Genomic DNA, 53,907 nt, shown 5'->3' with positions numbered 1-53,907 from the left:
AATAGCTCTTTAAAAATAAATCTAGAATTAACGTTGACGTGTTTGTCTTGTTTTGTTCAGTTTTCAAGGTTCAAATGAATTGTAAGCGCTTCGTTTCTCTCTGAAACGACCACTTAAATGTAACATATACCGTCGATTCATGTCAACTTCTTTTTTGTAAAATCCGTTGCGCATCAGCGACATGTATTAATATATCACGCTGTAATTATTATTGCAATATATTTTTTATCTTTTTTTATATATTATTCTTTTTTTATAGAGCGCCTCATATACATGATTCCATACTGCATTGAAAGGGGCTGCTTCACTTATGCTACTTCTACCTATTGGACAGGCCGTATCCTTCATCATGGCTGTCTACCTGTTCTCGTATTCTTATATCCAAGCACTGAAGATCAGTGAAAGCGCAGGCATCAAAATCGGTTCCGCGCTTACATTCATCTTCTCCTCCACGATGGCAGTCATATTCTCGGGACTGACGTACACCTTTTCATAAAGCATCGGAGTCAAATGGATAGTAGAAGACCTTCTTCCACGTACCCTTCACCCCCGATGATGATCGTCTCTTCTTTAACGATTTCAGGATTGTAGGAATAATAGAACGTCTTAGATGCATTCTCCCTCAAGACCCAGATGAACATATCGTGACAACCAAGAGCCTTGAGGGAGGAGATGCTCCGCGAGAATAACTCCCTTCCGATCCCCTTCCCTTGGAAATCCCTTACTAGATAAATGGCATACAGTTCCCCATCATACTCCCCGCTTCTTTCCTTGCCCACAGATGCAAAACCGACAACCACTCCGTCTTTCGTCGTGGAAACCATTGTATGATGGTCTTCCGACAGGATCCGTTCCCACTTCAGCTTCTTCTCTTCTATTGACAAGGAATCCAGATATCTGTCTGACACGATTTCCTTATAGGTCGATCTCCAGCTTTCCACATGCACTCTGGCGATGCTCTCTGCATCAGCAAGGCACGCCTTTCTATAAAGGAACTCCACTGCTCTCCTCCACCTTCCTCAACTCTTTCAGTGCTTTTTTCAGTTTCCGTTCTTCCAACAAGAAAATCGTTACGCCCAAAAGGATGATTCCTGCACCCACGACCTGGGTGAGTAAGATTTTCTCGGATAAAAGCCAATAAGCCAAAATCGCTGCACCGACCGGCTCAAATAAGATCGCCATGGAGATTGTCGAGGTACTGAGCCATTTCAGTGACCAGTTGAACAATGAATGCCCAAGGAGCGTAGGGATGATAGCCAGTAGCAAGAAGTACAGCCATTCTTCTCCTGCGTACGGATAAAACGATTCACCCTTGATCAGAGAATAAATAAATAGGACGGCTGCACTCATGGCGTACACGATATACGTATACGTCATGAGGGAAAGGCGTTTCCTGATGGTTTGGCCGAACAGAAGATACCCTGTCACCAAGGCACACGCCACCAGTGCGAGAAGATCACCCCACAGGGCAGTCCCACTTACCTTGAAGTCCCCCCAACTGATTACAACACTGCCTGATACTGCAAGTATGGCGGAGATCACTGATTTCCCCGTAAGCTTTTCACCGAAGAAGAGATACGCTCCCAAAAAGGCAAAGAGTGGCTGGAGGGTCACAAGGACGGTTGAGCTCGCCACAGATGTATAGTTGAGGGATTCGAACCATAGGATGAAGTGAAAAGCAAGGAAGCCGCCGGCGAGAAGGCAAAGGCCCCAGTCCTTCACGGTAATAAGTTTCAATTCTTTCACATAGTGTAGGAGAAAAAACGGTGTCATGAGCAGGACGGTGAAGAAAAGTCGATAAAATGCCAGCACCCCTGCAGGAGCCGCCGAGAACTTGACGATGATGGCGGAAGTGGATACGGAAATGACACCGATCGCAAGTAGTAGATATGGATTGATTTTTGCTTCTGACATAAGTTGGAGCACCCCTGAACTTGAAATCGATATTTTCCTCATTTTATTACTTCGTTCATGAAAAAACTATATCTTTTTATCAAATGGAGGGGGAAAGATGACGCCGATTGACACCACCCTGCTATTAAAATTGGGCATTTCCGCTATACTCGGATTGATCATAGGGCTTGAAAGGGAACTGAAACGGAAGCCTGTAGGATTGAAAACATCGCTCGTCATCTGCATCGTCAGCTGCCTCCTGACGATCGTTTCCATCGAGGCGGCCTATGTATCCCCTAAATCCGATCACGTGAACATCACCATGGATCCCCTTCGACTGGCTGCACAGATTGTATCAGGAATCGGTTTCCTTGGCGCAGGCGTCATCCTCAGGAAAGGGAATGACAGCATTTCCGGTCTGACGACAGCCGCCATGATCTGGGGAGCCGCCGGCATCGGCATCGCCGTCGGGGCCGGTTTTTACTGGGAAGCAACCGTGGGAGTCATCTTATTGATTTTTTCAGTAGAGGTGATCCCGGTCATCATCACGTATCTCGGGCCAAGGCGTTTGAGGGAAAAAGAGCTGTCCTTAAAGGCAACCATTGAACAAAAGAAAGAAATCAAGTCCATCATCGAACAGATAAAATCGGAAGAAATCACGATTGAAAACATCCGGATCAAGGATTTAAAAAATGATCTTCATCTACTTGAGTTGAAGATCATCGTCGACTTCCGAAAAAAAACCGTAGATATTTATTATACGATTTCTGACATCCCGGGCATCATCGATGTAGAAATCGAAAGTCTTTGAATCATTTTTTCATCAGGCGTACCTGATCGATGCCCTCCCGGGAAACCAACCCCTGCATTACGTTGTGAATGGGATCCTCACCAATTGAATAAATCATGAAGGAGCAGGAGATAAGACCAGCCCCTTGTTCAACGTCCAGCTCGGCAACCTCCAGTCCATGTTCTTGCATAAAATCAATGACGGCAGATAATTCATCTGCCTGCATCCGGATGGTTAACGTATACCACCGTTTTTTCCTGAGTTTACCCCTATAATACTGTTCAGCCCTCGTGAGGAAGAACAGGGTGAGGACGATGATCGCCGTTGTAAATATCGCTTCGTAGTGCATCCCGATCCCCACGACAAGCCCGAGACCGGCAACCACCCATATGCTGGCGGCTGTCGTGAGTCCCCGGACGGTCACACCCCGGTGCACAAGGATGGTCCCCGCCCCGAGAAAACCGATACCTGAAATCACATAGGACGGTATCCTGCTCGGATCAAATCCGTTCAGCTCCGGATGCTCATCGAGGAATGGCTGAAACCCATAGATGGAGAGCAACATGAGTAGACAAGAACCGACCCCCACAAGTATATGGGTCCTGAGACCGGCAGGATGATTCTTCGATTCCCGTTCCAAGCCGATCAACCCGCTCAGCAGTACGATGAGGAAGATCCGCTTGATGACAATCATGAATTCCGGGGATAACGGCGGAAGACCTATATACTCCACCTGCCTCCCTCCTTCCGAAGATTTCTTATTTATACCTTTAACCAACCGTTCCGATTCTAAAACAGGACATCATTGAAAATAAAAAAAGAACCAGGCGCATCAACGCCTGGTTCTTACGTTTTATTTCACTGGTTTCTTCAGAAGCCCTACCATGATCGCTGTGATCACCGAACCGATCAATACGGCCAGCAGGTATAGGAATGCATTCCCTTCGACGACCGGGAAGACGAAGATTCCTCCGTGAGGGGCAGGAAGCCCGATGTGGAATACCATCGTCAAAGCACCGGCTACAGCCGATCCGACCACAGCGGACGGGATGACCCTGAGGGGATCTGCTGCCGCAAACGGGATTGCTCCTTCTGTAATGAATGAAGCACCCATGAAGTACGCAGGAATCCCTGCTTTCCGTTCGTTTTCATTGAACTTGCTTTTAAAGAAAGTTGTCGCAAGGGCGAGACCAAGTGGCGGAACCATACCTCCGGCCATGATGGCTGCATGTGGAGCAAGATTTCCACCTTCGATCATGGCAATACCGAATGTGAAAGCCGCTTTGTTGATCGGACCACCCATATCGACTGCCATCATACCACCAAGGATGAGTCCGAGGAAGATAAGGTTTCCTGTACCAAGACCCTCAAGCCAGCTCTGTAGCCAAGTGTTGACTGCACTCAGTGGTTCCACAAGGAACTGAAGCATAATGAAGCCTGTGATGAATATAGCGAACAACGGATAGATCAGAACGGGTTTGATCCCTTCCAGAGCCTGCGGGAAGTTCTTGGTAGCGCGTTTGATTCCAAGAGTGACATACCCAGCAAGGAATCCGGCGATGAGACCGCCAAGGAATCCACTGTCCCCGGTTGCTGCAATCAGACCACCGACCATACCAGGGGCAAAACCAGGACGATCTGCGATACTGGAAGCGATGAACCCGGCAAGGACAGGAATCATCAGGAAGAACGCATTGCTTCCACCGATTGTATTGATGATCGCTGCAAATTGGTTATATTCAGAAGAATCAGGATTGGCTGATTGAGGACCGAATAAGAAGGAGATCGCAATGAGGATCCCACCGCCGACAACGAACGGAAGCATATTGGACACACCATTCATCAAATGCTTATAGAATCCTGACTTCCCTTTGCTTTCCTTGGACGTATCTTCTTCCTTGTTGCCCCCACCACTGTAGACGGGTGCATCCTGCTTTTCTGCACGGGAGAGGAGATCCGCCGGTTTCCTGATGGCTTCAGCCACCGGTACCTGGATGACGCGTTTCCCTTTGAAGCGTTCCATCTCAACCTTTGTATCGGCTGCCACGATGATCGCTGGAGCGTTTTCAATTTCCTCCGCGGTAAGGATGTTCTTTGCCCCGCCGGAACCATTTGTCTCGACCTTCACATCGAAACCAAGCTCTTTGGCTTTTGCTTTGAGGGCATCAGCGGCCATATAGGTATGAGCGATACCTGTCGGACAGGCAGTTACCGCAAGGATCTTGCTTGAAGAGGAATCAGACTCTTCAACTGCTTCTTCCTCATCTTCTTGATCATGCGTATTGATGATGGTGATGACTTCATCTTCAGACTGTGCAGATAGCAACGCCTGGCGCACCTCTGGGTCCATCAGGAGGGAAGAAAGACGGCTCAGGGCCTCCAAATGCGTCTGATTGGCACCGTCTGTCGCCGCAATCATGAAGAATAAGTGTGCAGGTGTACCGTCAAGGGACTCATAGTCTAGCCCCTCTACCGACTTCCCGAATGCGATGGCCGGCGACTTTACCGCTGCGGTTTTGGCATGGGGAATGGCAATTCCTTCTCCGATCCCCGTCGTGCTCTGTGCTTCACGATTGAGGATGGCTTTTTTGAATTCCTGCACATCCTGTAGTTTCCCTGCTTTATCTAGAACCGTAACCAATTCATCAATGACTCCTGATTTTGAATCAGAAGATATATTCAACTGGATGGTTTCTTTTGTGAGTAGTTCTGTAATCCTCATGTCCTTACCTCCTATTTCTCCGTAATCGTAATGTTGTTATAGAGTGATTCCACTTTTTCTGCGCTGCATAGCCCGATGGAATAGGCAGTGGCAGATCCTGAAGATGTTCCAAGACGGAAGGCATCCTCGATGCTGTACCCTTTTTTCAACCCTGCAAGGAAGCCCGCCACAGTGGAATCCCCTGCTCCTACCGAGCTCTTCAACTCACCATTCGGAACAGAAGAGACGAATACACGATCTCCCGTGAGCAACAACGCTCCTTTTTCCGCCATCGATACAATGACGTTCCGCGCGCCTTTTTCAAGCAGTTTCCGTCCGTAGTGAATCGCATCGTCTTCGGATTCGATCATTACATCAAACATTTCACCCAATTCATGATGATTCGGCTTGATGAGATAAGGAGCAAGCGGCAGGACTGGTTCGATCAGGTTCTTTTCAGCGTCGATCACGACCTTGGTACCCTGCTCCTGGCACAGAGAGGCAATTCGATGATAGAACGTCTTCGGTACGGATGACGGGATGCTTCCTGCCAGAACAAGGACATCTTCATCAGTCAGAGCTGAAATTTTCCCGAGAAGCTCATCAAGATGACCCTCGCTGATTTCCGGCCCGCTTCCGTTGATTTCTGTTTCATCGTCCGATTTCACTTTTACGTTGATCCGGGAAATTCCGCCCACCTCAACGAAATCAGTACGGATGTCTTCTTGCTGGAGGAATTGCTTGATGTATTCCCCTGTAAAACCGGATGCAAAGCCCAAAGCGGCACTTTCAACACCAAGCGTATGAAGGACGCGGGATACATTGATCCCTTTACCGCCCGGCAGTGCTGCTTCAGTCTCGCTCCTGTTCAAGCCGCCTTTTGTGAAATCGGCAACCTCCATAATGTAATCAACCGAAGGGTTTAATGTCAGTGTATAGATCATGTTGTCACAACCTTTATCGTAGTTTGTTTCATAATGGCGGTATCTTGCTCTTCATCAAGAGCATTCGTGATGACCATTGCTTTATCTATATCAACAATCTTACTGAATGAAATTTCTCCGAATTTGGAATCATCCGTCAGGAACATGGCTTCCCTTGCTAATTCAATTGCTACGCGTTTCACCTGAGCTTCCTCCGGATCAGGGGTCGTGAACCCGTATTGGGCGTGGATGCCGTTTGCCCCCATGAACGCTTTATCGAATCGGTAATGCTTAAGGGATTCGACAGCCCCGCTTCCGATCATGGCCTTGGTGGTTTGTTTGACCATTCCTCCTACCAGGTAGGTTTTGAATCCTTTTTGCAAAAGAAGATCAACATGGGTCAATCCGTTTGTGACCACCACGATATCCATCTGTGGAAGATAATCTATCAAACTCAGCGTAGAGGTTCCGGCATCAAGGAAGATGCAATCTCCATCTTCGATGAGACTGGCGGCGTATTGACCGATCAATCGTTTCTCATGAAGGTTTTTGGAAGATTTTTCAGATACACTAAGTTCTTTCAGTTTCCCTTGAAGTCTCGATGCTCCGCCGTGTACCCGCTTTAGGAATTTCTCCTGCTCAAGTTGCGTCAGGTCGCGTCGGATGGTTGATTCTGAAGCGTCTGTCATATCGACGATTTCATGGATTTTGATCGTTTCCTTATCTTTTAACAGGTCAAGGATGATGCGGTGCCTTTCGTCGGTCAACATGTTTTCTCCTACTTTCTAATCACTTTGCATTCTTTATTATAATGATAACGTTTGCAGAAATCAATCATTTTCTTTCATAAATGAGCACATTCTTTCAAAACGATCATTACTTATCATCAGAAAACATGTTTTAGAATTTAACGGAGGTATTAATGGGAGTGGTTCGTTTCATTTCGCTGCGGGAGCTCGCTTTCCGCGGGGCGTGCGGTAAGCCGCTTCGGCGTTGCCTGCAGGGTCTTACCTGCACGCCTTTCCGCAGGAGTCGAGCCCCCTTCGCTTCATTCCACTTTGTGGTTTTTGATGGGTGAAGGGCATCTCTTCATTGGTTGGGGTGATTATGCTCATCTTGGTTTGATCAAGTTTTCCACTGAACAAGTGTTTGCAGGTCGCTTCGCTGCCTGCAAGTGCCTTCCTACATGCTTTTCCGCTGGGGTCGGGCTCCCTTCGCTTCATTCCACTCTGTTGTTTTTGATGGGTGAAGGGCATCTCTTCATTGGTTGGGGTGATCCTGGTTCTCTTGGTTTGATCAATTTTTCTACTGAATGAGTGTTTGCAGGTCGTTTGGCGCTGCCTGCAAGTGCCTTCCTGCATGCTTTTTCGCTGGAGTCGAGCTCCCTTCGCTTCATTTCACTCTGTAGTATTTCACTGGTGACAGCTTACATTCTTATTACCATGGAAGAATCAGGTTTATATGATAGGTTTTCCTTTCATCTCATATTTTCTTGTTTGGAATACAAAAAAACTGCCTGGTGATCCTAATGGATCATCCAGGCAGTTCGTTGGTTATTGTTCTGTTTGAGCCGAGTCTGATTCTTGGGTGCTTTTCGGATTCGGGTTGTTGTAGTTATAGTCTGAACGGTCGATTGGTTTGAAGCCATCCGGCGTGTAGAATCTCAAGAGGTCTTCATAGACCACTTTGTCTGAGAGTTCCAGACGTTTGTTTGCTTCTTTGCTTGCTTCATCACAGCCTTTGGCGTCTGCCTCATCGACTGGTTCACCCGTTTCATTGTTGTAGCATACTCCTTTGATGTCTGAATACTTATCCGTGATCACATCACCGTTACGGAACGGTACGATTTCTTTGTGCTCTTTGGATAGCATATCCTGACCGAAGCTCATATAATCCGTCGTGTCGATTCCAAGAAGATGGAATACGGTCGGACGTACGTCGATCTGTCCACTGTACGTATGGTTGACTCCACCTTCAGCTCCTGAATTCAGGATCAGAAGTGGGACACGTTGCAGCTGGGCATTATCGAAATCGGTGATCTCTTCTTTGCCAAGGACTTCAGCCATGGCTTTGTTATGGTTCTCAGAAATACCATAGTGGTCACCGTAAAGGACGATCATGGTGTCGTCATAGAGACCATTTTCTTTCAGATCATTGACGAAGTCTTCAAGCGCTTCATCCATATAGTGTGCCGTTTGGAAGTATCGGTTCACGACACCATCTTTAGTATCTCCCTGACCAAAATCGGTATCTTCCTCATGACGGTCGAACGGGAAGTGATTCGATAGTGAGATGAACTTGCTGTAGAATGGCTGCTTCATCGACTTGAGCAACGGGATGGACTCTTCGAAGAACGGCTTATCCTTCAATCCATATGGAAGTTGTTCTTCCGGTTTGCTCATATCGTAATAAGTGGCGTCAAAGAATTGATCATATCCCATTGAGCGATACATTTCAGAACGGTTCCAGAACGTTTTGTAGTTCCCGTGGAAGACCGCTGAAGAGTATCCTTCCCCTTTAAGGATGGCCGGCGATGACTGATACGTATTATTCGCATGCGTCATGAATACGGCACCTTGTGGAAGTGGGTACAAGGAGTTTTCCATGATGAATTCCGCATCTGATGTTTTCCCTTGACCTGTTTGATGGAAGAGGTTATCGAAGTAGATGGCCTCTTTGTCATCGATCAGGGAATTCAGGAACGGCGTGATTTCTTCTCCGTTAAGGTCTCTGTCGATCACGAAGGATTGCAGTGACTCCATGGAGATGTAGATCACGTTCTTGCCTTTTGCCTTACCGAAATATTCCGGATTCGGGTCTGCTTTGTTCGCTTTCACATAGTTCTCGACCTCGGACACTTCGTTGCTGTCAGCCAGTGCGCGTTTTGCAGAGGTCTTCGAGTTTTGGATCACGTCATAGATCGTGAAGTTGTTCATACCAAGATATTTCACAAGGTAGTTACGGTCGAAGCTTCTGGTCAATAGCTCAGGACGGTCGATGTTGGCAAGACCGAGGTTCAACAGGAAGATCAAAACTGCTGATGTCATAAGTGCCATGACAGAGCGGAAACGCAGTTTTTCCTGTACTTTCACTTTCTTGAAGAGCATTAGACCGATAATGATGAAGAAATCCAGGAAGTAAAGGATATCCCATGGTCTGAGCAGCTCAAGGGCTGAGCTTCCAAGTCCGTTGTTCGTCTTCGCTTGAAGGAGAACCGGTACTGTAATGAAGTCATTGAAGAATCGGTAATAAACGACGTTTGCATAAAGCAGGAACGACATCAGGAAGTTGATGACGAGGAACGCCGCGTTGCGTCCTTTTCCTTTCCAGAAGAGCGCGATCGCGAAGAACAGGAGCGCCGAACTCAACGGATTGAGGAACAGCAGGAAATGCTGCATGGCATTCTGGATGCCCAGTTCAAACTCAGATACATATACGGCATAGGTCTTGACCCAGAATAATCCTACGACAATGAAAAAGAACGTAAGCTTACCTGTGCGGAGATCCTCAAACTGTGTTTTAAAGAAATTTTTAACGAAGTTCATATTTCATCACCTTTTTCAAGTCAACCTGGGTTGGACTTGTATTTTTCGGTTCAAGACCGATTGGATTTATGAAGAGTGTTGCATGAATGTAAAGACCAATTGAATCAACAGAATGTATTATAACAAAAATCATTTTCCTTTGTATAACAATTTAATGTAATTCGTCTCAAAAATGTTTCAAGGGGATTCGACAATCTGTCACATTTGAGGGGGAAAGCTTGTGATGATACACTTCCTTACTATCTGCAATATGGACGGTGCTAATCAAGGTGCAACAATGTACTAGATCTGCTACAAATATCCATTGAGCGAATTGTCATCAGAAGAGGTATTTCCCCCATTTTACAAAGCCCAAACAATTTTTACATGAGAAAAATATACCAAACTCATTATATGTGCCAAGGATCATAATAGGACAAATCGGAAAGAGATGAGGCACTGCTTGGCCCCATCTCCCCTTTATACCTGCGTGAATTGCTTCAATAAGAATTTCTCGACAACTTCTGCGACTCCGTCTTCCATGTTCGACGGGGCCACATAATCTGCTACCTCTTTAATATCATCAGGTGCATTGCCCATGGCGACACCAAGGCCGGCAAACTCCAGCATTGTCAGGTCATTATAACTGTCCCCGACTGCGATCACCTCTTCAGCTGTGATCCCCATCGTGTTGATCAGCCTATCCAGGCTCGCCCCTTTTGTGACTCCCGGCTCGGTCAGTTCAAGGAAGAACGGCTTCGATCTCATGGCGCTGAGCTCTCCGTCAAGCTCCTCCTGCAGTTGCTTCTCCACTTCCGCCAACCTCTCTGCATCCTTCAGCATCAGGGCTTTAACGGCAGGGCGATCGACGGCCTCCTTGAAGCTTGGGACGATCTTCACAGGGAGTCCGGTAAGTTTGGCTTCAATATCGGCAAACTCATTTTCCTCTTCGACGATGATGGCATCATCCATATAGGTAAGGATGCCCACATCTTCCCGCTTGCTGATGTCATAAAGGCGGTGAAGCGATTCTGTTGAAAGAGTCCTGCTATACAGTTCCTCCCCTGTTTCACAGTTGATGACCTTGGATCCGTTGAATGAAAGGATATAGCTGCCATAGCGGGCCAACTCAAGTTCCTCCGCCACCCACTTCATACCATAAGTGGGACGTCCTGAAGCAAGGACCACCTTCACGCCTTCCTGCTGTGCCAGCAAGAGGGCTTCTTTTGTGCGCGGGGAAATGGACTGGTCGTCCCTTAAGAGAGTGTCATCCAAATCGAGAACAATCATTTTGTATGTCATATGATGAACTTCCTTTCACTAGTTGCTAAAGATTGTAGTAGTGTAACACGATTCATGCATGGTGAGAAGACACCTTATCGCCGATTCATTTCGATCCGGTATTTGTAGCTGTCCCCTCGATAGATCGACCAGACAAGCTCGAACGGCCTTCCGTCCTCGAGATGGGTCACACGCTGAATCAAGAGGACAGGCTGCCCCTCTTCCATCATGAGATGCTGTGCATCCTCATCCGTCACAAGGGCCGCTTCCACGGTTTGCGTCCCATGACTAATCCTCATCTGACGATTTTCTTCTATATAATGATATAACGATTTTTCGAATATCTTTTGATCAAGCTCCGGGAAAAGGCTCACTGGGTTATAGCTTGTTTCAACAGCGAGCGGCTCTTGATCGGCAAGACGGATCCTTTTCAGCTTGTAGACGGGATCGCCCGGCGAAATGGCGAGCGCTTCTGCCACCTGATCCCCGGCTTTCACCTGTTCAAAATAAAGAAGCTTGCTACCGGAAGACAGTCCGCGCCGCTCCATGTCTTCACTGAAGCTCGTCAAGCCTTGAAGATTCTGTTCGAACTTACGGTGGGAAACAAATGTACCGCGGCCCTTTTCCCTGAAGAGGATGTTCTTGTTCACCAGATTGGTCAGGGCTTGCCGCACCGTCATCCTGCTGATCCTGAACTCTTCAGAAAGCTCCCTCTCGGAGGGCATGATGTCGCCGGGCTTCCACTCCCCGGATTCGATCTGTTGTTTGAGGTATTCCTCCAGTTGGTAATATAAAGGAAGAGGCGATTGTTTATTGATCATCGATCTTCTCCTTCCGGTCCATTCGTTTCCCTTATCGTAGCACATTTGGGATGTATAGACCACTTCTTCTTATTCATACAGGCATTTAATGTCTTCACCAAAACCAAACTGGTATAGACATCTATACTTTTTGTTGTATAATGAGAATAACAACGCAACAAAGGAGCGGATACGCATGAACAGCACACCCATCATTTTGCTAGGGGGCACCATCTATGGGGAAGACGGTGTCATTCAAGGAGGCTATTTGAAGATCGAGGACGGATTGATCTCCTCCATGGGCAGGAAAGAAGAACTGCCTTCGTTGGAAGGCTGCGAAGTGGTCCAGGTGCCTGCGGATCATTCCATCATCCCCGGCATGATCGATGTTCATATACACGGAGCAAACGGCGCCGATACGATGGACGGGACGAAGGAAAGCCTTGACGTCATGGCAGCCGTCCTCCCTGCAGAGGGGACGACCAGCTTCCTCGCCACCACGATCACGGAAAAGAAAGCAGCCATCGACGTTGCCTTGAAAAATGTACGTGACTATATGGAAGGTCATCAGCATGCCGGACAGGCAGAAATCCTCGGTATCCATCTGGAAGGACCATTCATCAACCCCGGGCGCGCAGGTGCCCAACCCGCGAAGAGCATCTTGACCCCGGACCTTGATGTATTCATGGAGTGGGAGCGATTGTCCGGTGGAACCATCAAGCTCGTCACACTCGCCCCTGAACTCGATGGAGACCACGCCCTGATTTCCTACCTGCATAGCAGGGGGATCGTCGCCTCGGCGGGACATACGAGTGCAACCTATGAACAAATGGAGAATGCCATCGATGCGGGTCTCTCCCACGTGACTCACCTCTTCAATCAGATGAGCGGGCTGCATCACCGGGAACCCGGTGTCGTCGGAGCCGCTTTTGCCCGCCCGGAACTGATGGTCGAACTGATTGCCGACGGTGTACACGTAAAACCCGAAGTCGTCAACATTGCTTACCGACAGGTGACGGATGAGCGCTTCATCCTCATTACCGACTCCATGAGGGCAAAATGCCTGAAAAATGGACAATACGACCTTGGTGGACAGATGGTCACAGTAAAAGATGGAGTGGCCTTGCTCGATCCGGATACCCTTGCAGGAAGCGTACTGAAAATGGATCACGCCTTCACGAACGTTCAAGACTTCACGGGGGCCGGTATTGTAAATGCCATCAGGATGGCCTCTGAAAATCCAGCAAGGCAGCTTGGTGTCTTCGACCGCAAAGGAAGCCTGAAGACCGGCAAAGATGCAGACATCGTGATGATGGATGCATCACAGAAGATCACAGCGACCTACTGCAAAGGAACACTCGCATATGAAAGGAAGGAGGATTCCCATGAAACTGATTGAAGTGAAGGATTACGACGAAATGAGCCAGCGGGCAGCAGACTGTATCATCGAGAAGATCCACTCAACCAAAAAACCCGTCCTTGGCCTGGCAACCGGCGGAACACCGAAAGGACTATATGAAGCCCTGATCCATGACCATGAACAGAACGGAACAAGCTATGGGAATGTGACCAGTTTCAATCTTGATGAATACATCGGCCTCCCTAAAGAGGATCCGAACAGCTATTATCACTACATGGAGTCGAATCTGTTCAATCATATCGATATCCCGGAAGAAGCCGTTCATTTGCCCTCCGGTACGAAAGAAGATCTTGAAGAAGAATGCAAGGACTATGACGCCATGATCGAAAAGACGGGTGGAATTGACCTCCAGCTTCTTGGCATCGGGGAAAACGGGCATATCGGATTCAATGAACCAGGAACGTCATTTGCTTCAGGGACACATATCGTGGACCTTGCCCAATCTACCAGGGAGGCCAATGCCCGCTACTTCGACTCCCTCGAGGAAGTGCCTAAACGCGCCATCACGATGGGGATCGCCACGATCATGAAAAGCCGGGAGATCGTGCTCCTGGTTTCAGGCAAGGCGAAGCAGGAAGCGATGAAACGATTATTTGAAGGAGACATCACGGAGGACTTTCCCGCATCCATCCTCAATCAACACCCGCACGTTACGGTCATTGCAGATGAAGAAGCCCTCGGGTTGGTCCATCAGCTGAAAGCCATCGGTCAAAAATGAAGAAGAGGCATCCTGGGCGACGGATGCCTCTTTCTTATACACTTTTGATGAGGTAATGGTGGGACGAAAGCGTGGAAAATCCTACCCTTCTCGTACATCCCTATGGCTGGTGCATTGCTTTTGAACGCTTATGCCCAAAAATGCATGAATTTCACATTATACTGCGAATGGAATATTTATCTTAAAACGGCGATTAAATTTTTTCATTTTTGTATTGCAATCTTTCCACTCTGACGTTATACTATAAAAGTATCCTCAGTGAGGACATACGCCATACATATTCTTCATGGGGCATTAGCTCAGCTGGGAGAGCGCTACGCTGGCAGCGTAGAGGTCAGGGGTTCGAGCCCCCTATGCTCCATACTTACAAAAAGATGAACCCGGTGGGTTCATCTTTTTTCTTTGACGCACTGCATTCATCCCTTTTGTGGATGGATTCTTCCTCCTTCTTCGGCCAGCCACTTACCGGTGACCCAATTGGCTTCGAGAGCATCCGCATAGTATACATCCACTCGTAATCCTATTCCTTTCCACGGACTTCTTACATTCACCGAGCGGAAATGGGTTTCAAGCCCCGGAATCGAATAACCTTTAGGCCCAGGCAGCAGCTTCTCCACTTTCGCTCGTCCCGCCGAAGTTCTAAGGGCCAATTGAATGACGGGTTCCCTGGCTTCTTCATCGTATACCCACTCGAACTTAGGACCCCTTGGTGAATGGTATTCCATCTGACCACTTTGAAACTCCAGATCAGTCGTCGGAAGAATGAATGGCCACTCCTGACCTGAATAGCGATAGAGTGCCGTCCCCTTTGAGAGGTCTTGCTTTAGCCCTTCCCATTGCTGTGGAGGAAGCATGTTGACGGGGAGATTGACCCCAATATGATCAATACCACTCACGATATCTCCTAAAAGGTCTTTCACTTCCTCTATCGTCAGAGTCCCGTCATCCACAGTGGATGCAGGTCTATTTATTGATGGCGAACAACGGTCACCCATAGATGTTTCGATGGGAATTCCTGCGTTCCTGTATGAGAACGGCTCCAATTCCTCACCCTCCAACCATATTCCCGGCCTGTCCACTTCAGCTCTTCTCAGCATGAGCGCAGGCTTTGCCCCCATCGGCGTTACGCTGAATTGAATTCCCTCTTTTCCCTCTACTCCGAGTCCCTTAAAAAATCCGTACAACTGTTGCGATTCCCTGCATTTCTCCGGAAGAACCAGATTCACCCTGTTTACTCTCACACTCAACACCCTTTCTACGATCAGTATGAGCCATCGGAGAAGGATGCTCCGGTCAATTTGGGTCGGGTTCTGACAGGACCATGGATTGCCTTGTACACGCTTCACTAAGAGCGTTCCCTCATGGTGTATTGTCGATCATACGGGGTTGATTCATTGGAATGCCCTTATAAAACTTTCCCTTTTCACATACACAACGCCCTGATCCGAACAGTCCCCTCCTCCCTTCGCACCATTCTATCAACCCTCCATGCTTAATGACCGCATAAAAAATGCCCAAGTCCGTTTAGATGAAAGGCCTTTGGGCTTGACTACATGGTTTATGCCGGGAGGTAACAGGTCCCATCTCTTCCCCGACCTATCCCCTCTTTCTTCTATTAAACTTGAGCTCCTTTTAAAACCTGATCATGCCATGATAAACAAAGATCGATCAGTCGGGCTACAAAGGATATGATGGTCTTGATAAAAGCTATGATAAAAAGGATATAGATGCCGATATATACATAATCATCTGTTGAGAGGGCCGCTTGGTCAAGATTGACGGGACTGGTGAAAACCTCTTGATGAAGGACAAAGAGTAGGGTCAGCTGCATGATAGGAGCAAAGATCCTTACTCCTTTCTTCCTCACCATGATGGCAACGAGCTGATCGATGATCCCCACTGCTACACAACTCATGATCAAAACCGAAGCACGGTCACTCATCCCTTCGAGGAACGACTTAGCACTGACTTCTCCACCGTTATTGTAGATCGCAATGAAGATGGTCCCATACTTTTGGAACTGATATATGAGTGTAATGAGTAACCCTGTCAATACGAACGCAACAATCACATGGCTTTTCGAGCTTCGTACGGAACCTTGTTTCCTATTGATCCACATCAGGTTATTGATGTCCCTCTTCTTATCATAAAGCTTCAGGGAGAGCCATATTACTATCAAACCTGGAAAGAATGAGAGTACGGTCAGCTTACCAAAGTAGACGAATGGAAATATGAAAATATCCACCTTGAATAGACTGGTTACCAAACCGAACCCCACCATGATGGAGCACAGGATGAGGCTGTAGCGAATGAAATAATCTTTGAACCTTCTTTTTTTCGTATCGTCCTCTGTCCGGGGTTCATATTTTCCTTTAGATGTACTCATGGCATACTCCTTTTAGCAGTAGATTTTCAAAATCCGGGACTCCTCGGGGTTTATCATTCGGTAGGTCACTTCTATAAGCGTCTTCTAACGGTCTCCTTTATAGGTAATTGGTTTGGTATCAGATCTCACTTCTCTAAAACAAAAAACACATTTTACCATTTTTTCGTTATCAAAAGTATAAAAAAGCATCCTTCAGATGTAAATCCCATCTATCCAAAACAGACCTTTTGACCCATTATAAAGTAACTGATGGCTTTTAAAACGTATGTAGCGGTCGCATTGGTTCCGTTGACATAAATATGAACAAGTAGGGGCTCTTAACTTCCTATCATAAGAAAGCCGTCCACGTTTCATGAAAGAACTGGATTCTATCCGCGAAGGAAATTCTCACATAAAACAAAACCCAACCATAAAACGGTATCGTCTATGGCTGGGTTCATTGCCTATCCGGTTTGCTGGTTCCATTGGATTTAAGCGACTGGCTTTGTCCGATCACTGACTCCAACCAATTAACCTCGGTTTCTTGTAGCTATCTCTCTAATTCAAAAGTTGAACGCTCCTGATCTAATGGGCTTCGATCATCCTCCATCTCGCTGCTTGAATGACCCCCACTCCATCAAGCTCGACTTCATTGCTCATGGGATCTTCCGAAGGACGAAGCGATCGTCCACTGTTGATGGCGTTGAAGCTGTATGAACCATCTCCATGCGGGGTCAGCCTCCACTGCTGATTTTTGTATCCAAAGTAGTCCCATAGCTGAACCGCATCACCCTTCGAACTCCCCGATGCGTCAAGTGCTTTGCCGGTGTCTGTAGTCGTCACCTTATAGCCTCCTTCAGGGAGAGCGTGAAAATCCCATAGTTGAAGAGGGTGACCCATCACCACCTTGGACCCGTTCTGTGCTGAAGGATTAGTGGATAGTCCACGGCTACCTTCCTGGATGGCATAGGTGTCTAGGCTATCCACAATCGTTTCTCCAATGAGCTTGCCACCTTTGCTTTTTGCCGTGATGATGCTGCGACCGCTCCCCTTCATCGTAATCTCCGCCTCTCCTTTTTTCGTTTCCTTCACCACGACCGCTTCCTGATTGGAAGACGACCAAGAGATGGCGGATTTAGAGGTTGATCTGACTGACAGGGTATGGGATTCACCTTTCCGCAAAGCTATGCGGTCATGATGCATCTGCAAATGGTCTTCACCGCCTTCTTTCCACACATTTTTCAAAGGATGCACATCGAACTGATGGACCTTCACCTTCCCGCTTTTGACCAGGAGGCTCATTCCGTCACTCGCCCCATCAGGGAAGATGAGGTTCGAGAAGGCAACCTCCCCGTCCCCTGCAAATACCTCCACGGAAGACTCATCCACAAACATCCGCAGCTTCAGACGTCCATCGACGGGATCAAGCTCCGCTTCATGCCTTTTGGAAAATTTATCGGAGAAGTCGATCTCTCCGGATTTGGAGCGATCGAAGTAGATCTTCCCTTCTGACCGGTTAAAGCCAATCATTGTCTCTTGCTCACGGGATTTTCTTAGTCCGATTTCAAAGGCTGTATCTTCCCCGATCATCTCCAGATCGGCTACGATTTCATACGCAATCCCGGTTTCTTGGCTGAGCGGATCTTCGGAATCAGGGGTCAAGGTGATCCCCCCGAAGGTTTTGGTGCCGCCCCTCAATTCCTTTAGTTCATCCACTGCACTTTGCACCATCCTGACATCACCTGAAGCGTTTGTTTTCAAACTCCATTCACGAGGAAGGCTCATCTGCCCGTTCCACGGGGAGGTCGGGTAGGCGAACGGATAATCCCAATTGCTCATCCATCCCATGGAAATCCGGCGACCGTCTTCGTCAGGAATATCCGAGAAAGACATCGTCGCATACATCTCCTTCCCGAATTCCTGTTTCAGCACCGTTCCTGCCGGATGATCGCTTACGAATTTCTCCCCATCGAATGAACCGATGAAATACTCTGTATCGGACCCTTCCGTTTTGGGATTCGCCCCCATGCTGATGGAAAGGACCCACTTTTGATTGTCTTCATCACCATCCACAGGCAGCTTGAAGAAATCGGGGCACTCCCAAACCCCTCCTCTAACATAGTCACCGTATCCAAATGACTCGATCATTTCCCACTCAAGAAGATTCTTCGAGGTAAAGAACCTGATGTGGTCCCCACCGGAGATGACCATGACCCATTGATCCCTGTCTTCATCCCGAACCACTTTCGGATCCCGGAAGTCCCAACCGGCACTACCATAAAACTCTCCGATGTTCGGAATGATCGGATTGCCATCATAGAACTGCCAGGTTCTCCCCTTGTCCCTGCTATAGGCCATCCCGACTTTCTGATCCCCATTTGGTTTTGAGGGATTGAAAGACGTATAGTATGCGATCATTCCAGATCCCTCCACAGGGAATAGTCCAGAAGAATTATCGTGATCGATCACAGCAGATCCGCTCCAAGCGTGCCCCATCTCATTCCAGGGGATGGCGATGGGCAGCCTCTTCCAATGGACCAGATCGGTGCTCACGGCATGCGCCCACTTCCCCCCGTCCTGATGAAATAGATGATACTCCCCCTCGTAATACACGAGTCCGTTGGGGTCACTCGCATACCCCCTTGCTTGGGTATAGTGATAGTGTGGACGATAAAGCTCGTTGAAATAGTCTTCATGCGGCGTTGCATACACATTCTGAAAGATGGCGCTGCCGTTATAGGTGTTCAAACCGAATCTCCCTCCGGAATAGGCAGTATCAGTCACGTCGATCACCGGTTCGTCGTATCCATCCACATAGACTTTGATGGAGGATCCGACAGCGTGGAGCTCGACGTGGTGGGTCGCGCCAGGAGAAAGGTCACGCTCCATCTCCCCGATGGTGCGATCCCCTTCCAGATCAAGTAGTCGAACCCGCCCAAGGTTCGGATCGATCTGGAACATATATCCAGAAACACCGTCGCTGCGGAAGAAGAATCCAGCCGTCCCGTAGGGGGTATCCTCATGGATGGTCACGTCCCCTTCCAAGATGAAATCATCCCCTTCGGTGGTGGACATGCGGAAGGCATTGTCTTCTCCATCACTCCTTCCCATCACCCCCTGCAGGTGCGAAAGCCACTCTCCCCGGTCCGAAGTCCATCCTTCAAGATTGCCCTCCAGCCCGCTCACCCGTACATCCTGTAAGACGGTACCCTTGTCTGCCATGATACCCAGGTACCCTTCAGCCGGATCCACGTTTTCTTCGGTCAGGAGCGGTTCCTCCCCTTCCTGCCAGAATACCTTCACCTTCTCACCTTCATCCACGATCTTGATGTGGTAGAGGGTATCTTCCTGAATCCTGGCCGATACCGATTGCAGGGTCTTACCACCCTTACTATCCTTCAACCGGATCTGATCCCCCTTTCCGTCGACCTCTATCTTCCATCCTGTCGTTCCCCTTGCGTCACCCCTGAAGATCAGTGATGCCGACGAGTCGGGTTGATTCAGATGCAGCCTGGCCTCAAATGCCACACCCCCCGCCTTCGTCGCAGACATAAGGGGTTGACCTCCCCTTTCTGATTCCAGACCATCCTTCGTCAGCTTCCAGCCCTCCACCTCCACACCATCGAGGTTCGAACGCCACTCGTTCACGGTTGCCTGTCGGAAAAGACCTTTCCCTTTAGCAACAAGGAATCCGTAATGTCCCATGATGGTACCGGTCTTCACTCTGTCCATTATCTGTCGGCCATCCACCCAAAGACTTGTGGTTCCCCGATCGGTTCTCAGCATGATGGAATAGTCCTTTTTAGACTCGAGCGTGTGCCTCACCTTTTTCAAAACCCTTTCCTTACTCCTTGATAAGAGGGAGATCTCATTTTTCTTCACATCGAATTGAACCTCAAATCCTCCCCCTCCCCGCTCATCTGTACCAAGGAGGAAAGAGGAAAGCTCTTCCGCGGTGATGGTGGATTCATACTCTGCATATCCTCCCCGCTTATCCACTGACACCAAGAGGGCCGGGGATTTTTTGATCGCTTCACCCTTCATTTTCCCTTCCTTCTCCTGCTTCCATTTCCCCGACAGCTGGGTATAGCCGAAAATGGCATTACCACCCTTTGCGGCGTAACCATTTATTCCGGAATACGTCCATAATGAGCACAGCATCAGAATGACCCCCATCCATTTAAATCTGTTCATCATCATTCTCCCTCCCATTTATTAAAGCGCTTACATTTAACACTTTATCAAACAGAAGTCTGATCGGATTCTACTCCTATCGGAACATGACGTTTAATTTTTTCCGATAAAAAACGTCCCGGCTATGCTTCCGGGGCGTTTCATACCTTTTAAGCCGAGCTGCAGCTTGAAGCGCTTTTACTTCAGCATCCCTAATGAGGACAACTGTAGCTAACAGGGGACAGTCTTCATTCCGGCATAGATTCTCCTCCCAGCTTTTGGCCATGAACACCTCCCCCTGACTCAGTACTTTTTTCGTCAGATCTGTGGCCCTCTCCCTTTCGTGGGCTAACGAAGCGATGGCGATGGCCGGCTCCACTTCCATAAGCCATGTATTGCCCGTAATGGTTACCGGGAAAATTTTTATACCAGTATACTTGCTCACTACGTCAAAGACCAAAAATCAGAATAAGGAAAAGCCTTTCCCTTCCCCCTTGATGTTCTTCGATAAGCAGCCTGAATGATTTACTCGGGAGAACAAGAAGGCGACTATGAGAACGATACCGACGCGCTCGATCATCTGTGGAATGAGGTGGATCATGCTCCCCCTCATTTCAGTCATTTATGTGTCTCTATTTTGGATCATCCTCCACTCCCCCCTACCATGGGAAAATAAAATCCTACACACTACTCACTTGGAAATCCTCGCTGGGACCAGTAATAGGTTTGTGTATCAAGAAATAAGTTTATCAAGTTCGAGTGCATCAGCTGTTTTACGCTTACGTGGAGAAATGGAAACAAGCATCCCAGCAAAAATCAAGATGATCCCTGCCGACTGAATTCGGTCCGGGCGGAAACCCGACAGTAGGATATCAAGCAAAATGGCGACAGCAGGATCAATAAAAACCATGAGGGAAATGGTCCTGGCTGTCAGATGGCGTAGACTTTGAAAGAATAGCAGGTACACAAAGCCGGTATGCACCACCCCTGTTAAGATCGAGTAGCCCCATTGTTCGTAACTCAGAGAGAAGAAAGCTGAATAGTCAACGAAAGGCAGAAGAATGAGGAGCCCTATTATCATCTGCAGTAAGGTGACAGCATACAAGCTCGATTTCGTCACACCTTTGCCGAGCAGCATGGTGACAGCGTAAAAAAGCGCCGCCATCATTCCGTAGGCAATCCCTTCCCCATCCAAAAGGGAAAAGCCGCCTGCTTTCAGACCCATGATGCAGATTGTACCAATAAAACTAAGCGCAATAGCAAATACCGTCCGCGACTGCCACCTCTCCCTGAATAAGAATCTTCCTGCAATCAGGACGAACAGAGGGGCAAGATGATACAGGGAGATGGCAATCGTTACGGATGTTTTTTCAAAAGACGCGAAGAGACAGAGCCAGTTTAATAGATTTGCTACGGCACATAACAAGATCATTCCGACTTCTCTCCAGTCATAACTCCCTATCCTTCTCTCCCTTTTGAATAGCCAGATAACAAACAGGAACAGGGCTGCGCATAGAAGGCGGACGGCAATCAATTCTATGTATGGCAATCCGGTAAGTTTCGAGAAAAATCCGACCGAACCAAAAATGGCCATTGCCAAAGCGAAACGGAGCAATGAAACTTGATGCATTGGGCTTCCTCTTTTCTACGGGTGTGCCGGTAGCCCATCCCTTTTTAGAATGTTGTTCCACATATGCTCAGGGATGACAAGTCTATGCCGATCATTCCTGGGGAGAAAGGTATTGATGTCACTTTCGCGTCCATTCTGGACCTTTTCCATCCAGTCAGGCTCCATCAGGATTTCCCTCCCCAATCCGAACAGCGGAATTCCTTTTTTAATGATAGTGAGGGCTTCAGCAGGTGTATGGATGGAACCTAATGTGAGAAAGCTTGTTCTTTCTCCAATAACATCACGGAAAATTTCGGTCCTGGTCATCTTCATATTCGATCCACTTCTCGGCATGGACCATACATTCTTAACGGAAAGATGGAGGTACGTTAATCCTTTATCTGCCAATGCATCTACCAGATCGACGGTATTGTCCATTTTCAAGCCCGATTTTTCCGGTTCTTCAGGGGAGAAACGGTACCCAATGATGAATTCTTCCCCTGCATACAGGTCACGCACCCGCTTGATTTCATCGATGACTGCATCTGCAAACCTCATCCGCTTCAATTGTGTCCCACCCCAGTGATCGGTTCGATGATTGGAAAATGGGGAGAAGAACTGCTGAATCAAATATCCGTTGGCTCCATGGATTTCCACGCCGTCGAAACCAGCCCGGATGGCGATATGAGCAGCTTGTCCAAAATTCCTGATCGTCTCCAGGATTTCCTCGTGCGTCATCTCTCTGGGATGATATTCCCATCCACATCTTTCATACACTGTTGCTGTTACACCGCTTGGGCTTACGAGGCGTTCCCCATGGGTATACCCCGGAAGACTTTCGCTCCCACCGTGATGTAATTGAAGGATCGCCTTAGCTCCCTTCTCCTTGATAATGGTAGAAAGCTTCGTTAGACCATCGATTGCTTCCTCCCCATATGCTTTCATCTGTCGGGGAAAGCTTGTGGCGACGGGGGAAATGGCGGCTGCAGCCGTGATGAACATCCCTGCCCCCCCAGCCCTTCTACCGTAATAAGCAAACTCTTCATCTGACACTCTGCCATCCTCACACCCTGAATAGGTCGTCATGGGAGCGATTACAAGCCTGTTCTTAAGGATTGCATTGGGTGAAAGCACATATGGTGTCATCAATTCAAGATACTGATTGTCCAATTTCATCCATCTCCTATCTGGTTTTTGTTCTATTAATAGTGTATTCTTCTAATTAACATAAGGGAAATGAATGTTAATCATCTTTATCATTAGAGTTTCTAATACATAACATAATAAGGAGCGTGCTCACTTGAATTCATTTCAACTCATGGTGCTATTAAAAGTAATAGATAACGGAAACTTCACTAGGACAGGGGAACAGATAGGCTTAACCCAGTCCGGCGTCAGCCATACCATCACAGCGCTGGAAAATGAACTGGGCATCACATTATTAAACAGGGGGCGCAATGGTTCTTCACTTACGGCTGAAGGGCAAACCGTTATTGCCCATATGCGGGAAATTGCCGGCCACATGGAACAGATTGAACAAAAGGTGGCTGCCCTTAATGGATTGACCATTGGGAGGCTGTCAATCGGAAGCTTTCCCAGTTTCTCTGCACGGTATATCCCCACTTTGCTTGCGCTATTCAAGGAACAATTCCCAACAATTGATGTCCACCTTTATGAAGGAGGGTACGAAGACATCCACAAGTGGGTCCAAGATGGGACGGTCGACCTCGGATTCACCGCCCTTCCTGTTCAAAAAGTGGATTTCACCCCTTTGCAGGAAGATCCCCTCTATGTTGTGATCCCAAAAGGACATCCTTTTTTTGAGAGGGACACAGTCCACGTAGAAGAGATCACCAGCCAACCGTTCATCATGCTACGCTCGGGATGCGAAACACTTATCGAGGAAACATTTAAACAACATGCTGTATCCCCATCCATCTCGTATGATATCAAGGACAATCAGACCGTCATTTCAATGGTGTCCAAGAATCTTGGCATTAGCATCATGCCCAATCTTGCACTTCCTGAGGAATCGATGGACCTCTCCTATGCATCCCTTGAACCGAAATTGGTAAGAAACATCGGTTACATTACAAGGAAGGGCAAAGCCCCTTCTCCTCTAGCGTTGGAGTTCATGAGCATAATCGATCATTGTTTTCCTGATCATTAACGTCTTTTAAAAGACGGTTAAACGTATGGATTAAGAAAGCTACAGGAATCATGCACCCGTCTATCTCTACAAGAGTGGACTCTCGGGCGCATCTCAATATTCCTCTATCGATAGATCAAAAGGATTAAAGATCCATCATTTGGGTATATGGTAAATGTTTCATAATCAGTTTGTCGAGATACATTCCTTGTATCCATTTGCTATCCCACGGATGTCATGCATCTTGAAAGCTGAGAACCACACTCTTCCATTGCGAATGCAGTAACATTGAGACTCTGTTAACCTGAGATCAAGGAATGCTATGAGGGAGAATGATATGCTATTGACTAAAGAAAAACCCAAGAAATTAATTAGATTCATTTTGCTATTTTTCCCAATTCTCATGGGTGCTATGGGCACCATCACCTTAGTTGTACTTGTAACATGGTTGATCCCGCCCAAAGACCTCCTATCCCAACTTCCTGCCATTATTCTTATCGCTATTGTCATTTATGTCCCCTGCATCATCTCCCTCTTGGTCCGTTACTCCTTCTTCAAGAAGGAGGAGGGCTCCTGAGGATTGAGGAGGCATCTGCTTGACGATTCATTTCCATCATGAAACCGTAGCACTAAGAAAAGGTTGTAACACATCGATTCAGAAATTGAAATCAGGAGGAAACCTATGAATAGTAAGCGGATGCTGGTGGTTATCCTCTCCACATTAATCACAGTTGGATGCAGTCAGCAAACAACCGAACACGTCAAAAAAGAAGAACCAAAAGAAGTCAGCCTCGACCCCACCAAGCTGCTTCCCATCGGCACGGTGGTCAAGCTTTCAAACATGGATAAATCGGTGATGATCTACGGCTACAATCAAATTCAAGTAAGTACAAAAAATCAATTTGACTATAGAGGGGTTCCATATCCCGAAGGCAATATATCTGCTGACTATAATGTGTTTTTCAACCGCAATCTGATTGAAGAGGTCGTACATAACGGCTACGTCACGGATGAGGATAAAAAGATCTGGGAAGAAGCCGATCGTGAGGGGAAAGCGGACTAGCTATACCTAGTATCCTCATGAACTGAAACCTACTAGAAAAGGAGAATGGAGGCCATCCCCATTCTCCTTTTCTATTTCCATGTATAGCCCCCACCTGTCAGGTTAGCGGCTCAAATTCAAACCGGTCCACGACGATCTCCATTCCATCAGCAGGAGCTTTTCCGTCCATGAGCCACAGATTGATGCCCACTTTTTCTTCCCTGCTGTCCGGGATGTCCCCTGTGAACTCCCAATCCTGGATCTTGAACCACTCAAGGGGTGACGGCAGATCGGTGTAATGTCCGTGCAGGGACATGAACCGTATGCTACGGGGCGTCCACTTGAACGTGTGGGTCGAGCAATTTCCGTTCAATTTCATGGGGAACGAGTGGAGATGTCCCGGTATTGAATAGGGCTGGACCACATACTGCGCGTTGTGCCCTCCGGGATTTCCCCATCTGGCAAACTCTATGTCGATCTCACGATGGTGATACTCAGGCGAGCTTCCATCATAGGTGAATAATCCAAGTACGCCGTTCAGGTCCATGCTGTCCGGTCTTCCTTCAAGCCAAAACCGGTACGTCCCATACCCCAGTGTCTCGCTCAGCGTCACCTCGGCACATCTCCATGTGTTCTTGTGTTTCGTGATTCGTAAATGAAGACGGCCATCCCGGTCCACCCATGCATTTTCCGCGGCGAAGTAATTCGGCCCAGGTCCCGTCTTCCTGGCACCGCTCTTCACGATCCACTCATATCCGCTCCACTGTAACGTCTTTTTAGTCAACTGTAGTCCTCCTTCTTACATTCCTTACTCGTATCGTATGAAGGAGCTCCTTGATCCGAAGGGGTGTTTGTCCCGTCTTCCAACACATTCCACCATTAGGTTTATCGTCATGGGTCATTGGGTACTGGATTTACAGTAAATTATTGGATAACCTTGTCCACGGAATCCCTACATATGAGATCCACCCAAAGGAGATGAAAGCATGAAGAAAAGATGGTTATTCCCCCTTATTTTAGTGTTCATTCTTTCTGGATGCCAGAGTGAAAAAGAGCCTGCCGCAAAGAAAGAAAAAGCGGCACCAGCGGCACCCCAGGAAACCAAAGTGGAAAAGGTGTCTTCCCAAACTACGGAAGAACTGATTGACCAAACGAACGGCACAATCTATGAGAAGCATATTCCTTCCGATGACAACCAAAACGCAGCCAGATCCGCCTCAGAAGATGCAGCAGCTGAGTATATCGAAAACATCAAAAAGGAAGATACCGAGGACTGGGATGCGGAACGATGGGCGGCCTCCATCACCGAAAATCTCAGGACCGGCTATAAAGAAAAAGCAGGAGAGCTTGAAAACTATGAGGTGGTATTTGATGAAATCAAGCTCCCCGATGGCCGCCTCCTCCAGGACGTCGACATTGAAGAACTGACGGAAGAACAAAAAGAAATCAATATTGCCCTCCTCATCGACTCCAGTGGCAGCATGAAAGCGGAAGTGGACGGTGAAAGCAAGATGGAGCTGGCAAAGGAAAGCCTTGAAAACTTCGCCGGTGAACTTCCCGAGGGCGCAAACGTCTCCTTGATTGCCTTCGGCCATAAAGGAACCGGATCGGACAGCGATAAGGAAATGAGCTGCAAAGCCGTTGAATCCTTTTATCCCATGGAGGAATATGACAAGGGGAAATTCGCAAGCGCCTTGGACGGGTTCGACCCTAAAGGATGGACTCCACTTGCTGAAAGCATCCTCCTTGCCAATGACCAGTTCCCGAAGGATGCCCAGAACTTCATCTACGTGGTGAGCGACGGCATCGAAACCTGTGACGGCGACCCTGTCGAAGCGGCGAAGAAAGTGAAGGAAGACCATACCGACGTCCAAGTCAACATCATCGGCTTCAACGTCGACTCCAAAGCCGACGACCAGCTTAAAAACGTAGCACAGGCAGGAGGCGGCGAGTACACTTCCGTCAAAACAAAACAAGAGCTCAAAGACATTGAAACCACCTGGAAGGACAGCATCAGCGAGGGGACGTGGATCTGGTGGAAATCAGGCAACTTCAGCAACAATATCTGGACGTCCGTCGATCATTATAATAATCTTCGTGACCTCTACAGTTCTTACCTTACTATGAGGAATCTCGAGCATGACCGATTCCTTGATGCAGTCAATGCCCTGGTGGACGATGAACTGATCGACCTGGACAAGAAACAGGAAATCCTTGCGATCTTGGATGAGCGAAACCAAAAAATCAAGGATTACATGAGCGGTCTGGAATCAGATAAAAAGGACGAAATCAAAGAAACGTCCGATGACCTGAAGAAAAAAGTGGATGAGATCGAGAAAAAATTCAGAGACTGACCCTGAAAGTGCCGCTCAATCGGCACTTTTCTCTTTACCAGCATAACTTGGACAAGGGGAAAACGTGAAAAATCCCGCACCTAAAAATGGATAATCATGGTATAATTATCCTTTCATACATAAAGGAGGAATCCCATCATGACCACCTATCCGACATTCACCACACCGAGACTTACGCTCAGACAGCTCCATCCAAAAGACGCACAGGCCCTCTTCACCCTTTACACTTCACCCGAGGTGCTGACCTACTTCGGCATGGAGCCCCTCGAATCCATCACCAAAGCCGAAGGGATCATCGAAGCGAGGCAGGAAGCCGAAGGACTCTCCCCTATGCGCTGGGCCATCACCGATCAGGGGGACAACCTCATTGGCACATGTGGCTTCCACGCAACCTCCGTGCCACACAAACGCTGTGAAATCGGCTATGACCTCTTGCCAATCCACTGGGGTAAAGGGTATATGACGGAAGCTCTGCAGCCCGTCATCGACTATCTGTTCCGTGAAGTAGGCGTCGTCAGGGTCGGCGCGGTCATCATTCCGGAGAACGCGGGATCTTCACGCGTCGTGGAGAAGCTTGGATTCACAAGGGAAGGACTGCTCCGTGACTACATCATGCAGGATCAGCAGTCGCATGATGTATACAGCTACAGCATGCTGAAGAAAGAATGGGCAGACGGAGTTATGAGTTAGTCCCGATTCGGCAATAATGGTCAGTGCAGATAAAAAGGAGCTGGTACCCATGCAACAACTCATCCACGGCTTTTTGCGCTGGCCGCTTGTCATCCGGATCTTGATCATGGCCCTTGCCGTCATGAGCACCTGCGGCGTCATGATCCACTATCTCGAACCGGACACCTTCCCCTCATTTTTTGACGGGATCTGGTGGGCCGTCATCACCACTTCGACTGTAGGATACGGAGATTTTGTCCCCAAGACGGCTGAAGGGAAAACCCTGGGCATCCTCCTCATCCTGGTAGGGGCAGGGTTTCTCTCCACGTACTTCGTCATGCTTGCAACGGAGACCGTGACGACTCAGAATGGATATATGGAGGGGAAGACCGCTTATAAAGGCAAGGGTCACGTCATCATCATCGGGTGGAACGAACGCACCCGTGAAATCATCCATCAGCTCACATCCCTGCAATCAAGCTGCGATGTGATCCTCATCGATGATTCCCTTCAGAAGAATCCTTATCGCAACAACCATGTTCATTTCGTCAAAGGCTCACCCTTCAAGGACGCCATCCTCCAAAAGGCCAATTTAAGTGAAGCAAAAATAGCCCTTGTCACATCAGATCAGAACAAGGACGAGATGACGTCGGATATGAACACGATCTTGAGTCTGCTTGCCATTAAAGGAAACCAGCCTTCCCTTCATACTGTCGTGGAAGTCCTTCAGAAGGACCAAGTGGAAAATGCGAAGCGGGCCGGAGCGGATGAGGTCATCCAGACGAATATGCAGACCAGCCTCGTCATGATGAACAGCATCATCTCCCAAGGAATGTCCAGGACGATCCTTAAGCTCTTGAATCATCTGAAAGGCAACAACCTGAAGCTGATCTCCGTCATGGATGAGCACGCGGGGGCGACCTTCCAGTCCCTCAGCGCCCAATTACTGAAGGAAAGGGTCATCCTTTTAGGCATCAAAAAAGGGGAAAACACATTAGTGAATCCCCCCATGGACGTTGTGGTCGAGACCACAGACGAACTGCTTGTCATATCCAATTAATGAAGCAGGGACTGCTCGAGTTCTTTCACGAGCTCCCTGCCTACTTCGATATATTCTTCAGGAAAGCTGGCATCGGAATCCTGGGGCTCCGAGAACTGATTGAAGGACCCCGACAGATTCCCGGTGGAAGCATGGTCATCCAGTCCTATCTGATATTTATGGGACAGAAGGAACGGCTTCCCGAATTTGACCGTCGCCCCCCTTGAATCCAACTGACCATCCACCGAAGTGAACGGCAGCCTCAAGAACTGATACCCCACTTCATCATCGATCTTATAATCGAAGTATCCATGGTCATAGTCCCAGTTTCCACCGATGGAATACCCCAGAGGCTTCAACTCCTGCTCCAATTTGTAAAGCTGATAATGCTTCCCTTCAAGGCTTGATGAAATCTCGATCACATCATCCATCCCCTTTCATTTTAGGGATAGTTTCTCCTTTTAGCGGAAAAACATGTAGGTCTTACAGCTTGACTGAAACATCATATTCCTTCAGCCATTCATTCACCTGGATCAAGTAATCGAATAACGACTTCACCATGGTGGTGGATTGTTCTTTGTCTTCGATCATGGCACGCACTTTATCCGCATCGATCAGGTTCAGGATCGGGGACGCAGGATCATTCAAGATCGACAGCATCCAGTCTTTCACTCCTTCATAATAGGCCTCATCCTTCGTACTCGGATAAGCACTCTTCCTCCGATTGCGCACATCGTCCGGAAGATAATCCTTCAGTGCACGACGCAGGATACCTTTTTCGATATCGTCCACATTTTTCATTTCAAACGGGATGTTCCAAAGATACTCCACAAGTCGATAATCACAGAATGGCACACGCACTTCAAAGCCTGTCATCATGCTGGCACGGTCTTTCCGGTCAAGCATGAACGGAAGGAAACGCGTGATGAACATGAAGGACATCCTTCTTTGCTTCGCTTCAATGTCGGACTCTCCTTCAAGGACCGGGAGCTCCTTCAGTGCTTCCTGATAGCGCTGCTTGCGATAGTCCTCGATATGGAGTCGATCCAGGAGATCATCCTTCATGACGTCGGCGATGCCACCGATGTTCAAGAGCCATGGGAACACACCTGCATCAAGGTATTCTTCCTGATGGAACCAAGGATAGCCTGAGAATACTTCGTCCGCTGATTCTCCAGAGAGGGCGACAGTCGCGGTCTTTTTCATTTCCGTGAACAAGAGGTAAAGGGACGTCTCGATTTCACCTACACCAGGAAGATCTCTTGCTTTCATGGGAACCAATAGGTTGTCGACGAGCTTCTTGGCATCAAACACGATGGACGTATGATCCGTCCCTACGTGTTCGGACACACGTTTCACCCATGGCTCATCAAGATCCCTGCGGAGGAAGTCTTCCTCGAAGTCCGCTTCATTATTCACAAAGTCGATGGAATAAGAGGAGAGCGTCTTTTCCCCGTATTCACGCCCCGCAATAGCGGTCAATCCGCTTGAGTCGAGTCCTCCCGACAGCATGGTGGTAAGCGGCTTATCGGCAATGAGCTGACGCTTGACCGTATCTTCAAGGATCTCTTTGATCGTATTCACAGTCGTATCCATATCATCCATATGCTTCTTGCTTTCAAGTGTCCAGTATTGAACATCTTTTCTTCCTTGCTCATTGTAGATCATATAATGTCCGGCACGGACTTCTTGGATGTTCTTGAAGATGGCTTGTCCCGGTGTTCTCATCGGCCCCATTCCGAATAACTCAGAAAGACCTGTTTGATCGATTTCCGCGTTTACTTCCGGATGGGCAAGGAGTGCTTTGATCTCGGAACCGAAGAGGAGTCCGTTCCCTTCTTCAGTAAAGAAAAGTGGCTTCACACCAAGGTGGTCGCGACCAAGCATGAGTTGTTTCTTCTCTTCATCCCAGATTCCGAATGCGAAGATCCCGTTGAAGTGGCGAACGCACTCTTCCCCCCACTCAAGATAAGAGTGAAGCAGAACTTCTGTATCCGAACTGGTGTTGAAGGTGTGACCTTTCCCGGTCAATTCCTCTTTAAGCTCAAGGTAGTTGTAAAGCTCACCATTATAGGTGAGAGCAATTTGATGATGGTTGTTTTGATAAAGCATGGGCTGTTTCCCGCCATTCGGGTCGATCACGATGAGTCTCCGGTGACCAAGGGCTGCATTCTCGCTCACCCACGCACCTTCTGCATCCGGTCCCCTATGTTCAATGGCATCGGTCATGGATTTTAAAATATGCTGTTGTTCTCGTAAGTCTTTTTTCCAATCAATCCAGCCTGCAATTCCACACATTTCTATACGCCTTCTTTCTCGAATGTTAAACCGATCGCTCGGTCTACCAAGATGGTAAACCCTCTCCTTCAGCGCAGTCAAAGAAAGATATTCCGTTTTAACGAAATGGCATCCATGGTCTATGGGCGCTTCCATCATTATCCTAAAGATGTGTGCCTGCAGTCTTACTGACCCACGCTTCAAAAAGACATGGGTTTCTTACAACTTAAGGTAAATAACTTTACGGGACACGAATAAATTTCGAGAAAAGTGCTGTCATCTCACTACGTTCCTTGAAAGCTGTTCATGTGAAAAATACAGGACACGCTCTTCACCCCGTGCAGGCCCTCTCTTTTCATGGTGGAAGGCCCTTACGTATCGATGACGCTTGGTCTCACGCATTGCTACAAGGGTCTCTTTGGCCTGCTCTCCAATCAACGGCCTACCCAGGAATACAAAAAAAACCGAACGAATTCGAGCGTGTCGAATTCGTTCGGCTATTCTATTGACCGGAACATGTTTGTCCCGGTCCATTCATCCATTATTTCAAGCGTTTCTCAAGTTCTGCTTTCTTTTCTTCGAATCCAGGTTTACCAAGAAGGGCGAACATATTCACTTTGTACGCCTCTACCCCAGGCTGATCGAATGGATTGACGCCAAGAAGATAACCGCTCACGGCACATGCCTTCTCGAAGAAATACACAAGGTATCCGAACGTATACGCATCCATAGCAGGGATTTCGACGATCAGGTTCGGAACGCCTCCATCTGTATGGGCGAGCAACGTTCCCTCGAATGCTTTGTTGTTGACGAAATCGATGGTTTGGCCTGCAAGGTAGTTCAGGCCGTCAAGATCGCTGTCCGCTTCTTCGATCACAAGCTCATGGCGTGCTTCCTGAACCTTCACGACGGTTTCAAAGATATCGCGGCGACCTTCTTGTACATACTGTCCAAGTGAGTGAAGATCAGTCGAGAAGTTTGCAGATGAAGGATAGATCCCTTTTTGGTCTTTTCCTTCGCTCTCACCGAAGAGCTGCTTCCACCATTCGGCAAAGTATTGAAGACCCGGCTCGTAGTTGATGAGCATTTCGATGGTTTTCCCTTTGTTATATAGGACGTTACGGACGGCTGCGTATTGGTAGGCAGGATTCTCGGAAAGCTCTGATTGACCGAAGTCTTCCCTTGCCTTTGCTGCTCCGTCCATCATCGCTTCGATATCCACACCGCTAACGGCAATCGGCAGGAGACCTACAGCCGTCAGGACAGAATAGCGACCGCCGACATCATCAGGCACAACGAATGTTTCGTAGCCTTCGTCGTTTGCAAGGGTCTTAAGCGCTCCTTTTGACTTATCGGTTGTCGCATAGATGCGTTTGCGGGCTTCTTCCACTCCATACTTCTCTTCAAGCATTTTGCGGAAGATACGGAAGGCGATCGCCGGCTCGGTTGTTGTACCGGATTTTGAGATGACATTGATGGAGAAGTCTTTGTCTTCAAGAAGGTCCATCAAGTCTTTCATGTAGGTGGAGCTGATGTTTTGTCCCAGGAAGAGGACCTGCGGTGCTGAACGCTTTTCTTTCGAAACGGTATTGAAGAAGCTGTGATTGAGCATTTCAATGGCCGCTCTTGCACCGAGGTAAGATCCACCGATTCCGATGACAAGAAGGATATCGGAGTCTTTATTGATCTTCTCTGACGCTTTTTGAATGCGGGCAAATTCTTCTTTATCATAATCGACAGGAAGATCGATCCACCCGAGGAAATCGCTTCCTGCACCCGTTTTTTCATGCAGGGCGTGATGTGCCGCTTTGACGGCATCATTCAGATATGTAATTTCATGTTCACCAAAAAAGGATAACGCATTTGAATAATCAAAACGAATGTGTGTCATAACCATCCTCCGATTGTTTTATTTTTGCTTCTATCTCACTTTATCGAATCCGGTCATCATAATCAAGAAACGCAGATTTATGAAAACGCATTCATCAAAAAGTTTTTACAAGAGCGCAGTATTTCTTAAAATAGCCGGTCCAAAATCGGACCGGCCATGAGTCTTATAGGGATGCGCGCAGGATGCTGAGCGTATCCTCTTTGTTCAATTTATGGTTGTTGAAGTTACCGAATTCGCCGTTGGCCATTGCTTTATCAGCAATGAGGTCAAGCTTGCTGTCGTCGATATCATAGTCAGCAAGGCGTGAAGGGGCACCGATGCTGGACCAGAATTCACGAAGCTTCTCGATTCCTTCAAGAGCCACTTCTTCCTGTGTTTTGCCTTCAGGATCGACATTCCATACGCGCTCAGCCAGCTGTGCAAAACGGGCAGGGTTCACGTTCAGGTTGTGCTTCATCCAGTTAGGGAACAGGATGGCCAAACCGCCTGCATGAGGGATATCGTACACGGCAGACACAGCGTGCTCGATGTTATGGCTTCCCCAGTCACCGTTGTAACCCATTTGAAGCATGCCGTTGAGGGCAATGGTTCCAGAGTAAAGGATCGTTTCGCGAAGCTCATAGTTCTCAAGGTCATTGATCAGCTTAGGAGCTGTTTCAATCACGACTTTCAGTACAGATTCACACATGCGGTCCTGAAGCGGTGTATTCGTAGCATTATGGAAGTACTGCTCGAACACATGGGACATCATGTCGACCATTCCGTAGATCGTGTGGTTTTTAGGAACAGTGAATGTGTTTTCCGGATCAAGGATCGAGAATTGCGGGAATGTAACCGGGCTTCCCCAACCGTATTTTTCATTGGTTTCCCAGTTTGTGATAACGGATCCTGCATTCATTTCTGAACCGGTCGCAGCAAGGGTCAACACGGTACCGAATGGAAGAGCTTCTGAAGCAAAAGCTTTCTTCGTGACAAGATCCCATGCATCTCCGTCATATTTCGCACCGGCAGCGATTGCTTTGGTACAGTCGATGACGCTTCCTCCACCTACGGCAAGCAGGAAGTCGATGCCTTCTTCTTTACAGATATCCACACCGCGTCTTACCGTGGTCAAACGTGGATTCGGTTCAACACCAGCAAGTTCGAATACTTCTGCATCGATGTCTTTCAAGACAGCCGTCACTTGATCATAAAGGCCGCTTTTCTTGATGCTTCCTCCACCGTATACGAGAAGTACTTTTTTACCATATTGAGGGACAAGGTCCTTCAGCTGCTCGACTTGACCTTTACCAAAGATCAATTTCGTCGGATTATAAAACGTAAAATCATTCATTATAAATACCTCCTAAAGAGAATATGTTCGTGTTCACCTTTTTTATTATGGATGAGACCCGGCGTAAAATGCAAAGAACTTGCCCAAAAATCGAAAAAGGCCAGCACATAACCATTCACGAACGGGGCATAGTAATAGTGAACCATACAATAAGGAGGAAACAAACATGAGTGCTTTACAACGTATTGCATTGGTTCTTACCATCATCGGTGCCGTGAACTGGGGGCTGATCGGATTTTTCCAATTCGACCTCGTCGCCGCCATTTTCGGAGGACAAGGTGCCGGACTTTCACGGATCATCTATGGCCTGGTCGGAATTTCAGGACTGATCAATCTTGGATTACTTTTCAAGCCGACAGAGGAACTGGAACGGGATCACCGTACAGAGCCTACACGATAAATGAAATGAAAGAAGGCGTCCCGCCTAATACGGGACGCCTTCTTCTTTATTTCAGCAGTTTTTTGATGAGCTGCATGCCGAATTTTCCGTTAGGGTACCGGAAGCTCATATCGAATTTATTCGTCTGTTTCATGACGCTTTTATAGTGGGAGAATGTGGAGAAGCTGGATTCACCGTGATAGCTCCCCATCCCGCTTTCCCCTACGCCGCCGAATGGAAGATAGGGCGTCACGATATGCATCAGGGTATCATTGATACAGCCTCCTCCGTACGAGATATTCCCCGTGATGGCGGCTTCGGTTGCTTCATTGTTCGTGAACAGATACAGGGCCAGGGGCTTCGGCCTTTCCGTTACGTAGTCAATGACTTCTTCCAGGTTTTCATACTCGAGCACCGGGAATACGGGTCCGAAGATTTCTTCCTGCATGACCGGGACAGAGTGGTCCCTCGGTGTCATCAGAGTCGGCTCCATCTTCAGGAATGTACGATCGAGTTTTCCTCCAAGAAGGATTTCCCCGTCATCGAGATAGGATGCAATCCTGTCGAAATGACGTTCATTGATGATGCGCCCGTACTTATCATTCTTGAGGGGCTCAGGACCATAGAATGTGACGACGGCGTTCTTGAACTCCGTAATGAATTGCTCCTTTATGGTCTTATGAAGGAAGAGGTAATCCGGTGCAATGCATGTCTGACCTGCATTCGTGACCTTCCCGAAGGCGATCCGCTTGGCTGCCAAGGCGATATCCGCCGTCTCATCCACGATGCACGGGCTTTTCCCTCCAAGCTCGAGGGTGACGGGGATCAATCGTTTACTTGCCGCTTCCATGACGACCTTCCCGACTGGTACGCTGCCCGTGAAGAAGATGTAGTCAAATGGTTGATCTAGGAGATGCCCCGTTGTTTCCACCCCTCCTTCAATCACTTTCAGCACATGTCCGTCAAAGCGGGCGGAGATGATCCGCTCAAGAAGACGTGATGTATGGACGGTAAGCTCTGAAGGCTTGATGATGGCCGTGTTCCCTGCCGCAATGGCACCGATCACCGGGGCAAGGGCAAGCTGGATCGGGTAATTCCACGGGGAGATGATCAGCGTGACGCCATAGGGTTCCGGCACCGAGTAACTTTTAGATCCGATATGGGTCTTGGCTACCTTTACTTTTTTTGGCTCTGCCCATTCATCCATATGTTTGAGCACGAAGCGGATTTCTTCCAGAAGGATACCGATTTCCGTTGCATAGGTCTCCATTTCGGACTTGTTCAAGTCCATCTGCAGGGCGTGGATGATGTCTTCCTCATGGTCCTTGATCATACGATAGAGCGTTTCAAGGGTTTCTTTCCTGTTGGAAATGGATCTCGTATGTCCATTCTTAAAAAAGGACTTTTGATTCTGTATGGCATGTTTCACCGTTTCGAGGGATGTTTCCGCAATGTTCATCTTTCATGACCTCCGATTCACTATGTATCCGCTTTAGCTGTTCTTCCTTCAATCGTACGAACGGAACAGACGAATGTCAATTTTATAAAGCGAACATACAAAAAAAACGCATCATCCTAGGGGATGATGCGCCATGGTATGCGATGGTTAGACCCAACCTCTGAATCTTGAGGCCTCAGCCATTTTGCGCGCACCCACCATGTAGGCGGCTAGACGCATATTGACTCGGCGGTTCTGTGATGTTTCATAGACATTATTAAACGCTTCGACAAGCTTGATCTGAAGCTTCTCGTTCACTTCTTCCTCTGTCCAATAATAGCCCTGGTTGTTCTGCACCCATTCGAAGTAGGATACCGTTACACCGCCCGCGCTTGCAAGGACGTCCGGTACGAGGAGGATGCCTCGCTCGGACAGGATCCTTGTTGCTTCCAATGTTGTAGGTCCATTCGCCGCTTCCACGACGATGGACGCTTTGATATCATGGGCATTCTGCTCTGTAATCTGATTCGAAATGGCAGCAGGCACCAGAATATCACAATCCAGCTCAAGGAGCTCCTTGTTGGAAAGCGTATTCTCGAATAGCGTAGTGACGGTTCCGAAGCTGTCGCGGCGGTCCAGGAGGTAATCGATATCGAGTCCGTCCGGATCATGGAGCGCTCCGTGGGCATCCGAGATGGCGATGACCTTGGCTCCGGCATCATGCATGAACTTCGCAAGGAAGCTACCTGCGTTCCCGAATCCTTGGATCACGACACGGGCTCCCTTGATATCGATTCCGCGCTTTTTGGCCGCTTCATCGATACAGATGGTCACACCCTGAGCAGTCGCTTTTTCACGTCCCTGAGATCCTCCGAGGACGATCGGTTTACCCGTGATGAAACCAGGAGAATCATTTTCCCGCAAACGGCTGTATTCATCCATCATCCAGGCCATGATCTGCGAGTTGGTGTACACGTCAGGTGCCGGAATATCCTTCGTCGGCCCGACGATCTGGCTGATCGCCCTTACATATCCACGGCTGAGCTTCTCAAGCTCGGTGAAGGACATGGTGCGGGGATCACAGATGATCCCGCCTTTTCCTCCGCCGTAAGGAAGATCGACGATTCCGCACTTCAGGCTCATCCACATGGAAAGCGCCTTCACTTCTTCCTCATCGACCTCAGGATGGAAGCGTACGCCTCCCTTAGTAGGACCGACAGCATCGTTATGTTGTGCGCGGTAACCCGTGAAAACCTTGATGCTTCCATCGTCCATCCTGACAGGGATGCGGACGGTGAGCATGCGGATCGGTTCTTTAAGAAGTTCGAACATTTCTTCGGAATAGCCCAGTTTGGACAAAGCATCATTGATGACATGTTGTGTAGAAGTAAACAGATTAAGGTTTTCTCCCATTTTTAACATTCGCCTCTTTATTATGTGATCTGAAACCGTTGTAATTGTAACATATAACTGTTACCTAAACCATCAGCATCTACAAAATTTCGAAAAGATTCCGTCTCTTGCCCGCGCTTTCAAGAAAGCACTTTCTTGATACGCTCGATAGCCCAGTCCAGATCTTCCTGAGAAATCACAAGAGGTGGGGCGAATCGGATGACGGTATCATGGGTTTCTTTACAAAGAAGACCTTCATCCTTCAGCTTTTCACAGTAACCACGTGCAGGTTCATGAAGCTCGACTCCGATGAAGAGACCGCTTCCCCGCACTTCCTTGATGAGGGGGTTTTGGATTTCCTTGAGTTTCCCCATGAAGTACTCGCCCAACTCCAGGGAGCGATCTGCAAGTTTTTCATCGATGAGTACATCGAGTGAAGCGATGGAAACGGCACATGCCATCGGGTTTCCTCCGAATGTAGAACCATGGGAGCCCGGATTGAACACACCAAGGACCGCTTCATCCGCCACTACGCATGAAATCGGGAACACCCCTCCACCGAGTGCTTTACCGAGAATGTACATATCAGGATCGACCCCGGCCCACTCACACGCAAACATTTTACCGGAACGGGCAAGCCCAGCCTGGATCTCATCGGCGATGAAAAGTACATTGTGCTCCTTGCACAGATCGGCCGCTGCTTTCAGGAAACCTTCCGGAGGGAAGACAATCCCGGCCTCTCCCTGGATCGGCTCGATGAGAAATGCTGCGGTATTCGGTGTGATCGCCTCTTTCAACGCGTCAAGATCGCCATACGGAATGAGGTTGATGCCTGGAAGCATCGGCCCGAATCCACGTTTATATTCTTCTTCCGACGATAGGGAAACAGCCGTCATCGTCCTGCCGTGGAAGTTTCCATTGCACGCAATGATTTCAGCACGGTTCTCCTCGACGCCCTTCACATCATACGCCCAGCGCCGCGCCGTTTTGATGGCCGTCTCGACTGCTTCTGCTCCCGTATTCATCGGTAGCGCCATATCCTTTCCTGTCAGCTGACAGATTTTCTCGTACCACGGGGCTAACTGATCGTTATGGAAGGCACGTGATGTAAGTGTCACACGGTCCGCCTGATCCTTCAGCGCCTGGATGATCTTCGGATGGCGATGGCCCTGATTGACGGCAGAATACGCACTGAGCATATCCATATAGCGGTTGCCTTCGGGATCGGTCACCCATACCCCCTCTGCTTCCGAAATGACAATCGGCAGGGGATGATAATTCCTTGCTCCGTATTTATCTGTTTGATCGATGATCGCCTGTGAATTCGCCATGTATATTCCTCCTTTAAATTCATCGGTACTACCGGTTTATATAAGGATGGAGCCCCTGTCAGACAAGAGCTCCTTCCGTTTTCCTTATAGAGTTTCAGATGTTGTTTTCGCTTGTAGATGAAGCAAGAGGTAGTCAGGGCCGCCTGCTTTTGAATCCGTACCGGACATATTGAATCCTCCGAACGGCTGGTATCCGACGATGGCACCTGTACAGCCGCGGTTGAAGTAAAGGTTTCCGACGTGGAAGTCCTCTCGTGCCTGTTCGATTTTCTCACGGTTGTTCGTGATGACCGCTCCAGTCAATCCGTAATCCGTGTTGTTGGCAATCTCAAGGGCATGATCGAAATCCTTCGCCTTGGAGAAGGCAACGACCGGTCCGAAGATTTCTTCCTGCATGAGTCGGGCATCAGGAGCAAGGTCAGCAAAGATCGTCGGTTTGACGAAGTAGCCTTTCGAGCTGTCTCCCTCGCCTCCGACCATGAGTTTTCCTTCTTCTTTCCCGATTTCGATGTAGCTCATGATCTTATCGAATGATGCTTGATCGATGACCGGTCCCATGAAGTGATCCTGGTCGACAGGATTTCCTACTGTGAGTTCCTTCGTCAATTCAACCGCACGCTCGAGCACCTGGTCGTATACATCTTCCACGACGACGGCACGTGAACAAGCCGAGCATTTTTGACCGGAGAATCCAAAGGCAGAGGCCACGATGGATTTGGCTGCGAGCTCGATATCGCCTTCTGAATCGACGACGATCGTATCTTTACCGCCCATTTCAGCGATCACGCGCTTCAGCCATTTCTGACCAGGGTGGACTTTTGCAGCCCTTTCGTAGATGCGGATCCCGACATCACGTGATCCCGTGAAGGAGATGAAACGTGTTTTCGGGTGATCTACGAGGTAATCCCCGACTTCTGCACCGCTTCCAGGAATATAGTTGATGACGCCTTTAGGAAGGCCGGCTTCTTCAAGTACTTCGATGAATTTAGCCGCAACGACAGCCGTTGTGGAAGCAGGCTTCAAGAGCACCGTATTCCCTGTGACGATGGCCGCAACAGCTGTACCGGCCATGATGGCAAACGCGAAGTTCCAAGGAGAGATGACAACACCCACTCCCAGAGGGATATAGTTGAACTGGTTGTATTCACCGGGACGGCTTTCCACAGGGAAACCATCTTTCAGGCGCAGCATCTGCCGTGCATAATACTCCATGAAATCAATTGCTTCAGCCGTATCGGCATCCGCTTCATTCCACGGTTTTCCTGCTTCTTTTGTCAGTAGGGCTGAAAATTCATGCTTGCGTCGGCGTACAATGGCAGAGGCACGGAACAGGATATCTGCACGCGTTTCAGGCTTTACTTTCCGCCAAGTCTGGAATGTATCATATGCTACGTTCATTGCCTTTTCTGCGAGTTCCTGATCGGCTTTTGATACATTTCCGATCAGCTCTTTATGGTCTGCAGGATTGACTGACACCAATTTTGCATCAGTGGTCACTCGCTCCCCGCCGATAATCAGGGGATAGTCTTGTCCAAGATAGGCTTCAACTGTTTTTAAGCCTTCTTTATACGCTTTTTGGTTTTCTTTGTTCGAGAAGTCTGTGAATGGTTCATGCTTGTAAGGAATCATATGGGTGTTGCCCCCTTTTAAACAAAGATTTTTAATGAGATCTCAGAGGGTTTCTGTCGCAAAACGCAAAAAATATTTGCATTCAGAAAACCCTTACACTTATAATAATGCAAAAGATGGTTGCTTTTTTCAAGAGTTTTTTGAAAAATTTTTATTTTCAAAGTCGGCTATGCGACTTGAAAAATAATGGAGCGCTAATCGAAGGGGGATTCATCGTGCTCGAACGTGAGAAACGCCTATATATGTATGAAGTCGTGGCCCATCACCTCGAGTCAGGTGTCCACGTCATCGATTCGACCGGACGGACCGTGATTTACAATAGTAAAATGAGGGAAATCGAAGGCATGGAAGTCGAGGATGTATTGGATAAAAACCTTCTCGATGTCTTTCAATTTCACTCAGAAGAAGAAAGCACCCTTCTTCAGGTGCTCCACACAGGGACACCGACGCTGAACGTGAAGCAAACTTATTTCAATAGCAATGGCGTGGAAATCACTACCATCAACGACACATATCCCATTCATTTGGAAGGGGATATCATCGGTGCAGTTGAAATTGCACGGGATGTGACGACCTTGGAGAAAATGATGAAGGGCAATGTTCATACTCGCCCGGTCCCTCCAGCCTTTCATCGGATCGTCGGGTCCCATCCGCGCATTCAGGAAGCACTCTCCGCCGGGAAGAAAGCCGCTCTATCCACGACTCCCATCCTCATATGTGGCGAAATCGGTACGGGTAAGGAAATGTTGGCCCGCTCCATCCACTGTGACGGCATACGAAAAGATGCCCCTTTCATCAAGCAGGATTGTTCGTCCATGCCTGGTGAAGATCTATCGATGATCCTTTTTGGTACCGGTTTCAAAGACGGAGTCATGAAGGAAGCCGCAGGCGGATCGATCTTATTCGATGAACTGAATGCCATGCCCATCCACGTGCAGGAACAATTGCTCGACCTGATGGACAGGAGTTCCTTACCTGATGTCCGCCTCATGGCCACGGTCAATGAAGATCCAATCGACGCGGTGGCAGAGGGCAGGCTGTTGAAGGAATTGTACTATCGCTTCAGTTCCGCCTCCTTCTTCATCCCTCCTCTCAGGAACAGGCTGGATGATCTGCAGGAGCTTGTACCGAGCTTCCTGGATCGATTCAATCATCACTATGCCAGGAACGTCACAGGCATTTCCCAAGAGGTCGAGGAAACGTTCCGTCAATACGACTGGCCCGGGAACGTGAGGGAACTCGAGCACGTACTTGAAGGAGCGTATCAGCTCATCGGCTCCCATAAGGTAATCGGATTCAATCACCTACCATTCGGCTTCCGGCAGCGGATCCATCATTCCCCTGTCGCCGACACCCACCAGGGTGACTCCGATTTCCTCCACCAGTCAGGAAGCGAGCCTAAACCCCTTGAGGTCTTCATGGAAGAAGCTGAGACATACTATATTCAAAAAGCCATGAAGCATCACCAATTCAATGTCACCAAGACCGCCAAGGCACTCGGGATGAGCAGGCAGAATCTCCAGTACAGGATCCGCAAATACGGCATCGAGCGCGGGGGATATTGACTTCTCACGTAAAAAAATATGAGGCTCGGACAATGTGTTTTTGTCATAGGAAAACCCGCATTCATATGCCTGCGATCAGGTAAATGAATGCGGGTTTTTCATTTCGTACATGACGATTACAATTTCACTGTTTCTATCGGATGGTTGGGGTGCAAAGAAGACTCTCCCGGGAAGCACGAGCGGTATTGTCTCCCCACCTCTTTATCGCATATGTTGAAGGTAGGGAGTGAGATCGACCCCGATTTCTTTTGAAAGTTCTTTCCCCAATTCCGCATCGGCACGGAAGAAGTTGCAGACTGCACGCAAGGCAATGCGCGTATCGATACCTGACAATTCACTTGAAATGTTTTTGACCACCTGGGCTTTCACTTCATCGGGGTAGCTCCTGAAAATGTCGCCCGCCTGACCAAAATCATCGGTTTTACGGATCTTGATCCTTCCTCTTTCACCAGTGACCGGTTGATGAACCTCTTCATACCCCGGCACTTCCTCCGGCTCACCTGAAAAGCTGTTCGGTTCATAGTTCACCGGACTCTTCTGCTGCTTGAACGGCATCCCACCGTCCCGTTGCTGATTGGCTACCTGGGCGAATGGGCAGTTGATCGGGAGCTGAAGATAATTGGCCCCGATCCGGTAGCGCTGTGTATCGGAATAAGAGAATAATCTCCCCTGCAGCAGTTTATCTTCAGAAGGAAGCATCCCATTGACCAATACACCAGGATTGAATCCGACGGACTCAGTCTCTGCAAACACATTTTCAGGATTGCGGTTGAGGATCATCGTACCGACAAAGTGGGCAGGAATATCCTCTTCCGGCCAGTCCTTTGTGGCATCCAGAGGATCGTATGAGAAAGAATCAAGTTCCATCGGATCAAGGATCTGGACGTACAGATCCCATTCAGGATAATTCCCTTCCTCGATGGCCTCATAGAGGTCCCTGCTTGCATGGTTGAAGTCCTTGCCCTGGATCTCGGCCGCTTCTTCTGCAGAAAGGTTGTGGATCCCCTCCTTCGGCTTCCATCTCAACTTCACATAAACCGTATTTCCCGCCGCGTTCACCCATTTGAATGCATGTACGCTCGACCCCCGCATCTGACGATAGTTTGCGGGAATCCCTTCATCCGTGTACAGATGCAGAAGCATATTCGTCGACTCCGGTGACAGGGTCATGAAGTCCCAGTAGCGCTCCGGTTCCTGGATATTCGTCTGGGGATTCGGTTTGAGGGCATGAACCATATCCGGGAACTTCATCGCATCGCGGATGAAGAAGACAGGCAGATTATTGCCGACAAAATCCCAGTTTCCTTCCTCGGTATAGAACTTGACCGAAAACCCCCGGGGATCGCGCAGCGTTTCGGGAGAGTGCTGACCATGGATCACGGTCGAAAAGCGGGCAAAAACCGGCGTCTCCTTCCCTTCCTCTTGAAGGAAAGCAGCTTTTGTATACTTCTTCATACTATTCTTTGTGACGAAGACCCCATGAGCCCCCGCACCCCTCGCATGTACAACCCGCTCTGGAACCCGTTCCCGGTCAAAATGCGCCAATTTCTCAATTAGCTGATAATCTTCGAGAAGGGTAGGCCCATTGCTTCCAGCCGTCAACGAGTTTTGATTGTCTCCGATCGGGGCTCCTTGATTCGTTGTCAGTTTATGATTTTTCATACGAACACCTCTTTTTATTTATAATTATTATTATTAAAGTATAGTTTTATTCTATCCATTTTACCGGCTTTGTCAATAACTAATTATAATAATTATAAAGTAATAGCTTTTAAAATCACAAAAAAAAGAGACAACATCGTCCGTTGTCTCTTACACTGTATTCTCACGCACTATGAAATAGAACGCATTATTTTTTCAGAGAGGAAGTAGTGACGAATCTCACCCCGATAGCCGATTCCAATGAAAACATGCCACCTCTCCCCTCTTTCACATCCAAAAGGATATCAAAGGCCTTCCAGTACTCAAACTGCTCCCGACTCATATAGAACGGCGTCTGAGACACTGTACCCACAAGCACATCCCCGTCCCCGATGAGGAGGTCACCCTCTTCCAGGCAGATCGGGGCGCTGCCATCACAGCATCCCCCCGATTGATGAAAAAGGAGGGGGCCATGCTTTTCCCGCAGCCTCTTGATCACACCAACCGCTGCGTCTGTAGCAGAGACTGACATTTTAGAAGAATCCTAGTTTCTTCGGACTATAGCTAACAAGGAGATTTTTCGTCTGCTGATAGTGGGAGAGCATCATCTTATGGGTTTCGCGACCGATTCCGGACATTTTATATCCACCGAAAGCCGCATGGGCAGGGTACTGGTGGTAACAGTTCGTCCATACGCGCCCCGCCTGGATATCCCTTCCGAAGCGGTAGGCCGTATTCATATCCCTCGACCACACGCCTGCCCCAAGTCCATAAAGGGTATCATTGGCGATGTCCAGCGCTTCTTCTTTCGTCTTGAATGTGGTCACGGAAACGACGGGGCCAAAGATTTCTTCCTGGAACACCCGCATATCGTTTGTTCCTTTGAAGATCGTCGGTTTGACATAGAAGCCCGTCCCGTGATCACCGTCAAGCTTGTTCTGTTCACCGCCGATCAACACCTCGGCACCTTCGTCTTTCCCGATTTGAATGTATGAAAGGATTTTGTCGAGCTGCTCTTGGGAGGCCTGTGCTCCGAGCATCGTATCCGTATCAAGGGGATTCCCCTGCTTGATTTGTTTGACCCGTTCGATGGCGCGCTCTATGAATTTATCATAAATGGATTCCTGGACCAGGGCCCTTGAAGGACAGGTACATACCTCTCCCTGATTCAGTGCGAACATGACAAAGCCTTCCACCGCTTTATCAAGGAAGTCGTCATCCTGGTCCATCACATCCTCGAAGAAGATATTCGGGGATTTCCCGCCCAGCTCAAGCGTGACAGGGATGAGGTTTTGAGAAGCATACTGCATGATGAGCCTTCCCGTCGTCGTCTCACCCGTGAACGCGACTTTACCCACACGCTTGCTTTGAGCCAGTGGTTTGCCGGCTTCAAGTCCAAAGCCTTGCACCACATTCAGGACGCCCTTCGGAAGGATATCCTTGATGAGATCCATGAGGACCATGATGGAAGCAGGCGTCTGCTCTGCCGGTTTCAGGACGATGCAGTTCCCAGCGGCCAATGCCGGTGCAATCTTCCATGTGGCCATGAGGAGAGGGAAGTTCCACGGGATGATCTGTGCGACGACCCCGATCGGCTCATGGAAGTGGTAGGATACAGTATCTTCATCGATTTCACCGATCGTACCTTCCTGCCCCCTGATACACCCTGCAAAATATCTGAAGTGATCGATGGCAAGTGGAAGATCCGCTGCCAGCGTCTCGCGCACAGGCTTCCCATTATCCCATGTCTCTGCCACTGCCAGCATTTCAAGGTTTTCTTCCATCCGGTCTGCAATTTTATTGAGGACGGACGCCCTTTCGGCAACAGTCGTTTTTCCCCAGGCGTCTTTAGCAGCATGGGCGGCATCAAGGGCCTTTTCCACATCTTCCTGATTGGAGCGTGCAATCCGCGTGAAGACCTTCCCTGTCACCGGCGATACATTATCAAAGTACTCACCGCTTACAGGCGGTACGAATTCCCCTCCTATAAAGTTTTCGTACTGATCCTTGAACGACACCATTGAGCCTTCAGTATTCGGGTTCTGATACAGCATTCGACATCCTCCTTTATTTATGTATATGCCCACTAAATAAAGCGCTTACATTCCAATTATACTAGAGACCCTTTGTGCGTCACAAGTATATTGACTCATTATTCTATATTTTCAAATAAATAAAGGCAAATAAAAAAGCGGCCTAAGCCGCTTCTTTTGTCTTACTTCTTGATTAGATCTTCGCGTTTTGATTGCTCGATCCACTCTTCAAGTTTATCTTTAAGAGTATTGAAGCCTGCAGGAGTTGTTTCTTCAGCTGCTGCCGGTTTCACACTTCCTTGACGACGTGGTTTCTTCGCTGCTGCAGGTTGTTCTGCAGGAGCTTCTTGAGTTGCACGGATTGAAAGGCTGATTTTCCCTTTCGCTTCGTCAACAGAAAGAACTTTCACTTGCACTTCATCACCAACAGAAAGGTGCTCATTCACGTCTTTAACGAATCCGTGAGTGATTTCTGAAATGTGGACAAGTCCTTGTGTTTCTTCATCTAAAGCAACAAACGCACCGTAAGGTTGGATTCCTGTAACTTTACCAGTTACAACTGATCCTGTTTCGAATTTTGTAGTCATGGTAACACTCCTAGTATATATATTATTTTCTCTTTTACACGCAATTGTAGATTATATCACAGTTTTTTGATTTCCGCAAAGTTAATTTCACCGTTCCATTGCAGATCAACCTACAATTGCACTCTCATTAAGTAGGCTTCCCATACCGATCAATAAATAAAACCTCTTCTGATCAATCTTTATTCATCTGGATGAAGAAGAGTCCCACAAATGAGCAAATAAAAAACCCGGGCCATTGGCCTCGGGTTCCGTTTCATTATGACTTGATAAGCCTTTTTTCACGTTGCTTCCGAAGATAAGGTGTCGCATAGAGATAAAATGCAGCAAGGTGGGCAAATGCAAAGTTCGCAACGAGCAAGCTCCATAGCGTTACATGTCCCCAGCCTCCGAGTTCAGGCACAACGACGTAGTAGATGAATGCACCCCACAGGGCGATGACGAACGGGATGTGGGCCACTGCCCACTTGCGGTGTTCTATCCAGAGAAAAAGAGGCGTGGCGGTTGCAATAAATAGGTAAACCATGAATACATCCATTTTGATAACCTCCATTCATATTTTAAGGAAACGCTTTCAATTTTGTCGAAAAAAAGTCTAATTTGTGAACGTTTTGTTACAATTAGTATACTACAAACAGATGAAATTTCCACCCCAAAAACCTGATTTTTTTAAAATTTTCAATAATTTAGTGAAAAAGTTATAGGTTGAAACGTTTTCATCCATAATAAGTGGTGACACACCCATATTTTATCCACTTTTATGTCAGTTAAACCCAGATCACTTATAAATTGAAAATTTCAAAATCCAGTGTACATGGGTATGAAAACATAGTACGATTGAAAAATCTTATTTTTTTGAAAGGAGGAGCTATAATTGGCTGCAAAACAACAATGGACTTCTAAACTGGGCTTCATCCTGGCTGCTGCAGGTTCGGCAATCGGACTGGGCGCCATCTGGAAATTCCCCTATATGGCCGGGGCAAATGGTGGAGGTGTATTCTTCCTTCTCTTCATCCTCTTCACGGTCCTGATCGGGGCGCCTATTCTTCTGGCGGAATTCATCATCGGACGTAAAGCCGGTGCGGATGCGATTACTTCTTATAAGAAACTTGCTCCCAATTCTTACTGGCATCTCATAGGATACTTAGGAACCATCGTTTCCTTCATCATCCTATCTTTTTATAGTGTCGTCGGAGGCTGGATTTTATCCTATCTTTGGAGAAGTGTGACGGGCTCTTTGAGCGGGAATACCCAGGAAGGATATGCGGCGCTCTTTGACAGCGTCATATCGAATCCATGGGAAGTCCTGATTGCACAAGGCGTCTTCATGGTCATGACCATCATGGTCGTCCAAGGAGGCGTACAAAAAGGGATCGAGCGGGCGAGCCGGTATATGATGCCATCATTATTCATTTTATTCTTCGTTCTCGTCATCCGGGCCCTTACGCTGGACGGTGCCATGGAAGGTGTTCGCTTCCTTCTGCTACCTGACTGGAGCCAGCTGACCGGGAAGACTGTCCTCCTGGCAATGGGACAGGCATTTTTCGCTCTAACCGTCGGCCTGTCGGTCATGGTCACCTACGCTTCCTATCTACCGAAGGATGACAGCATGCCGAAATCGGCGATCAGTGTGTCCGGATTGAATATCCTGATTTCACTTCTTGCAGGACTGGTGATTTTCCCGGCGGTTTATGCCCTCGGGTTCCAGCCCGACCAGGGCCCAGGAATCGCCTTCGTCGTCCTCCCAGCCGTTTTTAATGAAATGGCCTTTGGCGGATTGTTCTTCACGATCTTCCTGGTCCTGCTTCTGTTCGCGACATTGACTTCCGCCTTCTCCATCTTGGAAATCGGTGTGGCCGGCTTATCAAAAGGAGCATCCACGAAACGGGTGAAATTTTCATGGATGGTGGGGATCCTCGCTTTTGTCGCAGGAATCCCGAGCGCCCTCTCCTTCGGGGTATTGGGTGATATCAAAATTGCAGGACTGAACTTCTTCGACTTTGCCGACAATATCACTTCAAACTTCGGTCTACCGATCGGAGCGCTTCTGATCAGTATCTTCATCGGCTATAGACTGAAGAAGGAAGATGTGTGGGACGAAGTAAGATTGGGTTCAAGCATTTCACGAGGCGTGTTCAACGCCTGGATGCTCCTGATCCGCATCATCGTACCTGTTGCGATCCTATTGATTCTGATTACCAATTGATTCTTTTAAACCCCCTGGACCGCTTATAGAGCGGTCCAGGGGGTTTTTTGGTGGATTGGGGTGTGTGGCCGATCATAGGATTGTACCTGGCACCATTTCGCTATTCGGTGCCAGGTACAATTTCGCCATTTGGTGCCAGGTACAATTTTGCCGTTTGGTGCCAGGTACAATTCCCCCGTTCGGTGCCAGGTACAATTCCCCCGTTCGGTGCCAGGCACCATTCCGCCATTTGGTGCCAGGCACCATTCCGCCATTTGGTGCCTATTACGCTCCTTCTGAAGTCCCTCTACATCCATCATTTCCGTAACAGATTGTTCAAGCATGGACGTGCGCGTTTTTTCCATATGATGGTATACTAACTATATAGGATATCAACCGCTTTCATATAAAGGAGGAGGACGCCATGTCCCATTTCGGTAAGAATATCAAGAGAATCCGTGAAGAACGCCAAATGACTCTGCAGGAACTTGCGGTGAAGGCAAGGATCGGGACGAATTCACTGATGAAATACGAAGAGGGGGAAAAGATTCCAGACACTCCCACGGTGCTGAAATTTTCAACGGTCCTGGATGTCCCTGCTTCTACACTCCTCGAAGACAGGACCCCTGCTTCCTGAAAGAATTTTTTCACGCAAGGTATAGATCCGTGAAAACCTGGTCATACTGAAAATAAGCTTTCTAAGTATTCCCCCTTTTGTTTTCATTTTGATGGACGCCTTCAAGGCGTCCCTTTTTTTGCATGCAAAAGGCCGTACCCTCCACGGTACGGCCTTTCTTTAGTTTGAATGGTTTTCTACGAATCGTTTCAGGCGCTTTACGGCCTCCTGGAGCTGTTCCATGCTCGAGGCATAGGAGCACCGGACAAACCCTTCCCCGCCTTTTCCGAAGACGTTTCCGGGGACGACGGCGACCTTCTCTTCAAGAAGCAGTCTTTCGGCAAATTCCTCGGAGGATAGTCCCGTCTTCCGGATGGAGGGAAAAGCATAGAACGCACCGCCGGGGGTGTGGCACTCCAACCCGATCTCATTCAGGGAGTCGACGAAATAATGCCTCCTGTGGCGATAGCTCCTTTTCATCTCCGTCACATCTTCCATCCCTTTATCCAGGGCCTCGATGGCCGCGAACTGCGCAGGGGTGGAGGCGCACATCATCGCATATTGGTGGATCTTCAGGAGCGCCTGTGCAATCTCAACCGGAGCACAGATATATCCAAGGCGCCAGCCGGTCATGGCGAATCCTTTTGAGAATCCGTTGATGACGATCGTCCGCTCCCTCATCCCTTCAAGGGAAGCGATGGACACATGGTCGGCATCATAGGCAAGCTCGGAATAGATCTCATCGGACAATACGGCAAGATCATGACGCTTGATCACATCGGCGAGCTCCATGAGATCATCCTTCTCCAACACGCTTCCCGTTGGATTATTGGGGGAGCACAGAAGGATTGCCTTCGTTTTATCGGTGATCGCCGCTTCGAGTTCTTCAGCAGTAAGGTTGAAGCCGTTCTCCGGTCTCGTCTTCACCGTGACGGCTACCCCGCCGGCGAGTTCCACCAGGGGCACATAGGAAACAAACCCCGGTTCGACGATGATGACCTCATCCCCTTGATCCACAAGGGCGCGCAGGCTGATATCGAGGGCCTGACTTGCCCCGACCGTGACGATGATTTCGTCCGAGGGGTCATAGAACAGTTGGTAACGGGAATTCATGTAGTCCGCGATCCTTTTCCGAAGGTCGAACAGCCCCGCATTCGCCGTATAGGACGTATACCCCTGTTCCAGGGACAGGATGGCCGCTTCCCTGACGGTCCAGGAAGTAACGAAATCCGGTTCACCGACACCAAGGGATATGACGCCTTCCATACCCGCTGCAAGATCGAAGAACTTCCGGATCCCGGACGGTTTCAGTTTCTCAACAGACTTGGACACATAGCTCGTTTTTGTCGTCATGGGGATACCACGATCCGTTTATCTTCTTCATAATCCCCGAAGATGGTGCCGTCATGCTTGTATTTTTTCAATTGAAAGTGGGTCGTGGTCGAAAGTACGGAATCGATGGTGGACAATTTATCGGATACGAAGTTTGCCACCTCGTTCATCGTGCGCCCCTCCACCGTCACCGATAGATCGTACGCTCCCGACATGAGATAGACGCTTTTGACTTCTTTGTACCGATAGATACGCTGAGCGACTTCGTCAAAGCCGACTCCCCTTTTGGGTGTCACTTTCACGTCGATCATGGCCGTCACACCTTCGTGTCCTTCTACTTTGGACCAGTCGACCACTGAATTGTAGCGGACGAGGATATGGTCTTCTTCCATCCTTGCGACCGTCTCTTCCACTTCTTCTTTCGTCACTTGAAGCATCTTGCTCAAATCTTCATACGTCAGCCTTGAATCCTTTTGAAGGACCCGTAACAGATCCAGTTCCCATTCTCTAAGCTGCATGACTCTTCCTCCTCATCACCTGTAAATGGTTTCATTATATCAGAAGCGCAAGCACATTTCTCCTAAAAGTCTGAGTGTTAAAACGAAAGGAGCGGGTAAAATAATGGGAACAACGTAAAGGAGTGGCGAACCATGAGCGACCGTGCACAATTTGCCCGATTGAACGGGGCCGAGATTTATTATGAATACGACAGACATCCTCATTCTTCCGAAACCTTCGTCCTGATTCATGGATTTCTTTCATCCACCTTCAGCTTCAGGCAGCTCCATCCGCTCTTGAAGGCATCCTATAATGTCCTCTCCATCGACCTTCCACCCTTCGGAAACAGCAGTAAGACAAAGGGGTTTGTCTATTCCTATGACAATCTGGCCCAAACCGTCATCGATCTCCTTTCTCAGCTGGGGATCCAACACATCTATCTTACCGGTCATTCCATGGGAGGACAGATCGCCCTGAATATCATGAAAAAAGCCCCTTCCCTCGTCAAGAAGGGGGTCCTTCTCTGCAGCTCCGGATACTTGAAACGGTTCACGTGGCCGGTCCTTACCCTGAGTCGCACACCCTATTTTCATTTGTATATCAAAAAATGGCTAGCCAAGACGGGCGTAAGGAAAAACCTCGAAAATGTAGTCTATGATCACGCCATGATCGATGAGGAAATGATGGACGGATACATGAAGCCCTTTCTGCAGGATGATATCTTCAAAGCCCTCACCAAGATGATCCGTGACCGCGAAGGCGACCTGTCCAGAGAGGATCTACGGGCCATCCAGACACCATGCCTCCTCATATGGGGTGAGCATGACAGGGTGGTACCCGTATCGACAGGTAAACGACTGAATGAAGATCTTCCCCTCTCCTCCCTGATCGTCCTGAAAGACACGGGGCATCTCGTCCCAGAGGAGAGGCCGAATGCAGTCATGAGCCACATCCGATCGTTTCTCGAAGTCGGTCTCCCGGAAGGAAATCCCGCACAGGTGGAATTCGGCCTGTCCCCTTCTCATATTTAAGAGATGGGGACAGGCTGAATCAAATCAGTTTCATCTTTTCCACTGAACTTTTATGATGGAAGAGTAAACGACAATTCGTAAGGGGGAGTTCACTTGAGTTCATTTGAACATGTCATTGACCGCAGAGGTTCTTCATCGGTGAAATGGGACAGGACGAAAGAAGTCTTTGGTTATGGGGATGTGCTGCCCATGTGGGTGGCCGATATGGACTTCGCACCGCCTGAGCCTGTGATTGAAGCATTGAAGAAAAGGATGGAACACCCGATATTCGGCTATACATACGCAGGAGCATCCACCGCCGACTCCATCAAGGAGTGGATGGCCAAGAGGCACGGGTGGGAGATCCAATCATCATGGGTGCAGTACAGTCCAGGGGTGGTCCCCGCACTGGCCACCATCATCCAGGCCTTAACAGAACCAGGTGATAAGGTACTCATTCAATCACCTGTTTACCCTCCTTTCTTCAACCTGGTGAAGGAAAATGGGCGGGTGGTGGAGAATGCCCAGCTCGTCTATTCCAACGGAGAGTACTCCATTGATTTCACAGCCTTCGAAAAAGCCCTTCAAAACGGGGTGAAATTGTTCCTGCTATGCAATCCGCATAACCCCGGGGGACGGGTCTGGACGAAAGAAGAGCTGACCCGGATCGCTTCACTGTGCAAAGAATACGGGGTCGTCATCGCGTCCGATGAAATCCACTCTGACCTGATCTACCGCCCTCATCACCATGTCCCGATTGCGTCCCTTCCCGAAGGTGATGCCGATGCAATCATTACGTGCATCGCGCCGAGCAAAACGTTCAACCTGGCCGGTCTGCAGGCTTCGGCCATGATCACGAAAAACGAAGAAATCCGCAATGAAATTGCAGGCATTCATGCCAAACAGGGATTCTTCACGTTGAACGCCCTTGGAATCAGTGCCATGGAAGCGGCTTACCGTCACGGAGAAGAATGGCTGGAAGATGTCATAGCGTACCTAGAGGAAAATGTCTCCATAACAAGGGCCTATCTGAAGGAACATCTCCCATCCTTGCATCTTGTAGAGCCTGAAGGAACCTATCTGCTCTGGATCGACTGCAGCAAGACGGGGCTTTCTGACGAAGATCTGAAGGACCGTCTATTGAGAAAAGGAAAACTGGCTCTAGAAGAAGGAACGAAATATGGTGAGGGAGGAGAAGGGTTCGTGCGGATGAATATTGCATGCCCGAAAGAAACACTCCTCGAAGGTCTCGACCGCCTGAGAACGGCCCTCACGTGAACAAAATAAAAAAGACTGCCAGGTATGGCAGTCACCGGGAAGGGG

The 53,907-nt window shown here is 48.5% G+C and carries 48 protein-coding genes and 1 tRNA gene; 16 read left to right on the top strand and 33 right to left on the bottom strand.

What is annotated here, in order from left to right; all coding sequences use genetic code 11:
- The first annotated feature begins 310 nt into the window (after positions 1 to 310).
- A complete protein-coding gene (locus tag AF331_RS17760; protein ID WP_053429376.1) occupies positions 311 to 496 on the top strand; it encodes a hypothetical protein in 186 nt (61 codons plus the stop codon).
- A 10-nt stretch (positions 497 to 506) separates the two neighbouring features.
- Here AF331_RS17760 and AF331_RS17755 read toward each other — a convergent pair whose 3' ends face one another.
- Both AF331_RS17755 and AF331_RS17750 read right to left on the bottom strand, forming a co-directional pair.
- A complete protein-coding gene (locus tag AF331_RS17755; RefSeq protein ID WP_053429375.1) occupies positions 507 to 1,001 on the bottom strand; it encodes a GNAT family N-acetyltransferase in 495 nt (164 codons plus the stop codon).
- Entirely contained in the window at positions 985 to 1,914 is a 930-nt protein-coding gene (locus tag AF331_RS17750) for a DMT family transporter (RefSeq protein ID WP_053429374.1), read from the bottom strand. The genes AF331_RS17755 and AF331_RS17750 overlap by 17 nt, the downstream gene beginning before the upstream one ends.
- 97 nt (positions 1,915 to 2,011) lie before the next feature.
- Between AF331_RS17750 and AF331_RS17745 the strand changes: the two genes are divergently transcribed.
- Positions 2,012 to 2,704, top strand: coding sequence for an MgtC/SapB family protein (locus tag AF331_RS17745; RefSeq protein ID WP_053429373.1), 693 nt, complete (start codon positions 2,012 to 2,014; stop codon positions 2,702 to 2,704).
- Position 2,705: 1 nt separating this feature from the next.
- Here AF331_RS17745 and AF331_RS17740 read toward each other — a convergent pair whose 3' ends face one another.
- The 8 genes from AF331_RS17740 to AF331_RS17705 form a co-directional block, all read right to left on the bottom strand.
- Positions 2,706 to 3,416 (bottom strand): MgtC/SapB family protein, encoded by a 711-nt coding sequence (locus tag AF331_RS17740; protein WP_053429372.1) that lies wholly within the window; start codon positions 3,414 to 3,416, stop codon positions 2,706 to 2,708.
- Between the two features lie 120 nt (positions 3,417 to 3,536).
- Positions 3,537 to 5,405, bottom strand: coding sequence for a PTS fructose transporter subunit IIABC (locus AF331_RS17735; protein WP_053429371.1), 1,869 nt, complete (start codon positions 5,403 to 5,405; stop codon positions 3,537 to 3,539).
- Between the two features lie 11 nt (positions 5,406 to 5,416).
- Positions 5,417 to 6,328, bottom strand: coding sequence for a 1-phosphofructokinase (pfkB, locus tag AF331_RS17730; protein WP_053429370.1), 912 nt, complete (start codon positions 6,326 to 6,328; stop codon positions 5,417 to 5,419).
- Positions 6,325 to 7,077, bottom strand: coding sequence for a DeoR/GlpR family DNA-binding transcription regulator (locus AF331_RS17725; protein ID WP_053429369.1), 753 nt, complete (start codon positions 7,075 to 7,077; stop codon positions 6,325 to 6,327). Before AF331_RS17725 ends, pfkB begins: the two co-directional genes overlap by 4 nt.
- A 237-nt stretch (positions 7,078 to 7,314) precedes the next feature.
- Complete coding sequence (locus AF331_RS22575) at positions 7,315 to 7,668, bottom strand: hypothetical protein (protein ID WP_053429368.1); 354 nt, start codon at positions 7,666 to 7,668, stop codon at positions 7,315 to 7,317.
- A 192-nt stretch (positions 7,669 to 7,860) separates the two neighbouring features.
- Entirely contained in the window at positions 7,861 to 9,852 is a 1,992-nt protein-coding gene (locus AF331_RS17715) for an LTA synthase family protein (RefSeq protein WP_053429367.1), read from the bottom strand.
- A 459-nt stretch (positions 9,853 to 10,311) separates the two neighbouring features.
- Positions 10,312 to 11,133: a Cof-type HAD-IIB family hydrolase gene (locus AF331_RS17710; RefSeq protein ID WP_053429366.1), complete on the bottom strand. Its 822-nt coding sequence runs from the start codon at positions 11,131 to 11,133 to the stop codon at positions 10,312 to 10,314.
- Positions 11,134 to 11,207: 74 nt separating this feature from the next.
- Positions 11,208 to 11,933 (bottom strand): GntR family transcriptional regulator, encoded by a 726-nt coding sequence (locus tag AF331_RS17705; protein ID WP_053429365.1) that lies wholly within the window; start codon positions 11,931 to 11,933, stop codon positions 11,208 to 11,210.
- Between the two features lie 175 nt (positions 11,934 to 12,108).
- Between AF331_RS17705 and nagA the strand changes: the two genes are divergently transcribed.
- The 3 genes from nagA (at position 12,109) to AF331_RS17690 (ending at position 14,411) form a co-directional block, all read left to right on the top strand.
- Positions 12,109 to 13,311, top strand: a complete 1,203-nt coding sequence (gene nagA / locus AF331_RS17700) for an N-acetylglucosamine-6-phosphate deacetylase (protein ID WP_053429364.1) — start codon at positions 12,109 to 12,111, stop codon at positions 13,309 to 13,311.
- The gene (gene nagB, locus AF331_RS17695; protein ID WP_053429363.1) at positions 13,298 to 14,050 is read left to right on the top strand and encodes a glucosamine-6-phosphate deaminase; all 753 of its coding nucleotides are present in this window, start codon (positions 13,298 to 13,300) and stop codon (positions 14,048 to 14,050) included. Before nagA ends, nagB begins: the two co-directional genes overlap by 14 nt.
- A 288-nt stretch (positions 14,051 to 14,338) precedes the next feature.
- Positions 14,339 to 14,411, top strand: a tRNA-Ala gene (locus tag AF331_RS17690).
- Between the two features lie 55 nt (positions 14,412 to 14,466).
- Here AF331_RS17690 and AF331_RS17685 read toward each other — a convergent pair.
- From AF331_RS17685 to AF331_RS17660, 7 genes are all read right to left on the bottom strand, one after another.
- The gene (locus tag AF331_RS17685; RefSeq protein ID WP_053429362.1) at positions 14,467 to 15,396 is read right to left on the bottom strand and encodes a hypothetical protein; all 930 of its coding nucleotides are present in this window, start codon (positions 15,394 to 15,396) and stop codon (positions 14,467 to 14,469) included.
- Positions 15,397 to 15,665: 269 nt separating this feature from the next.
- On the bottom strand, positions 15,666 to 16,436 hold the full coding sequence (locus tag AF331_RS17680; RefSeq protein WP_053429361.1) for a hypothetical protein: 771 nt from the start codon (positions 16,434 to 16,436) through the stop codon (positions 15,666 to 15,668).
- 564 nt (positions 16,437 to 17,000) lie between these two features.
- Entirely contained in the window at positions 17,001 to 20,612 is a 3,612-nt protein-coding gene (locus AF331_RS17675; protein WP_053429360.1) for a GH32 C-terminal domain-containing protein, read from the bottom strand.
- Positions 20,613 to 20,685: 73 nt separating this feature from the next.
- Complete coding sequence (locus AF331_RS22570) at positions 20,686 to 21,048, bottom strand: hypothetical protein (RefSeq protein ID WP_053429359.1); 363 nt, start codon at positions 21,046 to 21,048, stop codon at positions 20,686 to 20,688.
- A 3-nt stretch (positions 21,049 to 21,051) separates the two neighbouring features.
- Complete coding sequence (locus tag AF331_RS22565; RefSeq protein WP_160316582.1) at positions 21,052 to 21,210, bottom strand: hypothetical protein; 159 nt, start codon at positions 21,208 to 21,210, stop codon at positions 21,052 to 21,054.
- A 111-nt stretch (positions 21,211 to 21,321) separates the two neighbouring features.
- Positions 21,322 to 22,218 (bottom strand): DMT family transporter, encoded by an 897-nt coding sequence (locus tag AF331_RS17665; RefSeq protein ID WP_053429358.1) that lies wholly within the window; start codon positions 22,216 to 22,218, stop codon positions 21,322 to 21,324.
- Between the two features lie 15 nt (positions 22,219 to 22,233).
- The gene (locus tag AF331_RS17660) at positions 22,234 to 23,367 is read right to left on the bottom strand and encodes an NADH-dependent flavin oxidoreductase (protein WP_235576428.1); all 1,134 of its coding nucleotides are present in this window, start codon (positions 23,365 to 23,367) and stop codon (positions 22,234 to 22,236) included.
- A 130-nt stretch (positions 23,368 to 23,497) separates the two neighbouring features.
- On the opposite strand from AF331_RS17660, the gene AF331_RS17655 reads away from it, so the two are divergent.
- Positions 23,498 to 24,367 carry a LysR family transcriptional regulator gene (locus tag AF331_RS17655; protein ID WP_053429357.1) on the top strand — a complete coding sequence of 290 codons (870 nt, stop codon included), beginning with the start codon at positions 23,498 to 23,500 and terminating at the stop codon, positions 24,365 to 24,367.
- Between the two features lie 661 nt (positions 24,368 to 25,028).
- Positions 25,029 to 25,409, top strand: coding sequence for a DUF4176 domain-containing protein (locus AF331_RS22015; protein WP_235576427.1), 381 nt, complete (start codon positions 25,029 to 25,031; stop codon positions 25,407 to 25,409).
- A gap of 97 nt (positions 25,410 to 25,506) precedes the next feature.
- Here AF331_RS22015 and AF331_RS17640 read toward each other — a convergent pair whose 3' ends face one another.
- Complete coding sequence (locus tag AF331_RS17640) at positions 25,507 to 26,172, bottom strand: glycoside hydrolase family 16 protein (RefSeq protein ID WP_053429355.1); 666 nt, start codon at positions 26,170 to 26,172, stop codon at positions 25,507 to 25,509.
- Between the two features lie 202 nt (positions 26,173 to 26,374).
- Here AF331_RS17640 and AF331_RS17635 point away from each other — a divergent pair, with 202 nt between their 5' ends.
- From AF331_RS17635 to AF331_RS17625, 3 genes are all read left to right on the top strand, one after another.
- A complete protein-coding gene (locus AF331_RS17635; protein ID WP_053429354.1) occupies positions 26,375 to 27,742 on the top strand; it encodes a vWA domain-containing protein in 1,368 nt (455 codons plus the stop codon).
- Positions 27,743 to 27,880: 138 nt separating this feature from the next.
- Positions 27,881 to 28,432, top strand: coding sequence for a GNAT family N-acetyltransferase (locus tag AF331_RS17630; RefSeq protein ID WP_053429353.1), 552 nt, complete (start codon positions 27,881 to 27,883; stop codon positions 28,430 to 28,432).
- Between the two features lie 49 nt (positions 28,433 to 28,481).
- Entirely contained in the window at positions 28,482 to 29,471 is a 990-nt protein-coding gene (locus AF331_RS17625) for a potassium channel family protein (RefSeq protein ID WP_053429352.1), read from the top strand.
- Here AF331_RS17625 and AF331_RS17620 read toward each other — a convergent pair.
- The 4 genes from AF331_RS17620 to AF331_RS17605 all read right to left on the bottom strand — a co-directional run bounded on the left by AF331_RS17620 (position 29,468) and on the right by AF331_RS17605 (position 34,951).
- Positions 29,468 to 29,872, bottom strand: coding sequence for a YugN-like family protein (locus AF331_RS17620; protein WP_053429405.1), 405 nt, complete (start codon positions 29,870 to 29,872; stop codon positions 29,468 to 29,470). The genes AF331_RS17625 and AF331_RS17620 overlap by 4 nt on opposite strands.
- A 61-nt stretch (positions 29,873 to 29,933) precedes the next feature.
- Positions 29,934 to 31,748: an asparagine synthase (glutamine-hydrolyzing) gene (gene asnB, locus AF331_RS17615; protein ID WP_053429351.1), complete on the bottom strand. Its 1,815-nt coding sequence runs from the start codon at positions 31,746 to 31,748 to the stop codon at positions 29,934 to 29,936.
- Positions 31,749 to 32,268: 520 nt separating this feature from the next.
- Positions 32,269 to 33,618, bottom strand: coding sequence for a glucose-6-phosphate isomerase (locus AF331_RS17610; protein WP_053429350.1), 1,350 nt, complete (start codon positions 33,616 to 33,618; stop codon positions 32,269 to 32,271).
- Positions 33,619 to 33,781: 163 nt separating this feature from the next.
- Positions 33,782 to 34,951, bottom strand: coding sequence for an iron-containing alcohol dehydrogenase (locus AF331_RS17605; RefSeq protein WP_048014655.1), 1,170 nt, complete (start codon positions 34,949 to 34,951; stop codon positions 33,782 to 33,784).
- Between the two features lie 166 nt (positions 34,952 to 35,117).
- On the opposite strand from AF331_RS17605, the gene AF331_RS17600 reads away from it, so the two are divergent.
- Entirely contained in the window at positions 35,118 to 35,351 is a 234-nt protein-coding gene (locus AF331_RS17600; RefSeq protein WP_048006980.1) for a DUF378 domain-containing protein, read from the top strand.
- Positions 35,352 to 35,397: 46 nt separating this feature from the next.
- On the opposite strand, the gene AF331_RS17595 is transcribed toward AF331_RS17600, so the two are convergent.
- The 4 genes from AF331_RS17595 to pruA form a co-directional block, all read right to left on the bottom strand.
- Positions 35,398 to 36,789 carry an aldehyde dehydrogenase gene (locus AF331_RS17595; RefSeq protein WP_053429349.1) on the bottom strand — a complete coding sequence of 464 codons (1,392 nt, stop codon included), beginning with the start codon at positions 36,787 to 36,789 and terminating at the stop codon, positions 35,398 to 35,400.
- A 147-nt stretch (positions 36,790 to 36,936) separates the two neighbouring features.
- Complete coding sequence (locus AF331_RS17590) at positions 36,937 to 38,181, bottom strand: Glu/Leu/Phe/Val family dehydrogenase (protein ID WP_048014653.1); 1,245 nt, start codon at positions 38,179 to 38,181, stop codon at positions 36,937 to 36,939.
- 119 nt (positions 38,182 to 38,300) lie between these two features.
- Positions 38,301 to 39,491, bottom strand: coding sequence for an ornithine--oxo-acid transaminase (locus AF331_RS17585; RefSeq protein WP_053429348.1), 1,191 nt, complete (start codon positions 39,489 to 39,491; stop codon positions 38,301 to 38,303).
- Positions 39,492 to 39,575: 84 nt separating this feature from the next.
- A complete protein-coding gene (gene pruA / locus AF331_RS17580) occupies positions 39,576 to 41,120 on the bottom strand; it encodes an L-glutamate gamma-semialdehyde dehydrogenase (RefSeq protein ID WP_053429347.1) in 1,545 nt (514 codons plus the stop codon).
- Positions 41,121 to 41,335: 215 nt separating this feature from the next.
- Here pruA and AF331_RS17575 point away from each other — a divergent pair, with 215 nt between their 5' ends.
- Complete coding sequence (locus AF331_RS17575; protein WP_053429346.1) at positions 41,336 to 42,685, top strand: sigma-54 interaction domain-containing protein; 1,350 nt, start codon at positions 41,336 to 41,338, stop codon at positions 42,683 to 42,685.
- Between the two features lie 201 nt (positions 42,686 to 42,886).
- Here AF331_RS17575 and AF331_RS17570 read toward each other — a convergent pair whose 3' ends face one another.
- From AF331_RS17570 to AF331_RS17550, 5 genes are all read right to left on the bottom strand, one after another.
- The gene (locus tag AF331_RS17570) at positions 42,887 to 44,347 is read right to left on the bottom strand and encodes a catalase (protein WP_053429345.1); all 1,461 of its coding nucleotides are present in this window, start codon (positions 44,345 to 44,347) and stop codon (positions 42,887 to 42,889) included.
- A gap of 187 nt (positions 44,348 to 44,534) precedes the next feature.
- Complete coding sequence (locus AF331_RS17565; RefSeq protein ID WP_053429344.1) at positions 44,535 to 44,858, bottom strand: DUF779 domain-containing protein; 324 nt, start codon at positions 44,856 to 44,858, stop codon at positions 44,535 to 44,537.
- A gap of 1 nt (position 44,859) precedes the next feature.
- Positions 44,860 to 46,380 carry an aldehyde dehydrogenase gene (gene adh, locus AF331_RS17560; RefSeq protein ID WP_053429343.1) on the bottom strand — a complete coding sequence of 507 codons (1,521 nt, stop codon included), beginning with the start codon at positions 46,378 to 46,380 and terminating at the stop codon, positions 44,860 to 44,862.
- Positions 46,381 to 46,541: 161 nt separating this feature from the next.
- Entirely contained in the window at positions 46,542 to 46,946 is a 405-nt protein-coding gene (yugI, locus tag AF331_RS17555) for a S1 domain-containing post-transcriptional regulator GSP13 (protein WP_048006988.1), read from the bottom strand.
- A 256-nt stretch (positions 46,947 to 47,202) separates the two neighbouring features.
- A complete protein-coding gene (locus AF331_RS17550) occupies positions 47,203 to 47,481 on the bottom strand; it encodes a spore morphogenesis/germination protein YwcE (protein WP_048006989.1) in 279 nt (92 codons plus the stop codon).
- Positions 47,482 to 47,817: 336 nt separating this feature from the next.
- Here AF331_RS17550 and AF331_RS17545 point away from each other — a divergent pair, with 336 nt between their 5' ends.
- Both AF331_RS17545 and AF331_RS17540 read left to right on the top strand, forming a co-directional pair.
- Complete coding sequence (locus AF331_RS17545) at positions 47,818 to 49,149, top strand: sodium-dependent transporter (RefSeq protein WP_053429342.1); 1,332 nt, start codon at positions 47,818 to 47,820, stop codon at positions 49,147 to 49,149.
- A 403-nt stretch (positions 49,150 to 49,552) separates the two neighbouring features.
- Entirely contained in the window at positions 49,553 to 49,765 is a 213-nt protein-coding gene (locus AF331_RS17540; RefSeq protein WP_048006991.1) for a helix-turn-helix domain-containing protein, read from the top strand.
- A 159-nt stretch (positions 49,766 to 49,924) separates the two neighbouring features.
- Here AF331_RS17540 and AF331_RS17535 read toward each other — a convergent pair whose 3' ends face one another.
- Together AF331_RS17535 and AF331_RS17530 are read right to left on the bottom strand one after the other, a co-directional pair.
- Positions 49,925 to 51,097: an aminotransferase gene (locus AF331_RS17535; protein ID WP_053429341.1), complete on the bottom strand. Its 1,173-nt coding sequence runs from the start codon at positions 51,095 to 51,097 to the stop codon at positions 49,925 to 49,927.
- Positions 51,094 to 51,594 carry an Lrp/AsnC family transcriptional regulator gene (locus AF331_RS17530; RefSeq protein WP_048014644.1) on the bottom strand — a complete coding sequence of 167 codons (501 nt, stop codon included), beginning with the start codon at positions 51,592 to 51,594 and terminating at the stop codon, positions 51,094 to 51,096. Before AF331_RS17530 ends, AF331_RS17535 begins: the two co-directional genes overlap by 4 nt.
- Positions 51,595 to 51,726: 132 nt before the next feature.
- On the opposite strand from AF331_RS17530, the gene AF331_RS17525 reads away from it, so the two are divergent.
- Together AF331_RS17525 and AF331_RS17520 are read left to right on the top strand one after the other, a co-directional pair.
- On the top strand, positions 51,727 to 52,605 hold the full coding sequence (locus AF331_RS17525) for an alpha/beta fold hydrolase (protein WP_082347025.1): 879 nt from the start codon (positions 51,727 to 51,729) through the stop codon (positions 52,603 to 52,605).
- Positions 52,606 to 52,698: 93 nt separating this feature from the next.
- Complete coding sequence (locus AF331_RS17520; protein WP_053429340.1) at positions 52,699 to 53,862, top strand: MalY/PatB family protein; 1,164 nt, start codon at positions 52,699 to 52,701, stop codon at positions 53,860 to 53,862.
- Positions 53,863 to 53,907: the final 45 nt, after the last annotated feature.

Origin of the sequence: Rossellomorea marisflavi (genome assembly GCF_001274775.1) — a bacterium.
Taxonomy (GTDB): Bacteria; Bacillota; Bacilli; order Bacillales; family Bacillaceae_B; genus Rossellomorea; species Rossellomorea marisflavi.
This window is presented reverse-complemented; position numbering and strand designations above follow the sequence as displayed.

Bases quoted from the DNA above. Each gene is read 5' to 3' on its own strand.
- AF331_RS17535 (WP_053429341.1), bottom strand. From the start codon at position 51,097: ATGACGACAAAAACGAGCTATGTGTCCAAGTCTGTTGAGAAACTGAAA.
- AF331_RS17590 (WP_048014653.1), bottom strand. From the start codon at position 38,181: ATGGGAGAAAACCTTAATCTGTTTACTTCTACACAACATGTCATCAAT.
- nagA (WP_053429364.1), top strand. From the start codon at position 12,109: ATGAACAGCACACCCATCATTTTGCTAGGGGGCACCATCTATGGGGAA.
- adh (WP_053429343.1), bottom strand. From the start codon at position 46,380: ATGCTGTATCAGAACCCGAATACTGAAGGCTCAATGGTGTCGTTCAAG.
- AF331_RS17750 (WP_053429374.1), bottom strand. From the start codon at position 1,914: ATGTCAGAAGCAAAAATCAATCCATATCTACTACTTGCGATCGGTGTC.
- pfkB (WP_053429370.1), bottom strand. From the start codon at position 6,328: ATGATCTATACACTGACATTAAACCCTTCGGTTGATTACATTATGGAG.
- AF331_RS17550 (WP_048006989.1), bottom strand. From the start codon at position 47,481: ATGGATGTATTCATGGTTTACCTATTTATTGCAACCGCCACGCCTCTT.
- AF331_RS17525 (WP_082347025.1), top strand. From the start codon at position 51,727: ATGAGCGACCGTGCACAATTTGCCCGATTGAACGGGGCCGAGATTTAT.
- AF331_RS17605 (WP_048014655.1), bottom strand. From the start codon at position 34,951: ATGAATGATTTTACGTTTTATAATCCGACGAAATTGATCTTTGGTAAA.
- yugI (WP_048006988.1), bottom strand. From the start codon at position 46,946: ATGACTACAAAATTCGAAACAGGATCAGTTGTAACTGGTAAAGTTACA.
- AF331_RS17665 (WP_053429358.1), bottom strand. From the start codon at position 22,218: ATGCATCAAGTTTCATTGCTCCGTTTCGCTTTGGCAATGGCCATTTTT.
- AF331_RS17715 (WP_053429367.1), bottom strand. From the start codon at position 9,852: ATGAACTTCGTTAAAAATTTCTTTAAAACACAGTTTGAGGATCTCCGC.
- AF331_RS17530 (WP_048014644.1), bottom strand. From the start codon at position 51,594: ATGCAGCTTAGAGAATGGGAACTGGATCTGTTACGGGTCCTTCAAAAG.
- AF331_RS17675 (WP_053429360.1), bottom strand. From the start codon at position 20,612: ATGATGAACAGATTTAAATGGATGGGGGTCATTCTGATGCTGTGCTCA.
- AF331_RS22015 (WP_235576427.1), top strand. From the start codon at position 25,029: ATGAATAGTAAGCGGATGCTGGTGGTTATCCTCTCCACATTAATCACA.
- AF331_RS22575 (WP_053429368.1), bottom strand. From the start codon at position 7,668: ATGCAGGAAGGCACTTGCAGGCAGCGCCAAACGACCTGCAAACACTCA.
- AF331_RS17585 (WP_053429348.1), bottom strand. From the start codon at position 39,491: ATGGCGAATTCACAGGCGATCATCGATCAAACAGATAAATACGGAGCA.
- AF331_RS17625 (WP_053429352.1), top strand. From the start codon at position 28,482: ATGCAACAACTCATCCACGGCTTTTTGCGCTGGCCGCTTGTCATCCGG.
- AF331_RS17610 (WP_053429350.1), bottom strand. From the start codon at position 33,618: ATGACACACATTCGTTTTGATTATTCAAATGCGTTATCCTTTTTTGGT.
- nagB (WP_053429363.1), top strand. From the start codon at position 13,298: ATGAAACTGATTGAAGTGAAGGATTACGACGAAATGAGCCAGCGGGCA.
- AF331_RS17710 (WP_053429366.1), bottom strand. From the start codon at position 11,133: ATGACATACAAAATGATTGTTCTCGATTTGGATGACACTCTCTTAAGG.
- pruA (WP_053429347.1), bottom strand. From the start codon at position 41,120: ATGATTCCTTACAAGCATGAACCATTCACAGACTTCTCGAACAAAGAA.
- AF331_RS17680 (WP_053429361.1), bottom strand. From the start codon at position 16,436: ATGAGTACATCTAAAGGAAAATATGAACCCCGGACAGAGGACGATACG.
- AF331_RS17600 (WP_048006980.1), top strand. From the start codon at position 35,118: ATGAGTGCTTTACAACGTATTGCATTGGTTCTTACCATCATCGGTGCC.
- AF331_RS17635 (WP_053429354.1), top strand. From the start codon at position 26,375: ATGAAGAAAAGATGGTTATTCCCCCTTATTTTAGTGTTCATTCTTTCT.
- AF331_RS17745 (WP_053429373.1), top strand. From the start codon at position 2,012: ATGACGCCGATTGACACCACCCTGCTATTAAAATTGGGCATTTCCGCT.
- AF331_RS17630 (WP_053429353.1), top strand. From the start codon at position 27,881: ATGACCACCTATCCGACATTCACCACACCGAGACTTACGCTCAGACAG.
- AF331_RS17760 (WP_053429376.1), top strand. From the start codon at position 311: ATGCTACTTCTACCTATTGGACAGGCCGTATCCTTCATCATGGCTGTC.
- AF331_RS17725 (WP_053429369.1), bottom strand. From the start codon at position 7,077: ATGTTGACCGACGAAAGGCACCGCATCATCCTTGACCTGTTAAAAGAT.
- asnB (WP_053429351.1), bottom strand. From the start codon at position 31,748: ATGTGTGGAATTGCAGGCTGGATTGATTGGAAAAAAGACTTACGAGAA.
- AF331_RS17570 (WP_053429345.1), bottom strand. From the start codon at position 44,347: ATGAAAAATCATAAACTGACAACGAATCAAGGAGCCCCGATCGGAGAC.
- AF331_RS17705 (WP_053429365.1), bottom strand. From the start codon at position 11,933: ATGATCAATAAACAATCGCCTCTTCCTTTATATTACCAACTGGAGGAA.
- AF331_RS22565 (WP_160316582.1), bottom strand. From the start codon at position 21,210: ATGACTGAAATGAGGGGGAGCATGATCCACCTCATTCCACAGATGATC.
- AF331_RS17565 (WP_053429344.1), bottom strand. From the start codon at position 44,858: ATGTCAGTCTCTGCTACAGACGCAGCGGTTGGTGTGATCAAGAGGCTG.
- AF331_RS17595 (WP_053429349.1), bottom strand. From the start codon at position 36,789: ATGAACATTGCGGAAACATCCCTCGAAACGGTGAAACATGCCATACAG.
- AF331_RS17735 (WP_053429371.1), bottom strand. From the start codon at position 5,405: ATGAGGATTACAGAACTACTCACAAAAGAAACCATCCAGTTGAATATA.
- AF331_RS17540 (WP_048006991.1), top strand. From the start codon at position 49,553: ATGTCCCATTTCGGTAAGAATATCAAGAGAATCCGTGAAGAACGCCAA.